A 51,885-nucleotide genomic window follows, 5' to 3' on the forward strand; every position below is an offset into this window, starting at 1 on the left:
GGCCGGCGCTCGGCGATAGCGACCCGCCGGTCGTTGCCGTACAAGCACCGCGGAAACGACCGGCAGAGGCGCCCACTGCCGCGCCGGCAGTGGGCGCCAGCACGCCGCATGGCTTGGCAAAGGAGTCGCCACGGCTGGCAAAACGGGTCAGCGAAATCGCCACGTGCTCCCGCCGCGAAGCCGATGAATGGATCGAGAACGGCTGGGTCAGCGTAGATGGCGAGGTCATCACCCGCCTCGGGGCACGCGTCAACCCCAAGGCAAGGATCGAGATCAAGGATGCCGCCGACAAACACCCCAGCGAAAGCGTCACCATTCTGTTCAACAAGCCGAGCCACCCGGTCGTTGCCGGGTCCGCAGGCGAGCGCGATGATGCCGTTGCCCTGATCCGTCCCGACAACCTCTGGGCAGAAGACGGCACCATCTTCCGCTTCCAGGCCAGGCATCTGCGCGGCCTGGCGCTGGCCGGCAAACTCGATGCCGACGAGGGCGGCCTGCTGGTGTTCACGCAGGAAGGTAGCGTCGCGCGCCGCCTGACGGGGAGGGATGCGAGACTCGAGAAAGAATACCATGTCCACATCGAAGGCGAATTGTCGTCGGCTGGCCTGGAGCGGCTCAGGCATGGCCTGTCACTGGACAAGGTCAAGCTGCTGCGCGCGCAGGTCTCGTGGTTGAACGAGCAAAAACTGCGTTTCGTTCTGCACGAGAGCAGAAAGCGGCAGATTCAGGGCATGTGCGAACAGGTTGGCTTGCGCGTTACCGAGATCAAACGCGTGCGCATCGGCAGCGTTTCGCTCGGCAAGCTGGCTGTCGGGCAATGGCGCTATCTGCGCGCTGATGAGCGCTTCTGAAAAAGGCCCGGCCGATGCCCGATAATCCCTCGCCAAAGGATCTCGAAGGCTGGCTGGCCTTCATCAGCAGAGCCGAATTGCCCATCCTGCGCCAGACGGTGCGCCACCTCGACGAAGCGCGACAGCAAGCCGACCAGATCAGCGGCCGCGACATCACTGACATCGTGCTGCAGGATCCGCTGTTGGCCATCCGCGTGCTGGCCTATATTCAGGAGGTCAGCCACGGTCGCCTGCACAGCGACATCACGAACATTGCCAGTGCGGTAATGATGCTTGGCATCGATCCGTTCTTCCGGAAGTTTGAACAGCCGCTCACCCTCGAAACAATGCTGCGCGGTCAGCGGCAAGCCCTGCTGGGCGTCCTGCAGGTGATCCTGCGAATGCAGCGCGCAGCGCGCTATGCACATGACTGGGCTTTTGCGCGGCATGACATGAATGTTGAGGAAGTCGCTCTTGCCGCGCTGCTGCACGACCTTGCAGAGAGTCTGCTGTGGTGTTTTGCCCCGGACCGCGCGATCGAGATTCGCTCCCGGCTGCAGGCTGACTGCCGGCTGAACGACACCGATGTCCAGCGGGAAGTGCTCGGGATTGCGCTGGCCGATCTGCAATTGGCACTCTGTAGAGCCTGGCACCTGCCCGAACTGCTGACGACCTTGATGGATAGCGGCAATGCCGCTCTGTCCAGGGTTCAGAACGTGCAACTAGCGGTCAATCTTGCCCGCCACTCGACCGAGGGCTGGAATCATCCGGCGATCCCGGACGACCTCAACGCCGTCCAGAGTCTGTTGCACATCAGTCGCGAGAAGCTGCTCAACCGCCTGCAACTGCCGACGGAAGTCCTGCCCAGGTTTCTCGGCGAGGGCTAGGTCATTTCGGAAAAAGGGGGCTCGGACAAACGCTTCATTTTTACTGGCTGTAATGGTTGAGCGGGTCGGCGGGCGGGGCGGGCCTTCGGCGGCAGTCAGGGGACGAGATCAGCAGGTTACTGGTGGATCGGCCTCGGGAGCCTCGACGATTCGTCAGCGTGTTGCCCATAGCGCAGCACGACTGCGAGGTGATGGCCGGCAACTAGCGCTGCTGCGGTATAGTGCCCGCCTCATTCCGCTTGGCGATATGCCCCCATGTTACGTGTGCAACTCTTTGCCGTTATCTTCATCGAAGGATTCTGCTCGCTTGGCGCCGAGGTCATCGCGCTGCGCCAGATCATTCCGCACATGGGCAGTTCGATCGTCGTCACCGCGCCGACCATCGCGTTCTTTCTGCTCGCGTTGGCGCTTGGCTATCATGCTGGCGCGAAAATCGCCGAGGACTATCTCGAAGTTGTCGCCAGGAACTTCCTGATCGCGGCGCTGCTGATCGGCATCGGTCTGGCGGGAGTCGGCGTTGATCTGATCTTCGCTTCGCTGCGGCCACCCGAAATTGCCTATCTGGCGCTTGTCACCGGCGTACTCTGCCCGATCGCCTGGCTGCTCGGGCAGACCGTGCCGATCCTCAGCAACCTGCTGCAGCACCAACGCGTCGGCGAGGCCAGCGGCCAGGCGTTGTACTACTCGACGCTCGGATCTTTCCTGGGTTCGCTGTCGCTGTCGCTGCTGGTCATGCAATGGCTCGGCGTTTCCGCAGCCATCGCGCTCTGCGCGCTGTTGCTGGTCGTTGGCTACGCGCTGCTGCGTGGCCGCAGTTGGACGACGGCAGTGTCCGGCCTCGCCGTCGCTGCGCTGGTGCTGGCCGCCAACGCCTGGCTGCGCCCGCAGATCGAGACTGCCTACGCCAGCTATCTGGTGATGCCGGTCCAGTACGAGGGCGCGATCAACGGGCGCGCCCTGAAAAACAATAGCTCATTCGCCTCATTGATCGACGAGGCCGAACCGCCGCACTATGCCCGCTATATCCGGCATATCCGCAGCTTCCTGCTCGACGATATGGGCTTCCGCGACCGCCGGATCCTGGTTCTCGGCGCCGGCGGTTTCACGCTCTCGCATCGTGAGACGAGCAACCACTACACCTATGTCGATATCGATCCGGCGGTGCGCACCATTGCCGAGACCCATTTCCTCCGCGATACGGCAAACGGAGAGTTCATCGCCGATGACGCCCGCCGCTTCGTGGTCCGTACCGGGCAGCGCTTTGCGGCGGTGCTGCTCGATGTCTATGGCTCGCATACCTCGATCCCCGGCCACCTCGTCACCCGTGAATTCTGGCAGGCGACGCGCCGGGTGCTCGAAGCCGACGGCGTGTTGATTGCCAACCTGATTCTCGACAGCGCCCTCGCCACGCCCTATTCGCGCAACCTGCTGGCGACCATCGAGAGCATTTACGGCCGCTGCGCCGTCGAAGTGCTGCAGAAGCGACAGCAGCTTGCCAATGTAGTCGTCATCTGCCGCAACGGCGAACCGCCGGAGCCCGTCAGACTCTTCGTCGACGAACGCAACAGCGCCGATTTCGACTTCGCGCGTTCGCGCTGAGCGGCCGTTGCGCGTCCATGACGAAGGCACCCTGCTTACGGACCAGCGAACGGTCCTGACTTTTTCAAGGTACCCCGATCATGAAAGTCATGACCCTTTCCCCTTTCACACGAGTGGGAGATGAATGCAGACACAATCCTTGCTGTGGCGAGCGTTGCCTCCGCCACAGATTTTAGTGGAATGAATCCTGTCGAGGTGGCAGAATGGGATCCCCATCGTCGATTCTCAAAGGAAGCACCATGTACGCCAATCCTGTACGTTCGATCTGCATGGTACTGGCCATGCTCCTGTCTGCGTTCATTGTAGCGCCCGCTGTCGCAGACAGCACCACCGAACTCGACCGAGCATCGCGAGCAGCGCTCAACAGGCTGCTGGCCAAAGTGCCTGCGGCCAGGACACTCAACGCCAAGGCCTCCGCCGTGCTAGTGTTTCCCAGCATCACTAAGGCTGGACTGGTCGTCGGCGGCCAGTACGGTGAGGGCGTTCTGTGGCGTGACGGCAAGGCCGTGGGGCGTTACAGTACCGCTGGCGCGTCGTACGGGCTGCAGGCGGGAGCACAAAAGTACGGCTACGCGATGTTCTTCATGAATGAAAAGGCGCTGCAAGCGCTTGATGCCAACGAAGGCTTCGAAGTCGGGATCGGTCCGAGCATCGTGATCATTGATGAGGGAATGGGCCAATCCCATACCACCACCACCATGCAGGACGACATCTACGCCTTCATTTTCGGTCAGAAGGGGCTGATGGCAGGGATCGGCCTGCAGGGCAACAAGATCAGCAAACTCAATCCGTGAGCGCCTGCCGCCAGAGAGCGGCGATTATCGCGAGCTGCCGAGCTGCTGCTGAAACGACGGCCCGGAGAGGCATATTCCGGGTTTCCGCCACCGGCGATGAAGCTTTCCGGTTTAACGCTACGCCCTGGCTGGATCGAGGCACGGAGCAAGTTCGGCCTCATCACACCAGTCCAGGCCCGAGCTTCGAAATTTTTTCCGCATGGCCTTGCAGGTCAGGGCGCGCTCATCTTCTACCCCATTTCTTTCGCACTAAGATTACGTTAAGGATGTCGCGATAGGATGGCGTCCGTGTTTGCAGTTCCGGTCAAAGCACCGGGCTCGCAGGCCGAAGTTGCTTTTTTCGCCAATCTCCATTCGCCATGAAAGACCGATCAGATGAACAAGCCTCGCGCATTTACCGCCGCCGCCCTGCTGGCCATCACCACCAGCTTTGCTAGCAGCACTTTCGCTGCTGACAGCAAGACCGCCGCCCCGGCACCAGCTGCCGCCACTGCCACAGCGCAGGAAATCAGCAAGGAACAGGCGGTCGAAATGGCCCTCAGGGCGCACCCTGGCACGGTCACCAAGGCCTATGAAGACACCAAGAAGGGCAAGAAGACTTGGGAAGTCAAGATCAATGGCAACGACGGCAAGAAGTGGGAAGTCCACTACGAAATCAAGACCGGCGCTCTGGTTTCCGAAGAAGGCAAGTAAGCAGCAGCTCTTCGTCAGTGAGCTGATCCACACACGCGCTTTCTTGTTGTTGGCAGGGAAGCGCTGTCAAAAACCGTCCACTCAATATCATGGGCACGTCAACCGATTCGACTGAAATCCCTGTCTGGGACCCGCTGCTTCGCCTGTTTCACTGGACACTGCTACTCAGTTTCTGCACGGCTTATCTTTCGGAGGGCGAGCTGTTCGAAGGTCTCCAGGACCGTTTGGACGGCGAGTTGCTGCAGGTTGTGCATGTATGGGCGGGCTATGGGCTTGCCGGGCTGTTGCTGTTTCGTCTGCTCTGGGGCTTCGTCGGCCCGCGCTATGCCCGCTTCAGCGACTTTGTTTATCGCCCCGGCGAAATCCTCGCTTATCTTTACGGGGTGCTGACGCTGCGCGCTCCCCGCCACCTCGGACACAACCCTGCCGGTGGGGCGATGATCGTCGCCATGCTGCTGGCCTTGACGGCGACCGTCGTCACCGGCCTGTCGCTGTACGGCGCCGACAAGGGGCTGGGACCACTGGCGGGATGGTTTACCGGGAGCAGTGACACCCTGATCGACGCCATCAAGGAAGCCCATGAAGTGGCCACCAACGGCACGCTGCTGCTGATCGCAGGCCACCTGATCGGCGTCGTTTGGGAAAGTCTTTTGCACCGCGAAAATCTGGTACGCGCAATGATCACTGGCCGCAAGCGTATGTGAGATGACAGCTTGCAGCGATGGCTTGATGCCTGCACAAGGCGATCTTCACGAATAGCGATAGCACGTGCCATCGCGTCACGGTCAGCCCCAGCCCGATACGATCAGGGGGCACCGGCGGCGCGTCGGCACCCCGACCCCCGGGATTTGCTCGTAGGTTGGGCTGCGTTCCTCCGCCGAACCTACGGCTACTGATGCTCATCTACACCACTGCTTTTCACACGGAATACCATCGTAGTTTCCGTCCATCTTTGTGCCAGGGCAATTCTTCAAGAAATAAGTCGCCTCCGCACATGAGGTCATCTGAGCACAATGGGTTCGTCCGTCGCATTTGAACTGGGATGAGGTGGTAGCGTCGGTGGTGGCGTCGTTGCTGCGCGAAACCCCTGACCTGCCTTGTGTACCACTGTCCGTTGTGCTCTGATCGGCTAACCTGTTGATCCGCGAGTTCTGGTACTTGACGTACCCTTGCCAACCAATGACGGCGAAAATTACGAGAAGGATAAGCCGCTTCATCATATACGCGTCCAGACCGCGCGTTCTCACCAGTTGATAGGCGAGGAGTGGGCGAACAACGCCGCAGATCGGCCGCACAGTATCACAGTATATATTTACGGCCTCTGAGTCGCGGCCTGTCCGGCGTTGCAGCGCGGCGCCGGTATTGATACGACCGCGACACCAAGTGTATTAGCTAGCCGACGAAGTTCTGCTCGGCGAAGCGCCAGTTGGCGAGGCTGCCGAGAAAGGTTTCGACGAACTTTGGGCGTAGGTTGCGATAGTCAATGTAGTAGGCATGCTCCCAGACGTCGACACACAGCAGGGCCTGGTCGCCGGTAGTCAGCGGCGTGCCGGCTGCGCCCATGTTGACGATGTCCACCGAGCCATCGGCTTTCCTGACCAGCCAGGTCCAGCCCGATCCGAAGTTGCCGACGGCGGAAGCCTGGAAGGCCTTCGCGAAATCCGCGAAAGAACCCCATTTGGCGTCAATGGCTGCGGCCAGGGCGCCAGTCGGTGCGCCGCCGCCGTTGGGTGCCAGGCAATTCCAGAAAAATGTGTGGTTCCAGACCTGCGCCGAGTTATTGTAAATCCCGCCTGCCGGTGCCTTCCTGACGATCGCCTCGAGGTCAAGGGCCTCGTATTCACTTCCCTTGATCAGGTTGTTGAGGTTGGTCACGTAGGCCTGGTGGTGCTTACCGTAGTGGTATTCCAAGGTTTCCTGCGACATGTGCGGAGCAAGAGCGTCGATGGCAAAGGGGAGGGGTGGCAACTGATGTTCCATGGATGTTCTCCGTAAGGCTTGTTATGGGGCGAAATAAGGACGACGTGCAAACTCGGGGGGGCCTTGCATGGCCATGACCGTCCGCTTGGTTGCTGGATTCTATTCGGGGCTTGCGGCGCTGGCAATGGCGGGCGCTGCGAAAGCGATGCCATCTTCTTCGGAAACGTTCAGTACCACCGCCTCGGCACGTCCACGGTGGAAGAAGACAGCGATTTGCTGCCCAGGTTCCAGGGCCTTGCTCGCGCGAATGATCTGTCCCTGTGCATTGCTGACAACACAGTAGCCGCGGGCGAGTACCGCCGCCGGATGGAGGTGCGAGAGACCAGCCGACAGGAGCTCGAGGTCAGCGTGCCTGGCCTGCGCGGTCGTCTGCCAGGCGCTGCGCAGTCGTGCTGCCAGCGCTTCGAGGTGGCCGGCCTGGCGCACTGGATCGGGGCGGATCAGCAGCAGGTGACGGGTGAGGCCGAGCAGTGTCGCCCGCGCCTGCGCGTTGGCTTGCAGCAGGCCAGCGCGCAGGCGGCGTTGCAGCTTGTACAGATTATCCTGGTGGCGGGCCAGGTACTGCGATGGGCTCTGCAGTCGGTGTGCGAGCCAGTCCAGATGTTGGCCTCGTTGGTTGAGGTGCTGATCGATCAGGCGGCGCAGGGCAAGTCGATAGGCGGCGAGGCGGGCGAGCAGCGCAACCTGTTCGGGTGCGGCCAACTCGGCTGCGGCGGTGGGGGTTGGCGCACGTTGATCGGCAGCGAAATCGGCGATGGTGAAGTCTGTTTCATGACCAATACCGCTAATCACCGGCAATGGACAGGCGCGCATCGCCCGTGCGACGGCCTCGTCGTTAAAAGCCCAGAGGTCTTCGATACTGCCCCCCCCTCGACACACGATCAGCACATCGCATTCCCGGTGCTCGCCAGCGCAGCATATGGCTGCGGCGATCTGGGCGGCCGCGCCGTCACCCTGTACCGGTGTAGGGTAGATGACGATGCCGACCTGGCCGGCGCGGCGTCTGAGCGTGCTCAGGACATCGCGTAGCGCCGCCGCCTGCGGTGAGGTGACGATGCCGATGCAGCGTGGAAATGCCGGCAGGAGTCGCTTGGCAGAGCTGTCGAATAGGCCTTCGCGCGCAAGTTTGTCCTTAAGGCGAAGAAATTGTTCGTAGAGGTGGCCGACACCGGCGCGACGAGCCGCTTCGACGTTGAGCTGGAAATCGCCGCGTGCCTCGTAGAGCGTCACCAGCACGCGGGCTTCGATGTTCTGGCCGTTCTCCAGTCGCCAGCCGAGCAGTTGCGCACGGTTGCGGAACATGACACAACGGACCTGCGCGGCGCTATCCTTGAGCGAGAAGTAGACATGTCCGGAAGATGCATGGCTGAGATTGGACACCTCTCCAGCCACCCAGCAGAGAGGAAAGACTGCTTCGAGTCGCTCGCGGGCAAGGCGATTGAGGACGGCCACCGGGAGCACCGGCATCGGCGCGACCAAGTCGTTGGTGCTGGCGGGAAGGTCTGACATGCGGGAATTCTACAGGGCAGTCGGCGCCTTGCGCAGCCAGCGATGCAGGCATCGCGTCCCCTTGTTGGCCGATGCGCAGCGATCGGCACCGGTCTGCTCGCTGCACGCTTTCCCGGCAGGCAGAAAACACCTTCCATGATAAGCACTTGGTCGTTTCACCAACAGGCTAGCGGTATGCTTATCCACAGATTCTGTGGAGAGAGAAAGATGCACGATCCGGTGGTGGGAAGCTTCGGGGCTTGCTGCAAACGTCGGTGCAGGCTAAAGTGCCCATTTGTGAAAATCTCCCGGAGGAAGACGTGTTTTCCATCGTTCAGGCCGCTGGTTGGCCAATCTGGCCCTTGCTTCTGGCGTCGATCATCGCCGTCGCGCTGATTCTCGAGCGTCTGGTGGCGCTGCGACGCAGTAAAGTCGTCCCGCCAGGCCTGCTGCAGAGGGTCGTCGCCGAGTACCGGCAGAAGGGGGTGACCGCTGCCATGCTCGGTGATCTCGAAGCACAATCGCCGCTCGGTCGCGTCCTCGGTGCCGGTTTGCGCAATGTCGGCAGCTCGCGCGAGATCATGAAGGAAGCAATCGAGGAGGCCGGTGGCGTCGTGTCGCACAACCTTGAACGTTATCTGACGACGCTGGGCACGATTGCGTCGATCAGCCCCCTGATGGGCCTGTTTGGTACCGTGGTTGGCATGATCGAGATTTTCGGGTCGCAGGCCCCGGGTGGCAGCAACCCCATACAGCTCGCGCACGGCATCTCGGTGGCGCTGTACAATACCGGATTCGGGCTGCTGATCGCGATTCCGAGCATGATCTTCTGGCGGCATTTTCGGGCCTTGGTGGACAGTTTCGTGGTCGAGATGCAACAACAGGCGGTACGTCTGGTCGAGGTTCTGCACGGCCAGCGCAACTCCTGAGAGGAACGGGTCATGAACTTTCGCCGCGGTCGCGCCAGTGACATTCCCGAAATCAACCTGATCCCGCTGATCGACGTGCTGTTGGTAATCATCATCTTTCTGATGCTGACGACTACCTACGCCAAGTTTTCCGGTCTGGAGATCAACCTGCCGACTGCCGACGCCAGCAAGCAGACCGAGACCCCCAACGAAATCAGTGTTGGGCTGACGGCTGCGGGCCAGGTGTTGGTTAACAAGGTGCCGCTGTCCACGGCCAGCGTACAGACGATCAGCGAAGCCTTGCGGCGGGCTGCCGGCGACACCAAGGAACCGCTTATCGTGATCAATGCCGATGCCAAGGCCAATTATCAAAGCGTCGTCGACATCATGCAGGCGGCGCAAACGGCCGGCTATCCACGGATTTCCTTCGCGACCCAATCACCGCCCTGATGGCTCGTGCCGGCATGGCGCAGCGCCTGATCGGCTGCTGGTACCAGCACCGTCTGGCGCTGGAACTCTGGCCCTTGCTACCGTTTTCCTGGCTGTTCGGAGGACTGGTCGTACTGCGCCGCTGGCTGTACCGCGCTGCGCTATTGCGCTCGCATCGCTTGCCGGTGCCGGTGGTGGTGGTCGGCAACCTGACTGTCGGCGGTAGCGGCAAGACCCCCTTGGTATTGTGGTTGGTGAACCGCTTGCGCGAGCAGGGCTGGCGACCGGGGATCATCAGTCGTGGCTACGGCGGCAGTGACGGGCAGGTGCGTCCGGTGGACGCTTCCTCGACGTCTTCACTGGTCGGTGATGAACCTTTGTTGCTGGCCAGACGCAGCGGCGTTCCGGTCTTCGTCGGCCGTGACCGGCCTGCCGTCGGGCAGGCCTTGCTGGCAGCGCACCCAGAATGTGACGTGATCGTTTCCGACGATGGCCTGCAGCACTACCGCCTGCAACGCTCGATCGAACTGGTGGTCTTTGACGGACGCGGCGCAGGCAACGGCCGACTGCTGCCGGCCGGCCCCCTGCGGGAATCCTTGCGGCGTCTGGCGGGGGTGAGTGCCGTGGTGTGGAATGGAGGCCCACCGGAGACACGGGTGGTGGAAGCAGCCCGGCGCTCACCGCAATTCGACATGCGCCTGGTCGGCCGGCATTTCGTTGCCGTGAGCGGAGAACAGCGCCGCTGTGCTGGGGCCGATCTGCAGGATCGCAAGCTTTACGCGGTTGCCGGGATTGGCGATCCGCTCCGCTTCTTCCGGCAGCTGCAAGCTCTCGGGCTCGAGTTCACAGCGCATCCCTTTCCCGATCACCATGCCTACCAGGCCAGCGATCTGGCCTTTGCCAGGGACGGGGTACTGCTGATGACCGAGAAAGATGCGGTAAAATGCGCGTCGCTGGACATCGGCGAAGCCTGGATGCTACCGGTCGAGGCGGTCATCGGTTGTTCACCACCCGGCCAAGCCACCCTGTTCGAGACCATTCTGGAGAAACTGCATGGACGCACGCCTGCTTGATATTCTCGTCTGCCCGATCTGCAAGGCCAATCTCGAATACCGCAGGACGCAATCTGAACTACTGTGCAAGCCGTGCAGGCTGGCTTTTCCGATCCGCGACGGGATCCCGATCATGCTCGAAGAAGAGGCACGCCAGTTCTCGAGCGACGAACTCTGACCGCGGGGCAAATGAAGCTTTGGGGATTGAAAGTGCTGTCCGCTGGACGGAGGAGGGGATGATGCACTTCAAGGTCGTCATTCCCGCGCGCTATGCCTCGACCCGTTTGCCGGCCAAGCCTCTGCTCGACCTCGGGGGCAAGCCGATGGTCGTGCGGGTGGCCGAGCGTGCGCTGCTTTCGGGGGCAGAGGAGGTGGTCGTGGCGACCGACCACGTGGAGGTGCTGGCGGCTGTCGAGCGGCACGGCCTGCGCGCCTTGCTGACGCGAGCGGAGCACGCGAGCGGCACCGAGCGTCTGGCCGAGGTGGTCGAGCTGTCGGGCTGGCTGGACGATACGATCGTGGTCAACGTACAGGGCGATGAGCCATTGATCAATCCGGTCTGGATCGTCCACGCGGCCGCTCGGCTGGAGGGGAGTGGTGCGAAAATCGCTACCCTGGCTCATCCACTGTCGGAGGCGGCCGATTTTTTCAACCCGAACATTGTCAAGGTGGTCCTGGCGGCCAGTGGCGACGCCCTCTATTTTTCGCGAGCGCCGATTCCCTACGCGCGCGATCACTTCGCTCGCGAGGCCGGCGGTGAGACCTTGCCGGTCGGGCTGCTTGCCTATCGGCACATTGGCCTGTACGCCTATCGCGCGCATTTCCTGCGTACCTACTCTGGCCTGGCCCCGTCGCCACTGGAAAACCTGGAAGCGCTCGAGCAGTTGCGTGCCTTGTGGCATGGTCTTCGCATCAGTGTGGCAATTGTCGATGATCTGCCGAGTGCTGGCGTGGATACCCCGGAAGATGCACAGCGCGTGCAGAAATGGTTCAAAAACGTTTGACCGTACGCGCATTTGAGGGTAAGTTTCGGCCTGTTGATCACGACAGCGTTCTGCCACAGTTCGGTAGCTGGAGTGCAAGTATATGAAGTTTTGGATAAACCGCTTGATTTGATGATCTCAGAGGGTGAACCATGAAACTCATTCTGCTCGGTGCCCCAGGCGCTGGCAAAGGCACTCAAGCCCAGTTCATTCGTGAAAAATTCGGCATTCCGCAAATCTCCACCGGTGACATGCTGCGTGCAGCGGTGAAAGCCGGCACCCCCCTAGGTGTCGAGGCCAAGAAGGTCATGGATGCGGGTGGTCTGGTCTCGGACGAGATCATCATTGGTCTGGTCACGGATCGCCTGCAGCAGGACGACTGCCGGGGCGGTTATCTGTTTGACGGTTTCCCGCGCACCTTGCCGCAGGCCGAGGCGATGAAGGTCGCCGGTGTGGCTCTCGACTTTGTGCTCGAAATCGACGTGGCCGACGAAGAAATCATCGATCGAATGAGCGGGCGGCGCGTGCATCCGGGTTCGGGTCGCACCTACCACCTCCGCTTCAATCCACCCAAGCTGGCTGGAAAAGACGATGTCACCGGCGAGGACCTCGTTCAGCGCGATGATGATCAGGAAGAAACGGTCAGGAAGCGGCTGCAGATCTATCATTCGCAGACCAAGCCGCTGCTGGAGTACTACCGCGCCTGGGCGGCAACGGGCGATCCGAGGGCGCCGAAGTGTCGCAATATTGCAGGGGTCGGGAGCGTCGGGGAGATCATGAAGGCGGCTTTCGATGCCTTGCAATGACCGTAATCGATGAGACTGCGGCGCAGTAGTAACATCTTCAAGGTTTGAACGTTGTTCGTTTCGTGTAGCACTGAGGTAAATCCGGCTCCCAGGGATTTTCCGGGGAGTCTGGGTCACTTTAAAGAGGGAGGTTGCTTATGTCGTCAGGTTTGATGTTCGCGCTGGTGTGCGCAGTCATTGCAGTGCTTTATGGCGCGGGGATGACGAAATGGATTCTTTCGTTGCCAGCTGGCAACCCACGCATGCAGGAGATCGCTAAGGCCGTACAGGAGGGCGCTTCTGCCTATCTGGCCAAGCAGTACACGACGATCGGTCTGGTCGGTGCCGTGCTCTTCGTGCTGATCTGGTTTGCGCTCGGCAAACTGATGGCCGTCGGCTTTCTGATCGGAGCAGTGCTTTCGGGTGCGACCGGCTTCATCGGGATGAACGTTTCGGTACGCGCCAATGTGCGTACAGCCGAAGCCGCGCGCAGTGGAATTTCCGCGGCGCTCAGCGTCGCTTTCAAGGGGGGCGCGATCACCGGCATGCTGGTCGTCGGTCTCGGCCTCCTCGGCGTGGCCGGCTACTACGCCTTTCTCAAGGGTAGTGGCGCCGACTTCCAGCACTCGGTGGAACCGCTGGTCGGTCTGGCCTTCGGCGGATCGTTGATCTCGATCTTCGCTCGGCTGGGCGGTGGCATCTTCACCAAGGGGGCGGACGTTGGCGCCGACCTGGTCGGAAAGGTCGAAGCTGGTATCCCAGAGGATGATCCACGCAACCCAGCCGTCATCGCCGACAACGTTGGCGACAACGTCGGCGATTGCGCCGGGATGGCTGCCGACCTTTTCGAGACCTACGCGGTGACCGTGGTGGCGACGATGGTGCTCAGCGCGATGATGCTCAAGGGAGTTGCCGGTGCCACCGACAATCTGATCGTATACCCGCTGGTACTCGGTGGCGTGTCGATCATCGCTTCGATCATCGGTTGTTTCTTCGTGAAGGCCAGCGATGGCGGCAAGATCATGAACGCCCTCTACCGTGGTCTGGCCGTGGCCGGCATACTGGCCTTGATTGCCTTTTATCCGATCACTACCATGCTGCTCGGTAATGGCATCACCCTTGCCGACGGCAAGCTGATCAGTTCGATGAATATCTTCTGGGCAGCGGCAATCGGTCTGGTGCTGACCGGATTGCTGGTCTGGATCACCGAGTACTACACCGGTACCGATTTCTCGCCGGTCAAGCGCGTCGCCGAAGCTTCGACCACCGGCCATGGCACCAACATCATCGCCGGCCTTGCGGTTTCGATGAAAGCCTGTGCCTTGCCCGTGATCTGCGTCTGTGCGGCGATCTATATCACCCATGCGCTGGCCGGCCTGTATGGCATCGCCATTGCAGCCACTTCGATGCTGTCAATGACCGGCATCATCGTCGCGCTGGATGCCTATGGTCCGATCACCGACAACGCCGGCGGTATCGCCGAAATGTCCGGTCTGCCGAAATCGGTGCGTGACGTGACCGATCCGCTGGACGCGGTCGGCAATACCACCAAGGCCGTCACCAAAGGCTATGCCATCGGTTCAGCGGGTCTGGCTGCGCTGGTGCTCTTCGCCGACTATACGCATGCCCTGGAAATCAACTGGGGCGGGCTGCGCTTCGATCTGTCTGATCACGAGGTGATCATCGGCCTCTTTCTCGGCGGTCTGATTCCTTACCTCTTTGCCGCCATGGCGATGGAGGCGGTGGGCCGTGCCGCCGGTGCGGTGGTCATCGAAGTGCGCAGGCAGTTCAAGGAAATCAAGGGCATCATGGAAGGCAAGGCGAAGCCCGATTACTCGCGCGCCGTCGGCATGCTGACCGTCGCTGCGATCCGGGAAATGATCGTTCCGTCGCTGCTGCCAGTGCTGGTGCCAGTGCTCGTTGGTCTGCTGCTTGGCCCGAAAGCGCTGGGTGGGCTGTTGATGGGTACCATCATCACCGGCCTGTTCGTGGCCATCTCGATGACCACCGGTGGTGGTGCCTGGGATAACGCCAAGAAGTACATCGAGGATGGCCATTTTGGGGGCAAGGGCTCCGATGCTCACAAGTCGGCGGTGACCGGCGACACCGTCGGCGATCCCTACAAGGATACGGCGGGTCCTGCGGTCAACCCGCTGATCAAGATCATCAACATCGTCGCCCTGATGATCGTCCCCTTGATGGTGCCGCCGCCTGCCACGGTGGCGGCCAAGCCTGCGGCTGCGGCAGCGGTAGCGGTACCGGCGGCGGCCAAGCTGTACTTTGCGATAGGTGCGGCGGAAATCCCGGCCGATGCCGGCAAGACCCTCGAAGTCGTCGTTGCCTATGCCAAGGACCATCCGGCCGCGAAGCTCGCCATCTCCGGATTTCACGACACCAGTGGCAGTCAGGCGGCCAACGAAGAGGTCGCCAAGAAACGCGCGATCGCCGTACGTGATGCCCTGAAGAACGTCGGTATCGCCGAGGAGCGCATCGAACTCAGGAAGCCCATGGTGACGACCGGTACCGGAGATCCTGCCGAGGCGCGTCGTGTCGAGGTCAGCGTACAGTAATAATCGCCCTCCTTCATACTGCGCGGGCAAGCTCTCTGCCCTGATCAACGAAAAAGGCCGCTTTGCGGCCTTTTTCGTGTCCAATTGCAAGAAGACCTGCGGCTCTCTCTCAGCTAAGATTCAGTAATGGATTGAGGGTATAGGTACCGGTCAGACTCGCCTCGGCAAGAATGTGTCCCTGCATTGCCGCGCGCAGTTGCTGGCCGGTCAGCTTGCCATCGATGTCCAGCCTGGCGACATCCAGTGCGAAAACCGTAAATACGTAACGGTGGACAATCTCGTCGTTCCAGGGCGGGCAGGGTCCATCGTAGCCGTAGTAGTCGCCACGCATGTCATTGTCGCCTGCGAACCATTGGGTATAGTCATTGATTCCCTGGCGGGCATCATGCGGGGCGTGCGGACCGGGTTTGCCGCGCGGCGTGACATCATTGGAAAATTCGCCTGCCTTGATCTCGCCGAGTGTGGCCGGCAAATCAAGCAGCACCCAGTGAAAGAAGTCGACCCGCGCCAGCGATGCCGGAACCGTGCGATCTTCCTGGTTGACATCATCGCCCTGGCTCGGTACGTCCGGGTCGTGACAGATAAGGGCGAACGAGCGTGTTCCCTCCGGCGCACTACGCCATGCCAAATGCGGGTTGCGATTGCTGCCCAGGCAAACGTGGTGTTCGGGGTCGGGAATACAGAATGCAAACTCACCCGGGATCGGTTGCCCGTCACTGAAGCTGCTGCTGATCAATATCATCGTAAATCTCCTCCTGATTGATTACTCGGCCGCGCTGCGTTTGAAGTCGCGCAGGCGGAAACCTGCGGCCCATAGTGTAGCGAAATAGACGCTTGCACCGAAGCCAACCGAGACGGAAAGACGCAGCAATCGTTCTCCCAGGCTCCAGTTGAGCCAATCAGCCGTTGGGCCGATCACAAACCACAGCGTAGCGCCCATGCTCAGCATGGCAAGAGCGAGTCTGCCGTAGAACAGCAGCCAGCCAGGTTGCGGGGTATAAATGCCGCGCTGGCGAAGGCCACGGTAGAGCAGCGAGGCGTTGAGACTGGCAGCAAGCCCGATCGCGAGGGCCAGGCCGGCATGTTGTAGCCAGCCGATCAAGAGCAGGTTCAGCACTTGCGTAACGAACAGGGTCAGCAGTGCGATCCTGACCGGGGTGCGGATATTCTGCCGAGCATAAAAGCCTGGCGCCAGCACTTTGACCAGAATCAGGCCGAGAAGCCCGACACTGTAGGCAACCAATGCATCGCGCGTCCTGAACACGTCATTGGCGGTGAAAGCTCCATGATGGAACAGCGTGGTAATCAGCGGCACAGCGAGAATGCCGAGTGCCAGAGCAGCCGGCGCCGCCAGCAGAAAGGTTAGCCGCAAACCCCAGTCGAGCAATCGGGAATACTCATCGTGTTGCTCAGCGGCATGGCATTTGGCCAGTGAGGGAAGCAGGATGGTGCCGAGTGCGGCGCCGAGCATGCCTGCAGGAAACTCCATCAGGCGGTCTGCGTAGTAGAGCCAGGAAACGCTGCCGGTACTCAGGAATGAAGCAAAAACGGTGTTCAGCAACAGGCTGACCTGCGCCACGGAAACGCCAAGTACGGCCGGCGCCATCAGGCGGAAAATGCGCCTGACCCCCTCGTCGTGCAGATTGATCGAGAATCGCGGCAGCATGCCAAGACGCCGCAGGCTGGGAATCTGGAAAACGAGTTGCAGGGCGCCACCAAGAAAGACAGCCCAGCCCAGGGCCATGACCGGTGGATCAAAGTAGGGGGTGGCAAGGAGCGCCATCAGTATGAACGAAACGTTGAGCAGCACCGGCGTGAATGCGGGGACGGCGAAGCGGCTCCAGGTATTGAGAATGCCACCGGTCAGCGCGACCAGCGACATGAAAAGGATGTAGGGGAAAGTGATGCGCGTCAGTTTGACGGTCAGGGAAAACTTCTCGGGGTCATCGGTAAAACCTGGGGCTGAAAGGTACACAAGTACCGGTGCGCCCGCCATGCCGAGCAGGGTCACCGCCAGCACGACGAGAAACAGCAGACTCGCGACACGGTCTACCAGCTGCCGGGTCTCCCCGGCTGAACGCTGGTTCCGGTATTGCCCTAGGACCGGAACGAAGGCCTGCGAAAAAGCGCCCTCGGCAAACAGGCGGCGTAGCAGGTTGGGGAGTTTGAAGGCGACAAAGAATGCGTCGGTCAGCGCTCCGGCGCCGAAAGCGCGGGCGATCACGAAATCGCGGACAAAGCCGAGTATACGCGACAGCAAGGTCATGCTGCTGACGGTGGCGAGGGTCTTCAGGAGGTTCATTGTCTATCCGGGGGCGCCACTCGGACGCAAACCCGTCATCTTAGCGCCTGGGCCTTGGCACGCAAAACGCGGGACACGTATTCCGGGCAGCCAGCGGGCATTTGCCTGCCTACTGGCTGGTCGCCGTTTGCTGGACTGACGGATGGTAGCCGCTCAGTTCCATAAAACCGACGCCACGATGCGAGCCACTCAACTTGACCGCACCTTCCCAATAGACGTTCAGCGTCGTTGTCCGGGCGTCGAACTCACTGGCGCGGATCACCGGGTCGACTTTCAGCTTGAGGCCCGTGGCGGGTACTACGATCGTCCAATGGACCGGGTAGAGTACCCCCCCTGAAGAAGGACTTTTCCAGGTGCCGCGGGAGGTCGCCTGGAAGTCGGATGCGCCGAGTGCACTGACCTCGCCGTCCTTGCTATAGGTTCCCATGCGCAGTACTGGCTCGCCCTGGCGATCGAAAAGTTCGAAGATCATCAAGTCCGCGCCATCTGTCAGTTGCAGCGCAAACCAGTTCCAGCGCAGCTTTGCCGCTTCGAAGTCACCCCACTGATGATCGAACCAGACTTCGCCATGCACCTTCCTGGCAGTGCCGCCAATGGTCAGAATTCCCTGGGCAGCCATGCGTGGACGCGAAGTGTAATAACTCATGCCGGCGACACCGAAATCCAGCAGGCCGGCGATCGGCGTACCCGGTGCCTGGTGCAGGAGCGGTTGGCGGCTGTCATTGAGCTGCAGATCGAGCGCAAAATCCTTGCCGGCCATCTTCGCCGCATGTTGCGCGCCATCGCCCTGCAATTGCCAGCTACCGAACTTGAAAGAAAATCCGTCACGGCGTCCGTCCGATGGGTTGCCTGCGGTGCGTGCCTGCTCGGTATAAAGCTTCTCGGTCTGATGGTCGAGTAGTGAGCCGTGGAATACGGTATGGGTGAGAGTCCCTTTACGCAGGAAGGAGGCGATATGAAACGAATAACGTTCGCCTGAGTCGGTTTGCAGGTGGCCACTGTAGTACCACCATTCAGTGAGCATTTCATGTGCAGCATCATCGGCGGGTAGCTTCACCGGTGGCATCGTGTTGGACACCATTGTCGCCGACTGCTCGGTTGCCCCACCTGCACTTGCAGCCAGAGGTATCCTATTGGAGCTGGTGAAGAAAACCCAGCCGACCGCCACCATCATGATCAGCCAGCCGGCAATGACCAGCCAGCGATAGCGTCTGAACCAGCGCGACGAACCGGGGCGGGCCTTGCCACGGCCTTGCTGCCGAATTCCATACGAGCGACTTGTGCCAGTGTTCATTCGAACAGTTCCTCTCGTGTCTTCAGTATTCGACCGGTATGCGTAGTGTCTGCGATCCCGATCTTTCCGCCAAGACTATCCGGCGAGAGGAGGACGGTGGCAAGGGCCTGGATGAATGCTCAGTCAGCCAGTTTGCCCGCAACGAAGTCGATCAGCGTCGCCAACGAAGCGAACACCGATCCGTCGATCTCGTCATCTTCGACCGTAAACCCGAAATGTTCTTCGAGCGTGGTAATCAGGGAGACTACCGCCATCGAATCCAGTTCGGGAATTGCGCCGAGCAAGGGGGTGTCGAGCGCGAATTCACTCGCCCGGCCCTTGAGGCTCAAGACCTCGTCAAGAACGGCGACCACTTCGTTTCTGATATCCATGTAAGCTCCTGTAAGGGGATTTCCCCGCTTGCCGCCCGCTGGACAAGCGAGGTTGGTGATTTAGCGGCGATTATACCGGTCGAAATAGGGCACTTTGTGCAATAGGTCACTTTGCTACCCTTGCTAGGCCGATTCAGCCCTGCACGGCAACGCTTCAGAGGTTCATAATAGAGCGCTCGATGAACGCCTCTCCAACCCACTTGATTCCCGATCGGGCGCAGACGCTCGTGGTGCTTCGGCTCCTGCGGCAGCGTCGGTCCATGCTGATGCTGAGGGGTGACGACGATGGCTATGGCAGCCGTTGGTTGCTCGATGGTCAGCAGATTCAGCCGGTGATCGCCAAGTACCTGATGGATGCTGGCTTTATCGCCGATACCGGGGCGACCGAATTGGGTGCCCGAAAGCTCGCCTTGACCGAATCCGGCACCCGGCTTCTGGAGAATGGCCAGCTCTGGTGGGAGAGCCTCGGCTTACTTCAACGCTTGAAAATCATGATCCTCGGTTGATGGAAACAGAAGCCTTCCAGCAACGGGAGGCACGCACCAGGGAACCCTGTTAGACCCGGTTCTGATCACTGGTCTAGTCTTCGCCGGCACGAACCCGGAAAAAGTCCATCAATTGACCGCAGTTGATGGGGGAACATATACTCCCTGCGCTGCCATTGCGTTTTTCATCCCATCCTTGCTAGGGACAGTGCTCATGGGTCTGCGACTGAAATTCAACCTGGTGCTTCTGCTGGTCTTTGGCGCCGGCATGGGCATGTCGGCGTACGTTTCGCACCGCCTGCTCGACGAGAACGCCAAGCAGGAGACGCTGCGCAATGCCGGCCTGATGATGGAGTCCGCGCTTTCGGTGCGCGGCTACACGGTCAGGCAGGTGAAGCCGCTTCTCGACTCCCAGTTGGAACAGACATTCCTGCCGCAGACGGTGCCTGCCTATGCCGCAACAGAGGTGTTCAGCAACCTGGCCGTGAAGTATCCGGACTTCACCTACAAGGAGGCGACGCTCAATCCTACCAATCCACGCGATCGTGCGGTGGAATGGGAGAGTGACCTGGTGCAGAAATTTCGCGCTGACGGCAGTGCCAGAGAACTTGCAGGCGAGCGAGAAACACCGACCGGCCGCATGCTCTACCTGGCACGGCCGATCACCATCACCGACCCTGCGTGTCTGATCTGCCACAGTGTTCCCGACGCGGCACCGGAATCGATGATCCGAATCTACGGCCCAAACAACGGCTTCGGCTGGAAACACCTGGAGACGGTCGGCGCCCAGGTGGTTTCAGTGCCGATGTCCGTGCCGCTGGCCAATGCGCAGCGCACCTTCAACAGCTTCATGCTCTCGCTCGGAGGCATCTTCCTGGCCACTTTCGTGGTCCTCAACATCATGTTGTCCATGCTCATCATCAGGCCCATTTCGAGCATGTCGGACGCCGCCGACAGGATCTCCACCGGCGACTTTTCCGTGCCGGAATTCCCGTCGCACACCGGGGACGAGATCGACGTGCTGGCGAACTCCTTCAACCGCATGCGCCGCAGCCTGCAAAAGGCCATCAAGCTGATCGAGAGTTGAGAGGGGAGCGAGCACGCCATGGCCATCCCTGATTTCATTGGCAAGTACGAGATCCGCCGCGAACTCGGCAAGGGTGCAATGGGCGCAGTTTACGAAGGTTTCGACCCGGTCATCAAACGTTCAGTGGCGATCAAGACGATTCTCGCAGGGTACCTGGCCAACGTTGAATCTGAGGCCGCAGTGGCACGCTTCAAGCAGGAGGCGCAGGCCGGAGGGAGACTGCAGCATCCGGGAATTGTCGGGGTATACGAATATGGAGAAGACGAAACAGGGGCCTATATCGTCATGGAGTACGTGCAGGGAAAGTTGTTGCGCCAGTGCATGCGCGAACGCGGCCGCTTTGAACCGATCGACGTATTCGAGGTGATGAAGCAACTGCTCGCAGCACTCGACTATTCGCATCAGCACGATGTCGTGCATCGTGACATCAAGCCGACCAACGTCATGGTACTGGGCGGGATGAAGATCAAGATCATGGACTTCGGGGTCGCCAAGATCGAGAACTCATCGCTCACGCAGGTGGGCACCGTGATTGGAACGCCGACGCACATCTCTCCCGAGCAATTGTTGGGCTTGCCGGCCGACCACCGTGCCGATCTGTGGTCGGCCGGGGTCATTCTCTACGAAATGCTGACCGGGCATGGGCCATTTCTCGCCGAGACCCCGGTCGCGGTCATGCACAAGGTCATGAACGTCGAGCCTACACCACCGTCGACAATCGTGCCTGCGCTGCCAGCGGTTTTCGACGCCCTGCTGACGCGCGCGCTGGCGAAGAAGCCTGACGGACGTTTTCAGAGCGCCCGCGAATTCAGCAATGCGTTATTGGCGGCCTTCATCCAGAGCAAGCCCATTGCCAGGACCCGTGGCAGCAGCAACGACAGCCTGCCGCCACCCGAACCGGTCGCCGGTGGCGCCAGGAGTGGCAGCGCCGGCACGAGATCTGCGGGCGCGTCAACACCGCTGCCGCTGCCCCAGGAGACGCTGGACGAAATCGAGTCCTCGCTGATCAGGTCGATCGGCCCGGTCGCCAAACACCTGGTGCGCAAGGGGGTGATCCAGGCCAGGAGCATCGAGGAATTCTGTTCCACCCTCGCCGAAAACATTCCCGAAGGCGCCGAACGTACCGACTTCCTGAAGCGTATCGAGCAATTGAAAAAGGCCACTCCCGCATCGATGCCGTCAAGGTCCACCAATCCGCCCGAACCGACATCGGTAACACCGGTGGTGGTTTTCGACCCTGCGACGCTTGCAGCGGCCGAGAAACGCCTCGCGCAGTACGTAGGACCGCTCGCTCGAGTGCTCATCAAGCGGGCAGCCAACGATTCTGGCAACGTCCAGGAACTCTACCGAAAGCTCTCCGAGCATATCGACTCCAAACCCGAGCGCGCTGCCTTTCTCAAGGGTTTCGTTTGACCAGTCAGCTGTACGGACCCGACGGGCGGGACTGGTGCTAAACTGACGCATCGCAAAATGGAGTCTGCCATGATTGTCATCGAACAACAGCCGAAGCGGGTCGAAGTCACGGTGTATGCGGAATTCACGCTTGCCGACTACAAGGAGTTCGAGAATGCCGTCAATTTCGCGATCCAGTTCGAGGGGCCGGTCGACCTGTGGTTCGATCTGCGCGAAATGGCCGACTTCACGCTCGACGTGGCCTGGGAAGATATCGTCTTTGCGCGTGCGCACGCCAACGACTTCAGCCGTATTGCCGTCCTGACGCATAGCCAGTGGGTAGCGTGGAGTGCCTGGTTGTCGCAGATTTTCGTTCATGCCGAGATGCGCGTTTTCGATGAGGAAGTCGAGGCACGTGCATGGCTGGCTGAAGAAGAGGGACTGGCGTGAGCTATACAACGCTGGTCAGCAGCTCCGTCCTTGCCGATCATCTCCGTGACCCCGGCTGGCGTGTCTTCGATTGCCGTCATCAACTGAGCGAACCGGCTGCAGGCCGTCGCGCCTACGCGCACGCTCACCTGCCGGGCGCCTTCTTCCTGCATCTCGACCAGGATCTGTCGGGACCTATGAATGGTCGCAACGGTCGTCACCCCTTGCCTGATCCACGCCTGCTGGCCGACAAGCTGGGAGCCGCGGGCGTCGCCATGGACACGCAGGTGGTCGCCTATGACGACGCCGGTGGCGCCTTTGCCAGCCGGCTGTGGTGGTTGCTGCGCTGGCTTGGCCATGATCGCGTTGCGGTTCTCGACGGTGGCATCGATCGCTGGCGGGCAGAGGGGCGGCCGCTGGTCACCGATATTCCGAATTCACCGCCGGTAGTGCTGGAAGTCGATCTGCGTGACGTGCTGACCAGCAGCGACGCGGTGCTCGACAGTCTTGGGCAGGGCGGCTTCTGCCTGATCGATGCACGTTCCCCTGACCGCTTTCGTGGCGAGAACGAAACCCTCGATCCGGTCGGCGGGCATATTCCCGGCGCGCGCAACCGCTTCTTCCGCGACAATCTCGACGCAGACGGCTGCTTTCGCCCGGCCGGTGAATTGCGCCGCGAGTTTCTGGCCCTGCTGGCCGGTTGTTCGCCAGCGCAGGCGGTGATGTCTTGCGGTTCCGGCGTCACCGCCTGTCACAACCTGCTGGCGATGGAAGTCGCCGGATTGCCGGGCGCGCGGCTCTATGCCGGCTCGTGGAGCGAGTGGTGCAGTGACCCGGCGCGGCCAGTGGCCTGTCAGGCTCCCGCAGTCTGACGGTCATGACTTTTCCAGAAATCTCGAAGTCATGGAAGTCATGAATACACGGTTTTCACATTAACAACAGATCGGCAGCGGCAGCAGCGATCTGGTCGAGCGACAGCGCACCGTCCGCCCGGTACCACTGGCTGCTCCAGTTGAGCATGCCGAAGAGCAACAGGCGTAGCGGCGCTGCCGAACTGCGCAGTTTGCCGATGGCTGCAAGTTCGTCAAGCGTTGCCTGCCACGTTTCCTGGTAGCGGTCAGTGACAGTGGCGATTTCGGCCCTCGCCGCGGCGTCGAGTGCGCGCGATTCGTAGAGCAGCATCGGCACTTGGCAATCGCCTTCGAGAAGATTCCCGAGATGGACGCGGATCATTACCCGCAGGCGCTGCGCGGGGTCGACAATGTCCTCGCTGGCTGCCTGCAGGCGCCGGTAGCCCGTCTCCAGGCCCGCGATCATCGCCGCCTTGAGCAGTTCCTGCTTGCTGCGGAAATGGTAGAAGGGGCTGCCTGAGCGCATGCCGACAGCCTCGGCAATGTCACGCGTGGTGGTCGCGTCAAAACCTTTCTCGACGAACAGGCGGGCCGCCGCTTGCAACAGTTCTTCGCGGCGGTTCGCTTCCAGCGTGCCTTGCCGTTTGCGGCCGGCCGGCATGGCGATCAGAGCGTCGCCGCCAGGCGCGTTCCCTGATCGATGGCGCGTTTGGCGTCGAGTTCGTTGGCGACATCGGCGCCGCCAATCAGCGACAGCGGTACATTGGCGGCGCGCAGACCGGTTTCGAGATCGCGGCGCGGTTCCTGACCGGCGCAGACGATCACATGCTCCACCGGCAGGCACTGCGGCTGTCCATCGGCGATGATGTGCAGGCCGGCATCGTCGATGCGCTCGTACGTCACTCCGGAGAGCATCTGTACGCCGCGCTTCTTGAGCAGGGTGCGGCGAATCCAGCCGGTAGTCCTGGCCAGCCCGTCGCCGACCTTACTGGCCTTGCGCTGCAGCAGCCAGACCTGGCGTCGTGTGGCTTCCGGGATCGGTGTCCGTAGGCCGCCGCGGTTGGTGAACTCGGGGTCGATCCCCCACTCGCCCTGGAAGCGCTCGAGTTCGTCGCGATCTTCGTCGGTGTGGGTCAGGAACTCGGCGACGTCGAAGCCGATGCCGCCGGCACCGATGATCGCCACGCGTTCGCCGGCGATGCGCAAGCCTTCAATCAGGTCAACATACGAGATCACCTTCTCGTGCCCGATACCGGGCAGCTCAGGCTGCCGCGGCACGATCCCGGTGGCGAGAACGACATGCTCGAAGCCGGCATCGGCCAGCTCGGAGGCTTCGCAGTGCTTGCCGAGTTCCAGGGTGACTCCCGCGTCCTGCAGGCGGTGATCGAAATAGCGCAGCGTCTCGCCGAACTCCTCCTTGCCAGGGATCCGGCGTGCCAGCCTGAACTGTCCGCCAATTTCCGCCGCTGCATCGAACAGAGTGACCCAATGGCCCCGTTCGGCAGCGGTCAGCGCGCAGGCCATTCCCGCCGGCCCGGCGCCGACAACGGCGATCCGCTTGGGCGCCGCAGTCTTCTCGATCAACAGTTCGGTTTCCCGGCAGGCCCGCGGATTGACCAGACACGAAGTCAACCGGCCGGCGAAAATCTCGTCGAGGCAGGCCTGGTTGCAGGCGATGCAGGTGTTGATCGTGTTGGCGCGCCCGGCGGCGGCTTTGTTAACGAATTCGGCATCGGCGAGGAAGGGGCGAGCCATCGAGACCATGTCGGCACAGCCGGACGCGATCACTTCCTCGGCGACTTCCGGCGTATTGATCCGATTGGTAGTGATCAACGGGATGTCCACTTCGCCCATCAGGCGCTTGGTGACCCACACGAAGGCCGCGCGCGGGACCATCGTGGCGATCGTCGGGATGCGCGCCTCATGCCAGCCGATCCCGGTGTTGATCAGCGTTGCCCCGGCGGACTCGATCGCCTTGGCCAGGGTAACGATCTCATCCCAGGTGCTGCCGCCTTCGACCAGGTCGAGCATCGACAGGCGGTAAATGATGATGAAGTTCGGCCCGGTTGCTGAGCGCACGCGCCGAACCGATTCGACGGCGAGACGGATGCGGTTCTCGAAACAGCCGCCCCAGCCGTCCTCGCGGAAGTTGGTCTGCTGGGCGATGAACTGGTTGATCAGGTAGCCTTCCGACCCCATCACCTCGACCCCGTCATAGCCGGCGAGTTGCGCGAGGCTGGCGCAGCGGGTGTAGTCCTTGAGTGTCCGCTCGATGTCCTCCTCGCTGAGTTCGCGCGGGCGGATCGGCGAGATCGGCGCCTGTATCGCCGACGGTGCGACGGCTCCGCGATGATAGGCGTAGCGGCCGGTGTGCAGGATCTGCAGGGCGATCTTGCCGCCTGCCTGGTGGACGGCGGTAGTGACCTGCCGGTGCTGCTCAGCCTGCGTCTCGTTTTCGAGCACCGCCGCGCCGGGCATCACCACCCCGTCCTGATTGGGCGCGATGCCGCCGGTCACGATCAGCCCGACGCCCCCACGCGCGCGCTCGGCATAGAAGGCGGCGAGACGGGCAAAGCCTTGCGGGGCTTCTTCGAGGCCGGTATGCATCGAGCCCATCAGGATGCGATTCTTCAGCGTCGTAAAGCCGAGGTCGAGCGGAGCAAGCAGGTGGGGATAAGGGGAATGGAACATTCGGTAAGTCTCCTGGAACGGGTTGGGCGTGGCACAATTGATTAAATATTAAGCAAGCAATCGCTTGTTGGATTATCAAGGATTGGCAGCCTGGACGCAAGTGCGGAGTCCGCAGAACGGCAAGGATCATTGCATTCCCGCTCCCGTGGTCCGGCACCGAGCGTGTTGTCCTGAGCCACCAGCCCGCCACCGTGGTAAGCCGATCGCATCAAGTTACGGGCAAAGGCGAGACAAGGCAGGCAGGCGTCTGGTGCTCTGGAAAATCTGCCCGGCTTCCTGAAATGGCGAGCGGGTGGCGACGCCGGGCGCGGAATGCACTACCATCTCGGCCATGCGTATTCTCATCGTCGACGACGAATCTGCGATTTCCGATACCCTGGCCTATGCTCTGCAAGCCGACGGGTTCGCCAGCGATTGCTGCACCCTCGGCGCCGAAGCGCTGGCCCGGCTGGATGCCGGCGATCACGACCTGGTCGTCCTCGATGTCGGGCTGCCGGACATGAGCGGCTTTGACGTCTGTCGTGTCCTGCGGCGGCGCTCGGACGTGCCGGTGATTTTTCTCACCGCCCGCTCCGACGAGGTGGACCGCATCGTCGGTCTGGAACTCGGCGCCGACGATTATGTGGCCAAACCCTTCAGCCCCCGCGAAGTGGTTTCCCGTGTCCGCGCCATTTTGCGTCGCACCCGGCCAGAGTGGCCCGCAGGTTCCCCAGCGATCACCGCGCCGGTACGGTTTACGGTCGATGGCGATGGCATGCGCATCGCCTACCACGGTATCTGGCTCGATCTGACACGCTACGAGTATCTTCTGCTGGCCTTGTTGCTGACACGGCCGGGGCGCATTCTGAGTCGCGGCCAGATCATGGAAAACGTCTGGCAGGATTGCGGTGAAAGCCTGGAGCGCACCGTCGATACCCACATCAAGACCCTGCGCAACAAGTTGCGGGCGGTGCGGGTCGACGAGGAGCCGATCCGGACCCACCGCGGTCTGGGCTACAGCATCGCCGTTCGCTAGGCCGGTCGCCGATGAACATTTCCGTTCGCTTGTTCATCGGCTATTTCCTGGTCGTCGGTCTGGCGGCGTGGTTCGTGCTCAACATTTTCATGCGCGAGGCCGAACCGGGAATCCGACAGGCCACCGAGGAAACCCTGGTCGATACGGCGCATGTCCTCGCCGAACTGGCCGCGCCGGATCTCGCCAGCGGCAGGATGGCCGATGGCGAGTTCGCCAGTGCCCTGGCGGCGGCACGCCAACGTTCGCCGCAAGCAAGCATCTGGGGCGTACGGAAGGACAGCATCGACTTTCGCGTATACATCACCGACGACCTGGGGCGGGTGGTCTTTGACTCCGAAGGTCTGGCCCTGGGCGCAGATTATTCGCAATGGCGCGACGTGGCGCGCGTGCTGAAGGGCGAATATGGCGCCCGCAGCACGCGCGCACAAGCCGACGACGCCAGCTCGTCGGTGATGTACGTGGCCGCACCGATCCGTCACCAGGGGCGGCTGCTCGGCGTGCTCTCGGTGGCCAAGCCGCTATCCAGCGTCCTGCCCTACGTCGGCCACGCCGAGCAGCGCGTGAAACGAGCCGGCTATATCCTGCTGGCCGCTTCGGCACTGATCGGGGTGGTATTCTCGGCCTGGCTGAGCTGGTCGATCAACCGCTTACGGATTTACGCCCGCGACGTCTCCGAAGGCCGCCAGGCCGACCCGCCGACCTCTGGCGGCCGTCAGTTCTCCGAACTGGCACGCGCGCTGGCGCTGATGCGCGAACGCCTTGAAGGCAAGCAATACGTCGAACGTTACGTTCAGAACTTGGCGCATGAAATGAAGAGCCCGCTTTCGGCGATCATCGGCGCCGCCGAAATCCTCGAAGGCCGCCCTGCCGACGACGATCGGCGGCGTTTTGCGCTCAGTGTCGGCGAGCAGGCGCGCCGACTGCAGGGGATCATCGAACGAATGCTGATGCTGGCGCGGGTCGAGCAACTGCAGGCGCCGGAAGACGCAGTCCCGGTTGACCTCAACGAGCTGCTGCAGCGTTGCGTCGACGAGCGGAGTCTGCCGCTGCAGGCCCGACGGCTGAGCTGCTCGTTCGCCATCGGCGAGTCGCTCGGCGTGCGTGGCGACCCTTTCCTGTTACAGCAGGCACTACTCAACCTGCTCGACAACGCGATCGCCTTTTCGCTGACCGGAGGAAACATCGAAATCGCCCTGCAGCGTCGCGATCAACACGCCGAGGTAACGGTTCGCGATCATGGCAGTGGCGCTCCGGACTACGCCCTGCCGCAGGTCTTCGACCGTTTCTACTCGCTGGCGAGCCCCGCCAGCGGCCAGAAGAGTTCGGGCCTGGGGCTCGCGCTGGTACGCGAAGTCGCGCGCCTGCACGGCGGTGAAGCCGATTTCGGCAACCATCCCGAGGGCGGTGCCGTGGCCCGCCTGCTGCTGCCGTCGGCCTGACTTCACCCTCGATTCACAGGGCCGCATCGGCCTGTATTGCCCTGATCGGGACCTATCTGGCCGGCACGCTCGCTGATCGCCGCCAGGGCTATACCTTCGCGGCGGCGCTGGCCGGTCTCTATGGCATCCTGCTCTCCTAGGACAACTCGCTGCTGATGGGCAGCGTGCTGCACTTTCTGGCACCTGGCGCGATCATGCTGGCAACGCGGCGCATCGACTGGTACCGGATCGGCCCGGCGCTCGCTGCCCGGCCGAGCGAATGAGCCCTCGTCATGCTCCGGTCCCTGTTTCGATGCTGTCGTACTGCCCTGGCCTGGGCGACGCTGCTTGCCTTGCTGAGCATTGCCTGGAACCTCAAGCATCCGCCGCTATATAAGTTGCGCGCCGGTGAAGCGACGCTTCTGCTGGCTGACGCGGCGAAACCTGCGGGTGGACAATGTCGCCACTCTCGCCGCCGGGATCGCCAGGCTTCGAAGGGCCTGCGGTTGACGAGCTAGCCGGTGAGGACGTTTTATGAAAAACCTGGCCCCGAGCTGCCGCTGGTCTCGGCTGCGTACGAGGCGTTGTGCAACGCGCACCCGTGATGGATCGTCTGCGAGGGGACTACGGCGACCGCCACGGGCGGGCAGGCGCAAGCGACGATCTTCCCCTGCGGCCTCCTTGCCTCCGGCAACTGCAAACTACTGCTGCGCAGCATACAGGACGAGCACGAGGTGCAGTGTATTGTGACTTCAGAAACTTGAGCGGCTGGAACTTGCGGAGGCCACGCCATTCATCCAACACCCGGAGTTCAGCGTCGCGCGACGAGCTGTATGTGCTGCTCGTCGCGCATATTTCTTCCACTGCTGAGTGAATCGTGGCGGCCGTGGCCGCTGCTGCTGCACGGCAGTAGCAGGGCTGTAACAATGCCTTCCGGTGACCCCGGGAAGACAGCAGTGGCCGGCACAAGCCGCGCTTCTCAGAGCATTACCCCAGGCATGGCGTGAGCGGCGGCGGGTCGGCACCGAGCGACAAACGAGCCAGCGCGGGCACGCAGTGCTACCATTGCCAATCCCTTCACTGTTCCACCAATGATGACCCGAAAAACCAGGCGACAGGTCACTGCACCGGTGTCGGCAGCCACCGTCGTGAAGGCTTCCGAGGCTGCCTCACCGGGTGCTCAGGCGTCGCAGAAGCACAGAACCCTGCTGGCCGTAGGCTCGCTGCTGCTCCTGGCCCTCGTGATCGGCAGCGTGCTTTACTCGATGCGCGGCCGGTTTGCGGACTCGCCGGCCGACACTACAGCAATGGGTATCCCTGAAGAAGGCAGGCAATCGAGCTACGTCGGAGCCGCTGTCTGCAGAACCTGCCACGAAGCCGAATACCGGGCGTGGTCCGGATCGAATCACGATCGAGCGATGCAGGCAACGAGTCCGGACACGGTCCTTGGCGATTTCGCTGACGCGAGGTTCCGTCAGCATGGCGTCGAATCCCGCTTTTACCGGCGTGGCGACCGCTTCTTCGTGCGTACGGACGGTCCAGACGGCAAGCTTGCCGACTACGAGATCAGCTACACCTTCGGTGTCTACCCCCTGCAGCAGTATCTGATCGCGTTTCCCGGCGGCCGCTACCAGGCACTGTCGATCGCCTGGGATTCGCGCCCGAAAGCACAGGGCGGACAACGCTGGTTCCACCTGCAACCCGATCGCCGGGTTGACCATAAGGATCCGCTGCACTGGAGCGGAAACTACCAGAATTGGGCCCTGCAGTGCGCCGAATGCCACTCGACCGGCCTGCGTAAGGGCTACGATAAAACCAGCAACACATATCACACTACCTACAGCGAAATCAGCGTTGCCTGCGAGGCCTGTCATGGTCAGGGTTCGAGGCACGTGGAGTGGGCTAACAGGGTACGACCACCCTATCCGGCGCAGGGCGACATCGGGCTCTCGCGGCTCGGCAGCAATTGGAACGAGGCATGGAAGTTTCCGGCTGATGGCGCCCGCGTTGCCATGCGCGGAAACCCTGCCGACCCTGCCGGAATGAACGTCTGCGCCCCGTGCCACGCACGTCGTTCGACCTTGAGCGAGGAGCGAAAGCCGGGAGCGGTGCTTGAAGACAGCCACCGGCTGGCAATGCTCACCGCCCCCAATTACCATGCCGATGGCCAGCAGCGTGAGGAAGTCTATGTATGGGCTTCCTTCCTGCAGAGCAAAATGTGGCAGAGCGGTGTCACCTGCATGGACTGCCACGATCCGCACTCGCTGCAGACCCGTGCTGCGGGCAATGCCCTCTGCAATCGCTGCCACAATGACACGGTGTATGACGTACCGGGACACCACCGGCACCTGAGCGGCAGCAAGGGTGCGCAATGCATCAACTGCCACATGCCAACGCAGAACTACATGGTGATCCACGCCCGGCAGGACCACAGCCTGCGCGTTCCTCGCCCCGACCTCTCGCTCTCGCTGGGGACGCCGAATGCCTGCAACCAGTGCCACCGCGACCGCAAGCCGGAGTGGGCAGCTAGTGCCATGGATCGATGGTACGGCACGAGCTGGCGTGATCGCTCGAGCTACGGACCGACCCTGCATGCAGGAGCAACGCGCGGCGTACTGGCGCTGCCCGACCTTCTCGACCTCGCGCGCAACACCGTGGCACCGGGCATCATCCGGGCAACTGCAGCAACCCTTGCCCAGTCGCACGCCACTCCGGCAACGCTGCAGACGGCGCGCCAGCTGCTCACGGACCCGGATCCTCTTGTTCGTATCGCTGCGCTCGGTCTGCTCGCTCCGGCACCGCCCCAGATCCGCATCCAGACCGCAGCGCCGCTGCTCTCGGACCCGTTACGCGGCGTCCGCATAGAGGCGGCCCGCATCCTCGCAGACATCCCCGCCGACCGCCTCGGCGCCGAGCGACAGGCAGCACAGGCCGCGGCGATGCAGGAATACCAGGTCGCACTCGACCTGGAGGCCGACTGGCCGTCAGGTCGGCTCAACCTCGGCATCCTGCGTTTGCGGCAGGGGCGCAGCGATGAGGCGGTGGCAGCCTTCGAACAGGCGATCGTGCTCGATCCACTGTTCGGACCGGCCTACGTCAACCTTGCCGACGCCCTGCGCCAGCTTGGCCGCGACGCCGAGGGGGAAGGCGTGCTACGGCGTGGACTCGCCCACATGCCGCGCAATGCTGACCTGCACCATGCGCTTGGATTGATGTTCGTACGCCAGGGCGACCAGCGGGCAGCGCTCAGGGAACTCTCCGAGGCCGCACGCCTTGCCCCGGACAATCCCCGCTTTCTTTACGTCGAAGCGATTGCCTTGCACAGTGCCGGTAGGCGGGGCGAAGCCCTGGCGCTGCTGCATCGCGCCAACCAACGACACCCCGGCAACATCGAAATTCTTGCCGCCCTGACTGCTCTCCAGTAATTCGCTATTAAGAAGTGTGGTGCAGTTGATGCGTATTTCGCGGAACGTGACCGGTCGTTTCGCGTCATGGTGATCGGTGGAGAGATGCTGCATGGATAAGGTTGAATGTTACCTCAATCGGTCACGCTGTTGATGAAATGGCGGTCTCGCTTTCGCGAAATGGCGGTCACGGGAGCGAGAAATGGATGAGGGCCAGCCCTGTTACAGTGTAACGAAGGGTGCGTTGAGGGGGCGGTCAAGGGCGGGCGCAGCCCGGCGAAGCGAACCCTTGAGGGCCCCCTCAACGCGGATACACTCCAGGGCTTGGGGCTGGTTGCGGATTTTCGCAGCCTGCCCCCGAGCCCGTCGGGCGGCGAGGACTTCCCCGCCCTGGGGGGTTCGAGCATGTTCATACGCCCAAACATGGATCCTGGCTCAAGCTCATCGAGTGTGCATTCTCCAAAATGGCGCGCACTTTCTTCCGCCACATCCGTGTCGCATCCGTCGATGAACTCAAGTCTGGTATCCTCAAAGGCATAGATGAAATGAATCAGGCGCCCGTGGTCTTTCGGTGGAAGAAGTCCGATATGGGAGCCGCATGGTTTGTATTGATATTCGAGGAACGATCTACTGGCCGTCCGAAACGCATCAAGAGTCATCGGGTATTCCGTGGAATCCAGAACATTACAAGGTTCATAAAAGTGCTTGACCGGAAATACAGTTTCTCCCCCCTTGCGGGGGAGGATGAGAGAGGGGGCAAAATCGCACCACAACGCCTTGAATTCAGGGCAGGTGACTATCATCCCCCACACCGGCACTCCCCCCACAAAGGGGGAGTGGGACTGATTCCAGAGGCGTTTTTAGATAATCTTTCAGCCCAGATCGGATCTTTTGGCGCGAGCCGCGCGCAACAAGGCCAGCGCTCCAGGGAAGTCGAAATTGCCCATCTGTCGCTCCAGTTTTGCCGCCTCGTTCCCCAAAACCGCCCGCAACAGCGCCGCAGATTCACGCAATACCGCGCTGGCCTGCATGTCGTCCACGGCCAGCAAGGCTTCGAGCCGGGCCAGTACCGCGCGAGCTTGCGGCCCATCCACCTCGACGGGCGGAACGTCTGCCGCTGCCGGCAATGCCGCCCGCAGCGCGGCGATCAAAGCGCGCTGTTCAACCTCCACCGCCGCGATCAGCCGGTCGATGTCCGCCGCCAGCCGGTCGCGAATCGCGCGATCCAATTCGGCGGCCAGCGCCTGGAGCGGCGTAGCGCCGAGCGTTCCTGCCACTCCCTTCAAGGAATGCGCGATGCGCCGAGCCGTATCCGAGTCGCCAGTCGTCAGCGCCGCACGTGCTTTTTCCATGTCGCGGTCGTGAGTCCCGGCGAAGGTGCCCAACAGCCGGACGTAGCTTTCGACTTGGCCGCACACGCTCTTCAACCCCAGGGTCGCGTCGAGGCCCGGTATTTCGGCGAGAGGGCGGAGTCGGGGATCGGATTGTGTCCTCCCGTCCCTCCCCTCTTCCACCAGGGGAGAGGGCGCGCGAGCGTCACTGCCGCTCTCCGTGGCTGGCTGGGGCAACCATTTCAAGAGGGCAGAATATAGCATGTCCGGGTCCACCGGCTTGCCGACGTGGTCATTCATGCCGGCTTCCAAACAGCGCTGGCGATCCTCGGCGAAAGCGTTGGCGGTCATCGCCAGGATGGGGACGCGCTCGCAGCCAGGCAGGGCGCGGATTGCCCGGGTTGCTTGCAGCCCGTCCAGCACCGGCATCTGCATGTCCATCAGGATCAGGGCATAGGCGGTCCGCCGCGCACACTCGACCGCCTCGGCGCCATTCTCCGCCAGATCCACCTCAAAACCCACATTCCGCAGCAGTGCCAGTGCTACCTCCTGGTTGATCGGGTGGTCTTCCACCAGCAAAAGATGGGCGCTGCGATAATGCCGCGCGAGGACTTGTTCGGCGGTGGAATCCAATACCATAGAGGTGGTCAACTCATTGCGTTCCGGCGGCTGGGCTGGACCGTCTCCCTTGCCGAGACGGACGACGAACCAGAAGGTACTGCCTCGGCCGAACTCGCTTTCCACGCCTAACTTGCCGTTCATCAATTGGACCAGCCGTCGGTTAATGGCCAGTCCCAGCCCAGTGCCGCCATACTGGCGGGTGGTGGAACTGTCCGCCTGCTCAAAGGCTTTGAACAGTCGCGCCTGATCCTCCAGCGCGATGCCGATGCCGGTGTCTTGTACCTCGAACCGTACCCGCCAGTCCGTGGCGGTCTCTTCCAGCGCTTTCGTCCGCAGCGTGATGGAGCCCCGTTCGGTGAACTTCGTCGCGTTGCCGGTGAAGTTGAGCAGGATCTGCCCCAGTCGCAACGGATCACCCCGCAGGCTGCCCGCCAGCGCTGGATCGATATCGGCCACAATCTTCAACCCTTTGGCTTGGATCTTGCCGCCGATCAGGGTGAAAACCCGACCGATGACCTGGTCGAGGGCGAAGTCGGATTGTTCGAGCTGGAGGCGGCCGGCCTCGATCTTGGAAATGTCCAGTATGTCGTTGATGACTTCCAGCAGGTGTTGGGCCGCATCCTCGATCTTGCCCAGTTGCGCCTGTTGCTGGAGATCGCGGGTGTTGAGCTGCGCCAGATGCGTCAACCCGACGATGGCGTTCAGCGGCGTGCGGATCTCGTGGCTCATGTTGGCCAGAAACGCGCTCTTGGCCCGGCTGGTTTGCTCCGCTGCATCCTTGGCAGCGGCCAGTGCCGCTTCGGCGCGGCGGCGCATCACGATGCGCCAGATGTCGTTGCCGATCAGTTGCAGCTCGTGCTCATCCGACGGGTCGTAGTCGGTTGGCTTGTTGCCGACGCCGAGCATGACTCGGACCTTGTCTCCTTCCACGATCGGCACGCTCAGGTGGCGGATCAGATGGGCGTGCCCCGCCGGGTAACCCCGGCGGTCAGGCAGGTTCTGGTAGTCGTTATGGACGACCGGGCGCCGCAACCGCGCCGCGTCGGCCCAAACCCCGGCCAGTGAAATCGGGTAGTGGCTCTCGTGGATGGCGGTGCAGTGCTTCAGGGTATCGGTCGACCAGGTATAAAGCTGGATGGTTTCCTGGTCGTCGTTGACGAAATGCAGGTAGCCGATCTCGCTGCCGGTGAGGCGTACGGCCGCTTCGATGCCGCGCTGCAACAGCTCGCGTTCGTCCATGTGATCGGCCTCCTGGCTCATCTCGAACATCGCCTTCAGCCGCAGGTCGCTGACTAGCAGTTGCCGGTTAGCCGCTTCCAGTTCCGTCGTGCGTTTGGCCACCAGTTCCTCCAGATGATGGCGGTACTGATCCAGTTCGGCGGCGACGAGCTTCTTTTCCGTGATGTCCTGCACGGTACCTATGGCGGACACGGCCGCGCCGGCGGCATCGCGGACGATCTCGGCGCGCTCGCGCACCCATAGCACTTCGCCGTCGACCACGATGCGGTGTTCGACGTCATAAGTCGCGCCGGCCAGGGCCGCGTCCCATTCCGCCAGCACCCGCGCCCGGTCTTCCTCGTGGATGCGGGCCACAAACCTATCGAGCGTGATCGGCGAATCGGGCGACAGGCCGAACATGCGATAGGTTTCCCGCGACCAGGTCAGATGGCCGCCGGCAATATCCAGATTCCAGCTACTGACTCGCGCGATCTCCTGCGCCTTGTTGAGAGAATTCTCACTCGCGCGCAGCGCCTCTTCCGTCGCCTTGCGATCGGTGATGTCGCGGCCTACCGACTGGAATTCGACGCAGCGACCTCGTTCGTCCAGCAACGGTACGTCCACCCACTGCAACCAGAGGACCTCTCCATCGCCGGACCGCGCTGGATGTTCGTAGCGCAGCTTGCGCGGGTTGGCGGCCAGTTCGTCGTAGCGGGCGACCACGGCTGCGCGGTCGGCTTCAAGGACGAACTCGAACCACCGGCGACCGATCAGGCTCTCGCCTGCAACAGCGAACAACTGTTGGTAAGCATGGTTCGCGAAGGTCAGCGTACTGTCGGGAAGCCAGCGGCATACGGCGTCATCCTGGCTTTCCACCATTGCCCGGTAGCGCTCCTCGCTACCGCGTAGCGCCGCTTCCATCGCCTTGCGTCCGGTGATGTCCAGAATCGCGCCAATGAGCCCCCCCACCCCACCGTCGGTATCGGAAAAGGTGGCCTTATGGAAAATCACGTCGTGGACGACCCCCCAGGTATCCTTGACCTGGGCTTCGTAGACCTGCAAACCTGTCCGCTGGAGAAGTTCGAGGTCCTGCGTGTGGTAGAGATTGGCCAATGCCCTCGGAGCAATCTCGAACACGGTTTTGCCGACGATCTCCTGTCGGTTCTTGCCGTAGAACTCCTCGAAGGCTCGGTTGCAGCCGAGGTAGCAGCCTGCCGAATCCTTGTAGAAAACCGGCATCGGGATAGCATCGAGCAGTGTCCCCAGAAATTCGCTAGTCGCCCGCAGCGCCGCTTCTGCCATCTTGCGTTCGGTGATGTCCTGAAAGGTGCCGGTCAGGTACGGTTCCGTGCCATGCTCCACCCGGCCGACGCAGCGCAGCTCCGCCCAGAAACGCCGGCCCGAAGCGGCGGTCATTTCGCATTCCATGACGAAGGGGGCGCCGCGCTCCCAGGCTTCCTGCAACTGCTCGCGAAGGCGGGGCAGGCACTCGGGCGCGTAATACCGCAGACCTTCCTCCAGTGTGACAAGCGGTTGGTCTAGCGGGTGTTCCACCAGGTGATACACTTCCTCGGTCCACATCAACGTGTCGGTGATCGGGTTGGCCTTCCAGCCGCCCACATGGGCGATGGCCTGGCTTTCCCGCAGGAACATGGTCGCATCCCGCAACGCCGTTTCGGCCCGCTTTTGTTCGGTGATGTCGTACCAAATGGCCGCAAAATAGTACCGGTTCCGGATCGTGATGACCCGATTTGAGGCACGCACGAAGCGGATTTCGCCATTCTTGTGACGATGGGCGACTTCGAAAGTACCGCCCCCTCGCTCGACAAGAACCCGTAACTGCTCGGCCATTTTCTCCGGCTTCCAGACTCCCTGAATGCCATCGAGCGTGAGTCCGGCGAACTCCTCGCGCGTGTAGCCGAGTCCGCAACAAGCCGCTTCATTGAATTCAATGAAGCACAACGTCTCGGTATCGATCAGCACGATACCATCCGTCGCCTGATTGATGATCGCGCTGTAGATTTCCTCCCTTTCCCGCAGTGCTTCGCGCGCCCGCTTCTGCTCGGTGATGTCGCGCGTGACGGTGACGAAGACGTTGCGCCCGCTGATGCAGGCGCCTCTGGCGCTCACCTCGGCCTCGTACAGCGTGCCATCCTTGCGGCGATGGCGAGCTTCGAAAGTGGTGTTGATCGAGAGGGGATCGGCGAACGCAGCGCGGATGTCCGCCTCGCTCATGTCCACTTCCACGTCCCAGGAATGAAGGCCGATCATGTCTTCTGGCGCGTAGCCCGTCATCTCGGCATAGCGTCGGTTGACCTCGATGAGTTGGTGGTCTTCGCTGAAAATGGCGATACCATCGCCGGAATTCTCGATCAGCGCTCGCCGCCATTCGGCTTCGTTGGCCAGCGCTAGCCGGCCCGCCTTCTCGATGCTGATGTCGCGCCAAACGGCTATGCAATAATCCCGACCGTGCAGGCGGATGGCCCGGACGCTGCTCTGGACATCGAGGACGTGGCCATCCTTGCAGCGATACCGGTTGTCGAAGCGGGCGCTGCCCGCCGCCCGCACCTGCGCCACATGCGCGCGCAACCGGGTTTCATCCCGGTCGACCTGAATATCCGCCAGCGAAAGTCCAAGCATTTCTTCGCGGCTGTAGCCCAGCATCCGGCAGACCGCGTCGTTGACCTCGGCGAAGCGCAAGGTTTCCACGTCTATCAGTTCGATGCTGTCTCCGGCCTGATCGACGATGGCGCGATAGAGTTCCTCGCGCTCGCTCAGCGCTTCCTGCATCGCCCGCGCCGCTGTGATGTCGCGGGCGATGCCGAGCACTCCGGTCAGTCGGCCGCCTGCGTCGCGCATGGGGGTCTTGATGGTTTCGAACAGGGCATGATGGCCATCGTCGGCAAAGGTAAGCCATTCTTCGTTGACGCGTGGCCCGCTGGCCGCGATAGCGGCCCAATCGTTCGCGCGAAAGAAATCGGCCAGTTCTGGATCGACGAAGTCGTAGTCGGTCTTGCCGACAATCTCCGCTTCGCTGGCTCCGTACAGGTGTTCGAAGGCTGGATTGCAAGCCAGATAAACCCCCTCGGGGTCCTTGAGCCAAACCAAATCGGGGATGGTTCTTACCAGCGTCTGGAGGCGGGTTCGGGCGTTTTCCAGGGCGCGCTGGGTCTTTTTTTGCTTGCTGACATCGAGGCCGACGCCGACCAGATAGGCGTTGCCGCCGGTGACGGTTCGGCGACCGGTGAAGCGGTAGGGAACCTCGCGGCCATCTGCCAATAGAAAATCTGCCTCGACCGACGCTTCGCCCTGATCGAACGTCTCGCGAATGGCTTGCTGCACCCGGGGCTTCTCTTTCTCCGGAAAGAAATCCAGCGCTGCCATCCCGGCGATCATTTCGTCAGGGTAACCGGCGATGCGCAAAAAGTTGTTCCAGCGAATGAATCGACCGGCCTTGTCCAGCAGATAAAAAATACCCGGCAAACTGTCGATGAGGTCTTCGGAGAACCGTTTTTCGTCGCGGAGGGCCTCCTGCTGGCGGATCTGTTCTGTGATATCGCGCGACACGCCGATGATCGCTGGCCGGCCGTTCCATTGACCCATCACCACGCGGGTATCCACCAGCACTCGCCCGCCATCAATCTTGAGCAGGGGCAGCGAGCAAGTCGCGCGGGTTCCGGCCAGAATCTCGGCGACCATGCGCTGGGCCTCGTCGCGCGTCTCGGGCGGGTGAACGGCCCAGACAGGCTGGCCGAGCAGCGCGTCACCGTAGCCCAGACCGTCCGCCACCGCCGGGTTGTAGTGCAGGATGCGGCCGTCCAGGTCGAGGACGAACAGATAATCGTTGATGGCGCCGAACAACCCGGCCAGATTTTGCCGCTGGTTGGCGGTTTCCTCCTGGGCCAACAGCCGCTCCAGGGCTTGGGTGAAGTGGCGCGCGAGCGTTTCCAGGGCAGTCACGGTCAACCGCCCGACCACCCCGACTTGCTTGCTGGCTAGGTTGAGACAGGCAATGGGTTCGCCGCCGACATGGATCGGCAACACCACAAGCGAGCAGATGCCCTCTTCGATCAGCTCAGGTTCGCGAACCAGCCGGGAATCGGTGCAATGGCCCCGGACGGATGCGCAACTGCATCGCAGTCGGCCTTGGCGGATCATGTCCGCCTGGGGGGAATCCACCGCCAGGTAACCGACCTGGGCGAAAAACACTGCGGACAAGCCCCGCCGGGCCACCAACCGATAGCCGCCGTCCGGCTCGCGCCAGTAGACCCCCCCGCCGTCCAGTTCCGGCAAATGCAGCGCGCTGTCCAAAATGGCTTCCAGCAACATCTCCCGGTTCGGCCCCTCGGCCAGAATCCCGGAAAACTCATGCTGCGTCTGCAACAGCAGTTCGGCGTGCTTGCGCTCGGAAATGTCGGTCAGGGTGCCCACGGTCAGCAGCGGCCGACCCGCTACGTCCCATCGCACGACTCCGCCTCGCGTGCAAACCCAAATCCATCGGCCGTCCGCCGCGCGCAGGCGATATTCGGCTTCGTGCCGCGGATTGCCGGCTGCCCGCAGCGCCGCCTCGACGTGCACCTGCACGTCCGGAAGGTCATCCGGATGGATCAGGTCGAGCCAGGCTGCCAAGCAGGTTGGAATCTGCTCCAAGCCGTAGCCCAACAAGACGCACAGGTAGGGATTGCAGACGCAGGAATCGGTGACGTGGTCGTATTCCCATATGCCGATGCCGACGGCGTCCAGTACCAGATCCAGTTGAGATTGCAACCTCGAGGGCTCTGCATTAGGCGTTTCCCGCGAAACAGCGGCGTCGGGAAGGTGAGGATCGCTCAAAGCATTCATATGGGCGCTCGGTCTATCGAGGTTGACAGACCAGAATCAGGCAAAGATGTGAGTAATATCTTCCATAAAGACAAATAATCGGCTTTCCGGCATCAAACCATGTAGGTCATTGTACACAATACACATATTGGTCTTGCTCTTGATCTTGGCGGTACGCTGTCGATTCAGTCGGTGGTCTTGACCAGAACCGTGGCCAGATTGGCCTTCAGCGCTTCGTCGCTGTCCCTGTAACGGTCGGCGATGGCGCGGAACTCGTCGCCGCAAGCCAGAAAGGAGTCCACCACATCCGGGTCGAAACGCCGGCCGCGCTCCGCCAGGATGATGGCCCGGGCCTGGGCATGAGGCATGGGCGGCTTGTAGACGCGCCGGGTGATCAGCGCGTCGAAGACATCGGCCAGCGCCATCAGACGAGCCGAGAAGGGAATCGCGTCCCCGGCCAGTCCTTCGGGATAGCCGCCACCATCCCATCGCTCGTGGTGGTAATGTGCGATTTCCTTTGCCAGCACCAGAAATTCGACCGGATGTTCGGCATCGCGCTCCGCCTGCTCGATGGCCTCGCTGCCGAGCTTGGTGTGGGTCTTCATGATGACCCACTCCTCCGGGCTGAGCTTGCCGGGCTTGAGCAGGATGTGGTCGGGAATGCCGACCTTGCCGATGTCGTGCAGCGGTGCCGACTTGGCCAGGAGTTGAATGTTGTGGTCGGTCAGGAAGGCAGCAAAGCGCGGATGGCCTCGCAAGCCCATGGCCAGAATCCGCACGTACTCCTGGGTGCGACGCAGATGGTTGCCGGTCTCCGGATCGCGCGTTTCCGCCAACCGCGCCAAGGCGTGAATGCTGATGTCCTGGATCAGCTGGTTCTCGGCCATGCGCCGGGCTATCTCGGTTTCGAGAAAGGTATTCTGATCGCGCAGCCAGTCGCGCGCCCGTTTCAGTTCCAGTTGGGTATGGACCCGGGCCAGTACGATGGCAGGTCGCAGGGGTTTGGTGATGTAATCGAGAGCCCCGAGTTCCAAACCGTATTGTTCGTTGATGGCCGTATCCAGCGCCGTCACGAAAATGACCGGAATATCGCGCGTTCGCGGGTCTTCGCGCAGGTGGGCGAAAACGACGTAGCCGTCCATGTCCGGCATCATGACATCGAGCAGAATCAGGTCCGGTTTCGGATCCGAGGCTGCGATCCGTAGGGCGCTTTGCCCCGAGTTCGCCGCCCGGACCCGATAGGTTGATTGCAGGAGTTCACCCAAAATCGTGAGATTTTCCGGTGTGTCGTCAACAATCAGAAGGGTCGCTTTCTCTCCATCCAGCGACAAGGTTTTCGAGTTCACGATCCGCTACCCAAGGTTGTAGGAATTTATTCATTATCACGCAGAAATCCTTGCACCCGGAAACAAATCGATGCGGTTGCCACGGAGATTGATTACTCAAATGTCCTGAGTTGTCGCCCAAGGTGATGGGGGGTGCCTCAAAATAAAACTTGCAATCGGCTTTGTCCACGAAGACCTCTTCCAGATAAACAAAGACCACGGCTCACGGAATTTCTCAGTGTTGCGCAAGTTCGCCCTGCCGGCCTTGCGCAACAACCAACGTCACCCCGACCGTCACCCGGAGGGTTGAACATTTGTTGAGCGGCTGTGAGGCCGGGCTAGTTTTTATGATATATATGTAAGTAATCACCATGCCTGACTGCCTCCCCGTCACGCCAACGCCGACATTTGCGGCGGACGGTGAAGAGCCCCGTGATGGTGCCGTCGCCCGCTCTCCGTAGGCGATGTTAAACGAGCCATCGCGCCGAATACCTGCAGCAAGAATCCACGATGTGCCCGCGCGTCAAAGGCCACACCGCGCGTAGCGGCGCTGGCCAGACGATCCCTGCTGACCCGTTGCGCAGGGCATCAGACGACGATGCCCAGGGCCGCGAGGGCTGCTAGGTCGTACACGGCGCCAAGCGCTCCGGTCAGATCAAGTTCGACGTAGCCACTACCCGCGCTGGCGCTCGTGCCGGCGACCTCGCCGGTGCGGTTCAATGCATCGCCAGTCGCCTGGAGCAAGTGCAACGCCTCATTACTACTGAGTTCGTGGCCATAGCTTGCGTAGAATTCGCTCTTCACTTCGGCAATGGCCCCGGCGACGAGTGGCGCGCTGAAGCTGGTGCCGGAGACGACGCTCCCCATATAGGCAATGTCCATACCATCGGCCACGAGATCGGTCAGATCGGCGTCGCGATTGGAGAAGCTGGCAAAGGTGCCCTCGCCATCCGAAGCCGATACGCAAATCACGTTGCTATCGGAAGCCAGCGCGCTGACTCCGCTGCGAGCTCCCGAATTTCCTGCGGCGACGACGACCGCGACGTCGAGGTTGCTGAGCGTTTCGAACTCGTCGGACAGGCTGGTGACCGTTTCCCGGCTGACGACCGAACTTGCCCCGAAGCTCAGGTTGACCGCCGCGATGTTCAACTGCTGCGCATACTTGGCGACCCAATCGAGTGCTGCGTCCGCAGCTGCCAGGCTGATCGTGCCCGAGCCGTCGGCAGCTACCTTGAGCATCACGATGTTGGCTTCGCTGTCGGCGGCAAGAACCTGGGAAGCAACGATCGAACCGTGGGTTTCCGTCGTCGCCGCGCTGCTGTCGTGCGCGTAGAAATCGTACTGGTAAATCAGATTGTCGATCGCCGAGCTGACACCCGTATCGAGAATCACCACGGTCTGCTTGTCCGCTGAGACCCTCACTCCATCGGGCAGACTTGGCAGCGCCGCTGACGCGGACGACCCACTGCGGGAGAGATCCGGACGTGAGGCAAGCGTGTACCCGGCCAGGATCGTGCCTGCCCGCTGGATGGATATATCATGAGAGCTGTCGAATGCCGGATCGGCCGGATTGTACAGGGAGTACCCGAATGAGCCGGCAACGAATCGGCAATCCTGTGCTCCGAATGACGGCGACCACCCATTATCACCACTGTTTTCTGCGCCAATCACTACGGCCACGCTGCTTTTGGCGGCGATGGCCTCTGTGGTGCCGGCTTCGATGGCCAACCCGGATGTCGCCGGATCCGCCATGCCGCGCAGAAGACCTTGTGCCTGTTGAGCGCGTGCTGTGCTAATGCCTGACTGAGGGCTCATCTTCAAACTCCAGAAGTAAACGGTATTCTTGCCCGAAGAGGCGGGCATCTGCTCCCGATTAGCAAGACGGGTTCCCACGCGCGCAGCTTGCGCATCGGCGCGGGGGAACCGTTTGCTCTCCTCGCCCGCTTGTGGGAGGGGGAGGGCAGGCGAGAGGAGGAAACGATTCGGGAGCGAGGATCGTCGGCGGCATAGCTGGCGTTCGCGAGAACGTCGAAATGCAACGTCGGGCAAACGCACCCGTGCCGCTCTGCGGACATGTCGCAAAGGACGGCGCTGATGCCGAACCGGCTCGCGTCATCCACTTGCTGCGTGCGCTTGTGCCCGCGCATGATGCGTCCTTCCCTCGCCGCCACCTCAACCCACGATCGAATCGGCCGCGCTGAGGTATTCCTGAACGCCGACCAGGTTCAGGCGATCGGCCGCGGTGTCGACATACACCCCGCTGCTCTCGCCGCGCGCAATCCCTGTCCAGATGCCATCGCCGTTGTCGTCGCGCAAGATTTCGAAGTGGTAATCGCCATCGCTGTCCTGGACAGTTTTCACGACGTAGGTCTCACCGTCCAGTGTCAGGTGCTGATATACCTCCTCGGTGCTGTCGATGGTCTCGCTACTCCACTGTCCGTGGTGCAGTCTTTGATCGGTCAGCACGCTGCCGTCATCGGCGAAGGTGAACTGGTGCTGCGGCAGACGTGGTGTGGCGGTCGTCGCCACGTGCAGGTCGAAATCCTCGACATACTTTCCATCGCCGTCGCTATCCGAGTAGATGCGCACATCCGAAGAGCGGGTGGCGGTTCTCGTCTGCTCGACGGAAAGTACTGCCTGTACTCCCAGGTCATTGATTCCGACGATGGTCTCGAAGATCGAGCCGGTAAGGTCAAGCACTTGCGTCGTCGAGTCGGTGACGCGGCTCATTCCCTCGACGGTTTGCAAGTCGTTGCTGAACGTGAAGGTATACAGCAGATCGTCGTCACAGAACGGCGGGTGCTCCCGGTTGCCCGGCGACGGTCTGTCGGTCTCGGCCGGCGTGATGCCGCTGGCGCTGGGGTCTCTCGGGGCTGAGAAGGGCTGAGGTCTTGGCATGGTGACTCCTGAGTTGGTTAGGGAGACAGCGTAAAGCCGGAAAGGTCCGGCGGGACAGGCCGCCGACGGTCTCTCGGCGGCAACGAAAGTGACGGGTGGGAGCCACAACAAGTACCGCACTCCGTGGAGTACATCGTCCAAATTCATGCGGGAAAAATTCCCACCCAACGCCGGCACTTTACGTGGGAAATTTTCCCATGTCAAGTCAACCTGCTTTGTGTCATACTTTGGGCTCCATGGAAGAGCATCCCGAAGAGCAGGCCCCTCCCACCGAGGGACTCGACGTCAGCCCGGCGCTGGTGCAGGCGCTGCGGCGGCTCCTGCGCCCGATCGTGCGCTTGCTGCTCGCCAGGCACATCACCTATCCCTACCTGATCCAGCTCTTGAAATCGTTGTTCATCGAGGTGGCCGTGCAAGACTTCCCGCTTTCCGGAAAGCGCCAGACCGACAGCCGGATCAGCCTGCTCACCGGCGTGCACCGCAAGGATGTCCGACGATTGCTCGGTGAGTCGCGCGCAGTGGCGACCTCGCCACCGGCCAATGTGTCGCTGGGTATACGCCTGGTCACGCGCTGGAGCCGGGATCCGGCGTACCTCGACGAAGCCGGATTGCCTCGCCTGCTGCCGCGACTGCCCCAGCCCGATGGCTCGCCCTCGTTCGAGCGGCTGGTCGGTGAGGAATCGAAGGACATCCGGGCGCGTGCAGTACTCGACGAATGGCTGCGCCTGGGCCTGGTTTCGATCGACGCCGCCGATTGCGTCTGCCTGCGCACGCCTGCCTTCGTTCCCGAGCATGGCTTTGAAGAGAAACTCTACTTCCTGGGACGCAACGCGCATGACCATCTGGCGGCGGCGACGCATAACGTCCTGGACGGAAAGCCGCCCTTCCTCGAGCGCAGCGTATTTGCCGGCGGTCTGAGCCCCGCTGCCGTCGATGAGCTGGCGGCGACTGCCGAGCGTTTGGGCATGGATACCCTGCAGGCGCTGGGACAGCGTGCCCGCGAGCTGCGGCAGGCAGCAGCGGTGGAGGGAGAACGGCGCAGAATGACCTTTGGCGTCTACTTCTTCAGCGAGGCGCAGGCCTGCGAGATCGCCGCAGTCGAGGAGGAGCGCTGACATGCACCGGTCCGGACGGCTTGCCGGCACCGTGTTTTCCGCCTTGCTGGCAGCGGTCATGGCCGTGCCCGCGCAGGCGAATCCCTGTGCCGACCAGCGTTGGTTGCCCGCTCCAATCGTCGAACTCGCTGTCTCCGGCGTACTGCCGGCACCTGTCGCTGCGGCGGCACCGCGCGTCAGCGGCGATGACGACGAGGTCGGCCTCGGTGGCACCGGCTTGCGCAGCGAGAACGGTGCGCAGCGGACGACGGTGCTGGCACGCCCGTCGAATGACGACGGCGAGGAAGGCATTGGCGGCACCGGCGTCAGTACGGGACACGGCGACAGCATCGGCCTCGTTGGCGTCGTCGCCGGCTTTGCGAGCATCTGTGTCAATGGCTGGGAGGTCCACTACGAGGACAGTACGCCGACACGCGTCGATGGTACGCCGTCTTCCACCAGCGTCCTGGCTCTCGGTCAGAGCATTTCGTTACGGGCGGTGTTGCGCGCCGGGGGCTACCATGCCACCGAGATTTCGGTTCTCCACGCCGTGCAGGGCCCGGTGCAGCAGCTCGATCCGGCTGCCGGCACGCTCGTCGTTCTTGGCCAGAACGTGCGTCTGGCAGGCGACGCGCAAGCAGGAATCGCGCTCGGCGATCACCTGTCGGTCAGCGGGAACCGCTTGTCGGACGGATCGATCGTCGCCTTGCGTATTGCGCGCGCGCCAGGCGATGCCCCCGCCAGCCTGATCGGCCCCGTCGCCAGCCTCGACGGGCAGAGTCTGCGCATCGGCCAGCTCACCGTTCACCTTCCACCGGGGAGTGGTTTGTCGAACCGTGTGCGCGTCGGCGAAGAAGTGTTGGTACAAGGAGTCTTGCGCACCGATACCCTGCTCGAGGCACAGAAAGTGCACCCGAATCCGCGCACCTCGTTTGCAGCGGACGTCGATCGACTGCAGATTCAAGGCCTGCTTCGACATCATCATGGCACGCAAATCGACATAGACGGTACGCGCATCGCGCTTCCCGCTGCCGATGGCGGCGAACTCCCGGTTGCCGGCAGCCGCGTCCAGGTCTCGGCGCGCTTCGGCAGCGACGACCGCCTGTTGGCAGAATCCTGGCGGGTCGAACGTCCGGTTGCCACCGACGACCCGGCTGCGCGGCGCAACCTGCGCGGCAATGCTTGGACGTCCGGACGAAGCCGCGGCGAAACGGTTCAGGAAGGCGGTGCCGATGTCCTGTCCACGCAGCAGCTGGAAGGGATCAGGCCCGCGGCGAGCGGCGGAGCGCCAAGTGCAAGTGAAGTCCCCCAGCTCCCAACAAACCCGGCCGAGCGCCTCGAAGCACAGCGGCCTCCACCAGGGCCGCCTGATTTGCTCCGCCCGGAGGGGGCTCGCCCCGACGTCCAGCGGCCCACGCTTCCGCGCCCGGAGATCGTCCGGCCCGAGAACATCCGCCCTGAGTCCCGCCCGGAGGTGTGGCGTCCCGACTTGCCGCGGCCACGGCGCTGAGAGCATGCAAACGAGTCATATCGCGCACGTGCAAGCGATCGAAGACCTCTGAGGAATCGACGAAACATGGGCGAGAGAGCAGCGTCGCGGTTTGAGCAGGAGACGGCTCTCCTGGCCAATCCGGCGTGCCGTGGGATGGCCGCCGGGAACGGACCGGTGCGACCCCAAGCGGACCACCCGTGCGGCGCAGCGATCAGGGTGCTGCGTCACTGCCACACCACGTACCACGGTGCGTGCGCTCTCGCGCTGCTGTTCGCCGCAACGCCCTTGCCCGCTGCGGACGGCTTGCAGCTTTCCACCGGATTCGACTACAACCGGGGCAAGTACGGTGGTGACAGCCCAATCGAAGTCGCCGCTACCGTCATACAGGGCCGTTTTGAACGAGGGCCGTATGTCTGGCAAGTGACACTACCGTATCTCGTCCTGCACGGGCCTGGGACCCTAGTCGGAGGCGGTGACTCGCTGGAAATCGTTCCGGCGGCAGGCACGCAACGCCATCGCGAGGCTGGTTTCGGTGACGTCGTCGTCAGCATGAACTATGCTGCCTTCTACGATGCGCAGAGCGGGTTCGCACTCGACGTCGGCGGAAGAATCAAACTGCCGACTGCAGACAGCGACCGTGGTCTGGGAACCGGGAAGAGCGATTTGGCGTTGCGCCTCCAGGCAATCCGCACCTGGGACCGGACTAGCTGGATGCTCGGAGTGGGCTACCAATGGACCGGCCGACCCAGTGGCACGGATTATCGCAACGTCGGACAGGCTTCGCTCGCTGCCGATCACCGCCTGAACGAGGACACCTCGCTGGGCGCCATCGTGGATTTCCGGCAGTCGGTGCAGCCTTCCCAGCCCGGCCAACGCGAGCTGACGCTCTACCTTGCGCATCGGCTCTCCCGCCAATGGAAGATCCAGACCTACGTTTACGGAGGCGCCAGTCAGTCCAGTCCTGACATCGGATTTGGCTCGATGCTGTCGGTTCAGTTCTGAGCCTGCAGAGCGCGGTACACCGCCGGTTGGCGGCAACAGATTGGCGCGACTTCATGAAGGAAGCGGCAACATGCCCAAAGAGACCCTGCCATCGAAACTTGCCCATGGCATTGCCCTGGAGCTGGGTTGACGTATCTGCGGCGCGCTTATCCGTGCGTGATCCTGACCACCCGGAGTTCATCGTGAACTCGAAGTAGTACTCGTCCAGGCGCATCACGTGCGGGCGGGATGGGTCGGGCTCATGGGCGTCGTAGATCACTGCCTTGCCGAGTTGGAGCGCATGAGCATCCATCACACGGAACGGCTGCAACCAGCCGGCCATGTCGCGCATGACCGTGTTCAGGCCGGGTCCGCTCCGTCCGAAGCGCGTCGAGAGCGAGGTGACGTGGTTCGCGCTCATGACCACTCGCCGGATTTTCTCCCCGCGACTCTGGGCCTGAAACTGCATGCGGGTCAGTCCGTGCGAGCGCCAACCGAAAACCTGTGCCCCCCAGAGATCGATTGCCCCATCAGGCACCTGTCGCCAGAAGGCATGGAGCGACAGCGGATCGTTGAGGTAGAGATCCCGGAAGATCTCGGGTGTCGGCCGCTGCGGGGACGCTGCGAGGTCCGTGGGATAGACTAGAAGAACGGCGATTGGCTTGTGCGTGGCCATTGGGCGACTCCGTGCATGGATCTGTAGAGACCAAAGTGTCGTCAGCGCAGCACACCTGGAAGCCCCGCGGTTGTTGCTCAGCCGCTTCGACAACGCGCGGAAGCCGTCGTCGCCGAGAGGTCGTTACTCTTCGCCTACGCGCGGGAGCACGCAGAGGCGCTTCGTCTCGCTGCTCACCGACAGCAGCCAGCGGCCTGCCGGTTCGAGGACCGGGCGTACCGAAACCTTTGCCAACAGCGACTCGATAGCCGGCGTTGGCGGTAATCGCCGGACAGGTTGCGTCAGCGCGCCGAGGGCGCTGGCGGTCGCCAGGCGCGCGCAGTCCGTCAGGCTCCAGCCGCGCAGGCTGCCGGCGACAAAGCCCGCCACCAGGGCATCACCGGCGCCGACCGTGCTGTGCACCGGCACCTCGGCAGGGGTGGCCTGCAGGCATTCCTCAGCGGTGACGAACAGCGCGCCTTTCTGCCCCATCGACACCACCACGCAGCCCAGGCCGGCAGCCAGCAGCGCGCGTGCTGCGCGGATCACCGTCGGCTCGTCACGCAGCGGCTCGCCTACCAGTTCTTCGAGTTCCGCGAGGTTGGGCTTGATCGCCCAGGGTCCGGCGGCGATGCCGTGGCGAAGCGCGTCGCCGCTGCTGTCGAGGAGAACGCGCTTGCCTGCCACCTTGAGCCGACGGATCAGGTCCGGGCAGAAAGCGGCAGGGACGCCAGCGGGAACGCTGCCGGAGAGGATAAAGCAGTCGTGATCGGGGAGCAGCGCGTCAATCGCCCGCGTCAGCGCTGCGAGGCAATCTGCAGAAGCGGCAGGGCCGGGAAAATTGATCTCGGTACCCTCCGCCGCCGTCTCGTCGAGGATCTTGATATTGACCCGCGTCTTCCCTGGGATGCGCACGAACGCATCGGTGATGCCCCTCTCTGCAAAGAGCTGCTCGAAGACCCCGGCGTTTTCCCGACCCAGCAGACCAGTGGCGGTGACGCGAAGACGCAGGTCGGCAAGAAAGGAGGCGACGTTCACCCCCTTGCCACCGGGGTCGCATTGCTCCGAAAGCACGCGGTTCAGGCGTCCGCTGGCGAAACCTCGAATCAGTACGCTGTGGTCGATGGCCGGATGGAGAGTAACGGTGGCGATCCCCACAGACGGGTTCAAGAGCCTTCCCTCCTGCCGCCTTACCACAGCGCGCACGGGTCTGCCGAGCAACGGGCTTCCCTTTGCCGTACGCTCAGCGCTGCCCGGCCCGCGTGTTGCACACGCGTTCTCAGAAGCAGCGGAACCAATCTGCGGCGCATCTGGTTTGCGGGCCACCCCAAGTTGGCTGCCACGATGGTGGTAGCGATGCAAAGAAGGGTCAAAGGGAAGACTAACGTCAGCTCGAAATAACGAAGCAAAAAATTAGCGTTAATGATGTGAAACGGATAAGAGCAAATGCTGTCTTGGCCGTTCGAGTGCGCGGCCTGATCGAGCACGTACACGGAGGCCTCATCATGGACGATCATACCGAGACTTACTGCCGGATGGACGACTTTTACAAAGCGTTCGAACCGGGATTCAACGCCCGACTGCTGAGCGATGGCCGCTGCCTTGGTCGAGGACAGGCAGCCTGTCTGTGCCGGAGTTGATGACGCTGGTGGTCCTGTTCCATCAGATTCGCTACCGATCTATCAGCGCTGTGTCGAGTGGCTGCCATACTGCGCGATAATCCTGGCCGCACTCCCGAGTTCGACAGAAATACGGCTAAGTCATTGTTTGTTCGCAATTCGTGGGTGCGGAATTGGCACTACAGGCGTCTGGCGGAGGGCTCGGGCAGGGCGATGGTCTGGAATAGCTCCTTCTGTTGAGGAGTCATGGCGGACAAGCCGGAGGCGGACTGGCGTTGGTGCAGCGTGATCTGGTGGTACTGGATCCGGCGAGCGATCTCCAGGGCGCGTTCCGGGGAAATGGGGCTGGCCTTGGCCTTCAGGCGCAGGCGCAGCACCCGGTAGAGCAGCAGCGCCAGGAAGCAGATCAAGGCATGCGCCCGGATGCGGTCGGGCAGGCGATGGAAGACCGGTGCGATTTCGATCTCGGACTTCAGAACCCGGAATCCCCGTTCGATGTCGGCCAGCGCCTTGTAGCGCGCCACGATCTCGGCTGGGGGAGACCCCGGGACATTGGAAACGAGGATGAGTTTGCCATCGATCAGCCGTGCGCGCTCCAGCGCACGCTCGTCGATCGCGTAGCTGAACACCTCTGAGGCAAGATCGACCTGGATGATGTTCGCCAGATGCGCATCAGCGACCGCCTTGTAGAAGCGGGCCGTCGTGCCGGGATCCGAGAGCTTCCTGCCCGGAGGGGTCCGGCCAGCGTCCTGAGCGTCGAGCTTCTCCGCCCATTGAGCGGCATCGGCCTCCAGCGCCGCGATGCGCTCATCGCGTACGCGACCCTGCTCGCTGGCCCTATCCGGGTGATGGGCGACGATCAGACGAAACCCCTGCCACTTCATCTCACCGAATACCTCTTTCGTTGCCGACTGGCAACTCTTCTCGTGGAAAGGGGCGAGCAGGCTATCAAAATCCCCGTAGCGCCGAGCCGGGACAGCCAGAATGAACTCCAGCGGCTGATCGCGAACCCGTAGCGCCCGGATGGCGTCGAGATGGTCCAGACTGAGCAGGCCGCGATCAGCGACCAGCACCACACGCCTGATCGGATAGCGCGCCAGCACTTTCTCGATCGTCGGCACCAGTGTCGTCGTCTCGCCGGTGTGACCGGCAAAGACCTCGTGATGAATCGGCAGACCTTCCGCCGTCTGGACCACCCCGAGCATCCCCTGGCGTATCGTCCCACCCTCCTTGGCACGGCCGAAGTGCCGCAAGTCCTTGGATTCATCGCTCCCCCTTCGGCACGGATCGTCGTCAGGTCGTAGAAGACGATCGCCAATTCCTGATCGATCAACGGCCGCAGGAGACCTGCCAAGGCGTCGTCCACCCGGTCGGCGCCCTCTGTCAGCGTATCCATCGTGCGCAGCAGGTGATGGTGATTCACCGACTCGGCACTGACATCGGGAACGCGCGTACCCTCCAGCCGACGCAGGATGCCCAGCTTGGATTCCGGATCACACAGCCGGTTGAACACCCTCACCCGCAACAGGCGTTCGGCGTCGAACGGGTGGCGGTTGCGCAGCAACCGGCGAAAGGCATCGGCAAAGCCCAGTTCCTTCCACAAGGCGGTCAGCAGCCAGGTATCGCCGACCGACAACGCCGGTGCAAACGCGACCTCGCCGGTTCCCTCCTCAAGGGAGGGCTTGCCCGCCGCGCGCAGCAGACCGTTGAGCAGCGAGTCCGCCTCGCCGGAACGCACGGATTCGAGGCGCCCCAAGGTAAGGATGACCCGCTGCCGCGGCACCCCGGCGGTGTCCCGGTAGGACTCGACGAGCTTGACGTACTGGCGCGGGCCGGAGGTGGTGGTCTTCACGAACATGTCGCTACTGTATTCCAATAGCGCCATGATCAAAATAATCTTCTGTAACTACTCAGGTCAAAATGTTATGTAAGAACAATTGGTTAGAAACGGGCGAACAATAGCATAAACTTGCAACCACTTGATTCTAAAGCAATCCCATTCGTAATTATGTTGTTTGAATACTCGCAACATATTGATTTTTAACAAGATGCAGTACCTGAGTAGTTACAATCTTCTAGCAGCCTGTCGGACT

The 51,885-nt window shown here is 62.1% G+C and carries 40 protein-coding genes and 2 pseudogenes; 27 read left to right on the forward strand and 15 right to left on the reverse strand.

The window, feature by feature from the left end; genetic code table 11:
- The 6 genes from AW06_RS07015 to AW06_RS07040 form a co-directional block, all read left to right on the forward strand.
- On the forward strand, positions 1–851 hold an 851-nt coding region (locus AW06_RS07015; protein ID WP_337958763.1), incomplete at its 5' end, for an RNA pseudouridine synthase.
- A gap of 14 nt (positions 852–865) precedes the next feature.
- Complete coding sequence (locus AW06_RS07020; RefSeq protein ID WP_034947777.1) at positions 866–1,717, forward strand: HDOD domain-containing protein; 852 nt, start codon at positions 866–868, stop codon at positions 1,715–1,717.
- Positions 1,718–1,972: 255 nt separating this feature from the next.
- The gene (locus tag AW06_RS07025; protein ID WP_034947780.1) at positions 1,973–3,316 is read left to right on the forward strand and encodes a fused MFS/spermidine synthase; all 1,344 of its coding nucleotides are present in this window, start codon (positions 1,973–1,975) and stop codon (positions 3,314–3,316) included.
- Between the two features lie 239 nt (positions 3,317–3,555).
- A complete protein-coding gene (locus tag AW06_RS07030) occupies positions 3,556–4,110 on the forward strand; it encodes a lipid-binding SYLF domain-containing protein (protein WP_034947784.1) in 555 nt (184 codons plus the stop codon).
- Between the two features lie 375 nt (positions 4,111–4,485).
- Entirely contained in the window at positions 4,486–4,803 is a 318-nt protein-coding gene (locus tag AW06_RS07035) for a PepSY domain-containing protein (protein WP_034947787.1), read from the forward strand.
- A gap of 89 nt (positions 4,804–4,892) precedes the next feature.
- Positions 4,893–5,507, forward strand: coding sequence for a cytochrome b/b6 domain-containing protein (locus tag AW06_RS07040; RefSeq protein ID WP_034947790.1), 615 nt, complete (start codon positions 4,893–4,895; stop codon positions 5,505–5,507).
- Between the two features lie 195 nt (positions 5,508–5,702).
- On the opposite strand, the gene AW06_RS07045 is transcribed toward AW06_RS07040, so the two are convergent.
- From AW06_RS07045 to xseA, 3 genes are all read right to left on the reverse strand, one after another.
- Positions 5,703–6,023, reverse strand: coding sequence for an excalibur calcium-binding domain-containing protein (locus AW06_RS07045; RefSeq protein WP_337958764.1), 321 nt, complete (start codon positions 6,021–6,023; stop codon positions 5,703–5,705).
- Positions 6,024–6,195: 172 nt separating this feature from the next.
- The gene (locus AW06_RS07050; protein WP_034947793.1) at positions 6,196–6,783 is read right to left on the reverse strand and encodes a Fe-Mn family superoxide dismutase; all 588 of its coding nucleotides are present in this window, start codon (positions 6,781–6,783) and stop codon (positions 6,196–6,198) included.
- Between the two features lie 99 nt (positions 6,784–6,882).
- Positions 6,883–8,292, reverse strand: coding sequence for an exodeoxyribonuclease VII large subunit (gene xseA, locus AW06_RS07055; protein WP_034947798.1), 1,410 nt, complete (start codon positions 8,290–8,292; stop codon positions 6,883–6,885).
- Positions 8,293–8,591: 299 nt separating this feature from the next.
- On the opposite strand from xseA, the gene AW06_RS07060 reads away from it, so the two are divergent.
- From AW06_RS07060 to AW06_RS07090, 7 genes are all read left to right on the forward strand, one after another.
- A complete protein-coding gene (locus AW06_RS07060; RefSeq protein WP_034947801.1) occupies positions 8,592–9,200 on the forward strand; it encodes a MotA/TolQ/ExbB proton channel family protein in 609 nt (202 codons plus the stop codon).
- 12 nt (positions 9,201–9,212) lie between these two features.
- On the forward strand, positions 9,213–9,629 hold the full coding sequence (locus AW06_RS07065; RefSeq protein WP_034947804.1) for a biopolymer transporter ExbD: 417 nt from the start codon (positions 9,213–9,215) through the stop codon (positions 9,627–9,629).
- Between the two features lie 14 nt (positions 9,630–9,643).
- Entirely contained in the window at positions 9,644–10,681 is a 1,038-nt protein-coding gene (lpxK, locus tag AW06_RS07070) for a tetraacyldisaccharide 4'-kinase (RefSeq protein ID WP_246148649.1), read from the forward strand.
- On the forward strand, positions 10,662–10,838 hold the full coding sequence (locus tag AW06_RS07075; protein ID WP_034947807.1) for a Trm112 family protein: 177 nt from the start codon (positions 10,662–10,664) through the stop codon (positions 10,836–10,838). Before lpxK ends, AW06_RS07075 begins: the two co-directional genes overlap by 20 nt.
- A 58-nt stretch (positions 10,839–10,896) precedes the next feature.
- Entirely contained in the window at positions 10,897–11,664 is a 768-nt protein-coding gene (gene kdsB / locus AW06_RS07080) for a 3-deoxy-manno-octulosonate cytidylyltransferase (protein WP_034947810.1), read from the forward strand.
- A 131-nt stretch (positions 11,665–11,795) separates the two neighbouring features.
- Complete coding sequence (gene adk, locus AW06_RS07085; protein ID WP_034947813.1) at positions 11,796–12,449, forward strand: adenylate kinase; 654 nt, start codon at positions 11,796–11,798, stop codon at positions 12,447–12,449.
- 137 nt (positions 12,450–12,586) lie between these two features.
- On the forward strand, positions 12,587–14,998 hold the full coding sequence (locus AW06_RS07090; RefSeq protein ID WP_034947816.1) for a sodium-translocating pyrophosphatase: 2,412 nt from the start codon (positions 12,587–12,589) through the stop codon (positions 14,996–14,998).
- 109 nt (positions 14,999–15,107) lie between these two features.
- Here AW06_RS07090 and AW06_RS07095 read toward each other — a convergent pair whose 3' ends face one another.
- The 4 genes from AW06_RS07095 to AW06_RS07110 all read right to left on the reverse strand — a co-directional run bounded on the left by AW06_RS07095 (position 15,108) and on the right by AW06_RS07110 (position 18,965).
- A complete protein-coding gene (locus tag AW06_RS07095; RefSeq protein WP_034947819.1) occupies positions 15,108–15,740 on the reverse strand; it encodes a YbhB/YbcL family Raf kinase inhibitor-like protein in 633 nt (210 codons plus the stop codon).
- Positions 15,741–15,761: 21 nt separating this feature from the next.
- The gene (gene murJ / locus AW06_RS07100) at positions 15,762–17,300 is read right to left on the reverse strand and encodes a murein biosynthesis integral membrane protein MurJ (RefSeq protein ID WP_034947822.1); all 1,539 of its coding nucleotides are present in this window, start codon (positions 17,298–17,300) and stop codon (positions 15,762–15,764) included.
- 109 nt (positions 17,301–17,409) lie between these two features.
- Positions 17,410–18,594: a lipocalin family protein gene (locus AW06_RS07105; RefSeq protein WP_034947824.1), complete on the reverse strand. Its 1,185-nt coding sequence runs from the start codon at positions 18,592–18,594 to the stop codon at positions 17,410–17,412.
- A 119-nt stretch (positions 18,595–18,713) separates the two neighbouring features.
- Complete coding sequence (locus tag AW06_RS07110; RefSeq protein WP_034947827.1) at positions 18,714–18,965, reverse strand: acyl carrier protein; 252 nt, start codon at positions 18,963–18,965, stop codon at positions 18,714–18,716.
- A gap of 200 nt (positions 18,966–19,165) precedes the next feature.
- On the opposite strand from AW06_RS07110, the gene AW06_RS07115 reads away from it, so the two are divergent.
- From AW06_RS07115 to AW06_RS07135, 5 genes are all read left to right on the forward strand, one after another.
- Positions 19,166–19,471, forward strand: coding sequence for a hypothetical protein (locus tag AW06_RS07115; RefSeq protein WP_246148648.1), 306 nt, complete (start codon positions 19,166–19,168; stop codon positions 19,469–19,471).
- Positions 19,472–19,664: 193 nt separating this feature from the next.
- A complete protein-coding gene (locus AW06_RS07120) occupies positions 19,665–20,537 on the forward strand; it encodes a DUF3365 domain-containing protein (RefSeq protein WP_034947833.1) in 873 nt (290 codons plus the stop codon).
- Between the two features lie 18 nt (positions 20,538–20,555).
- Positions 20,556–21,950: a serine/threonine-protein kinase gene (locus AW06_RS20060; RefSeq protein WP_138678154.1), complete on the forward strand. Its 1,395-nt coding sequence runs from the start codon at positions 20,556–20,558 to the stop codon at positions 21,948–21,950.
- A 69-nt stretch (positions 21,951–22,019) separates the two neighbouring features.
- Positions 22,020–22,379: an STAS/SEC14 domain-containing protein gene (locus tag AW06_RS07130; protein WP_034947836.1), complete on the forward strand. Its 360-nt coding sequence runs from the start codon at positions 22,020–22,022 to the stop codon at positions 22,377–22,379.
- Complete coding sequence (locus AW06_RS07135; RefSeq protein ID WP_034947840.1) at positions 22,376–23,230, forward strand: sulfurtransferase; 855 nt, start codon at positions 22,376–22,378, stop codon at positions 23,228–23,230. Before AW06_RS07130 ends, AW06_RS07135 begins: the two co-directional genes overlap by 4 nt.
- 55 nt (positions 23,231–23,285) lie before the next feature.
- Here the strand turns inward: AW06_RS07135 and AW06_RS07140 are convergent, their stop codons facing one another.
- Both AW06_RS07140 and AW06_RS07145 read right to left on the reverse strand, forming a co-directional pair.
- Entirely contained in the window at positions 23,286–23,870 is a 585-nt protein-coding gene (locus AW06_RS07140) for a TetR/AcrR family transcriptional regulator (protein WP_034947843.1), read from the reverse strand.
- A 5-nt stretch (positions 23,871–23,875) separates the two neighbouring features.
- On the reverse strand, positions 23,876–25,900 hold the full coding sequence (locus AW06_RS07145) for an NADPH-dependent 2,4-dienoyl-CoA reductase (RefSeq protein WP_034947847.1): 2,025 nt from the start codon (positions 25,898–25,900) through the stop codon (positions 23,876–23,878).
- 331 nt (positions 25,901–26,231) lie between these two features.
- Here AW06_RS07145 and creB point away from each other — a divergent pair, with 331 nt between their 5' ends.
- The 6 genes and pseudogenes from creB to AW06_RS20070 all read left to right on the forward strand — a co-directional run.
- Complete coding sequence (creB, locus tag AW06_RS07150; protein ID WP_034947880.1) at positions 26,232–26,915, forward strand: two-component system response regulator CreB; 684 nt, start codon at positions 26,232–26,234, stop codon at positions 26,913–26,915.
- 11 nt (positions 26,916–26,926) lie between these two features.
- On the forward strand, positions 26,927–28,354 hold the full coding sequence (creC, locus tag AW06_RS07155; protein WP_034947850.1) for a two-component system sensor histidine kinase CreC: 1,428 nt from the start codon (positions 26,927–26,929) through the stop codon (positions 28,352–28,354).
- A gap of 152 nt (positions 28,355–28,506) precedes the next feature.
- Positions 28,507–28,617, forward strand: a complete 111-nt coding sequence (locus AW06_RS20065) for a hypothetical protein (protein WP_287639589.1) — start codon at positions 28,507–28,509, stop codon at positions 28,615–28,617.
- 9 nt (positions 28,618–28,626) lie between these two features.
- Positions 28,627–28,851: a hypothetical protein gene (locus AW06_RS07160; protein ID WP_034947854.1), complete on the forward strand. Its 225-nt coding sequence runs from the start codon at positions 28,627–28,629 to the stop codon at positions 28,849–28,851.
- 573 nt (positions 28,852–29,424) lie between these two features.
- Positions 29,425–31,758: a tetratricopeptide repeat protein gene (locus AW06_RS07165; RefSeq protein ID WP_246149158.1), complete on the forward strand. Its 2,334-nt coding sequence runs from the start codon at positions 29,425–29,427 to the stop codon at positions 31,756–31,758.
- Positions 31,759–32,123: 365 nt separating this feature from the next.
- Positions 32,124–32,315, forward strand: a pseudogene (locus AW06_RS20070) (IS630 family transposase); the annotation flags it as partial.
- 294 nt (positions 32,316–32,609) lie between these two features.
- On the opposite strand, the gene AW06_RS20075 reads toward AW06_RS20070, so the two are convergent.
- The 4 genes from AW06_RS20075 to AW06_RS07185 all read right to left on the reverse strand — a co-directional run bounded on the left by AW06_RS20075 (position 32,610) and on the right by AW06_RS07185 (position 43,951).
- Positions 32,610–39,674: a PAS domain S-box protein gene (locus AW06_RS20075; RefSeq protein WP_273704469.1), complete on the reverse strand. Its 7,065-nt coding sequence runs from the start codon at positions 39,672–39,674 to the stop codon at positions 32,610–32,612.
- A 239-nt stretch (positions 39,675–39,913) separates the two neighbouring features.
- A complete protein-coding gene (locus AW06_RS07175; protein ID WP_246149011.1) occupies positions 39,914–41,074 on the reverse strand; it encodes a two-component system response regulator in 1,161 nt (386 codons plus the stop codon).
- 567 nt (positions 41,075–41,641) lie between these two features.
- Positions 41,642–42,868 carry a S8 family serine peptidase gene (locus tag AW06_RS07180; protein WP_034947857.1) on the reverse strand — a complete coding sequence of 409 codons (1,227 nt, stop codon included), beginning with the start codon at positions 42,866–42,868 and terminating at the stop codon, positions 41,642–41,644.
- 357 nt (positions 42,869–43,225) lie between these two features.
- Positions 43,226–43,951: a hypothetical protein gene (locus tag AW06_RS07185; protein WP_034947860.1), complete on the reverse strand. Its 726-nt coding sequence runs from the start codon at positions 43,949–43,951 to the stop codon at positions 43,226–43,228.
- A gap of 236 nt (positions 43,952–44,187) precedes the next feature.
- Here AW06_RS07185 and AW06_RS07190 point away from each other — a divergent pair, with 236 nt between their 5' ends.
- The 3 genes from AW06_RS07190 (at position 44,188) to AW06_RS07200 (ending at position 47,539) form a co-directional block, all read left to right on the forward strand.
- Positions 44,188–45,066, forward strand: a complete 879-nt coding sequence (locus tag AW06_RS07190; RefSeq protein ID WP_138678806.1) for a DUF6502 family protein — start codon at positions 44,188–44,190, stop codon at positions 45,064–45,066.
- A gap of 1 nt (position 45,067) precedes the next feature.
- The gene (locus AW06_RS20080) at positions 45,068–46,555 is read left to right on the forward strand and encodes a DUF5666 domain-containing protein (protein WP_273704470.1); all 1,488 of its coding nucleotides are present in this window, start codon (positions 45,068–45,070) and stop codon (positions 46,553–46,555) included.
- A gap of 156 nt (positions 46,556–46,711) precedes the next feature.
- Positions 46,712–47,539 carry a transporter gene (locus tag AW06_RS07200; RefSeq protein WP_171047409.1) on the forward strand — a complete coding sequence of 276 codons (828 nt, stop codon included), beginning with the start codon at positions 46,712–46,714 and terminating at the stop codon, positions 47,537–47,539.
- Between the two features lie 778 nt (positions 47,540–48,317).
- Here the strand turns inward: AW06_RS07200 and pfkB are convergent.
- Positions 48,318–49,343 (reverse strand): 1-phosphofructokinase, encoded by a 1,026-nt coding sequence (pfkB, locus tag AW06_RS07210; protein ID WP_138678803.1) that lies wholly within the window; start codon positions 49,341–49,343, stop codon positions 48,318–48,320.
- Positions 49,344–49,971: 628 nt separating this feature from the next.
- Positions 49,972–51,650 (reverse strand): annotated as a pseudogene (locus AW06_RS07220) (IS1634 family transposase).
- Positions 51,651–51,885: the final 235 nt, after the last annotated feature.

The sequence above is a fragment of the Candidatus Accumulibacter cognatus genome (assembly GCF_000584975.1).
Taxonomy (GTDB): domain Bacteria; phylum Pseudomonadota; class Gammaproteobacteria; order Burkholderiales; family Rhodocyclaceae; genus Accumulibacter; species Accumulibacter cognatus.

Bases quoted from the DNA above. Each gene is read 5' to 3' on its own strand.
- AW06_RS07020 (WP_034947777.1), top strand. From the start codon at position 866: ATGCCCGATAATCCCTCGCCAAAGGATCTCGAAGGCTGGCTGGCCTTC.
- AW06_RS07025 (WP_034947780.1), top strand. From the start codon at position 1,973: ATGTTACGTGTGCAACTCTTTGCCGTTATCTTCATCGAAGGATTCTGC.
- AW06_RS07030 (WP_034947784.1), top strand. From the start codon at position 3,556: ATGTACGCCAATCCTGTACGTTCGATCTGCATGGTACTGGCCATGCTC.
- AW06_RS07035 (WP_034947787.1), top strand. From the start codon at position 4,486: ATGAACAAGCCTCGCGCATTTACCGCCGCCGCCCTGCTGGCCATCACC.
- AW06_RS07040 (WP_034947790.1), top strand. From the start codon at position 4,893: ATGGGCACGTCAACCGATTCGACTGAAATCCCTGTCTGGGACCCGCTG.
- AW06_RS07045 (WP_337958764.1), bottom strand. From the start codon at position 6,023: ATGATGAAGCGGCTTATCCTTCTCGTAATTTTCGCCGTCATTGGTTGG.
- AW06_RS07050 (WP_034947793.1), bottom strand. From the start codon at position 6,783: ATGGAACATCAGTTGCCACCCCTCCCCTTTGCCATCGACGCTCTTGCT.
- xseA (WP_034947798.1), bottom strand. From the start codon at position 8,292: ATGTCAGACCTTCCCGCCAGCACCAACGACTTGGTCGCGCCGATGCCG.
- AW06_RS07065 (WP_034947804.1), top strand. From the start codon at position 9,213: ATGAACTTTCGCCGCGGTCGCGCCAGTGACATTCCCGAAATCAACCTG.
- lpxK (WP_246148649.1), top strand. From the start codon at position 9,644: ATGGCGCAGCGCCTGATCGGCTGCTGGTACCAGCACCGTCTGGCGCTG.
- AW06_RS07075 (WP_034947807.1), top strand. From the start codon at position 10,662: ATGGACGCACGCCTGCTTGATATTCTCGTCTGCCCGATCTGCAAGGCC.
- kdsB (WP_034947810.1), top strand. From the start codon at position 10,897: ATGATGCACTTCAAGGTCGTCATTCCCGCGCGCTATGCCTCGACCCGT.
- adk (WP_034947813.1), top strand. From the start codon at position 11,796: ATGAAACTCATTCTGCTCGGTGCCCCAGGCGCTGGCAAAGGCACTCAA.
- AW06_RS07090 (WP_034947816.1), top strand. From the start codon at position 12,587: ATGTCGTCAGGTTTGATGTTCGCGCTGGTGTGCGCAGTCATTGCAGTG.
- AW06_RS07095 (WP_034947819.1), bottom strand. From the start codon at position 15,740: ATGATATTGATCAGCAGCAGCTTCAGTGACGGGCAACCGATCCCGGGT.
- murJ (WP_034947822.1), bottom strand. From the start codon at position 17,300: ATGAACCTCCTGAAGACCCTCGCCACCGTCAGCAGCATGACCTTGCTG.
- AW06_RS07105 (WP_034947824.1), bottom strand. From the start codon at position 18,594: ATGAACACTGGCACAAGTCGCTCGTATGGAATTCGGCAGCAAGGCCGT.
- AW06_RS07110 (WP_034947827.1), bottom strand. From the start codon at position 18,965: ATGGATATCAGAAACGAAGTGGTCGCCGTTCTTGACGAGGTCTTGAGC.
- AW06_RS07120 (WP_034947833.1), top strand. From the start codon at position 19,665: ATGGGTCTGCGACTGAAATTCAACCTGGTGCTTCTGCTGGTCTTTGGC.
- AW06_RS20060 (WP_138678154.1), top strand. From the start codon at position 20,556: ATGGCCATCCCTGATTTCATTGGCAAGTACGAGATCCGCCGCGAACTC.
- AW06_RS07130 (WP_034947836.1), top strand. From the start codon at position 22,020: ATGATTGTCATCGAACAACAGCCGAAGCGGGTCGAAGTCACGGTGTAT.
- AW06_RS07140 (WP_034947843.1), bottom strand. From the start codon at position 23,870: ATGCCGGCCGGCCGCAAACGGCAAGGCACGCTGGAAGCGAACCGCCGC.
- AW06_RS07145 (WP_034947847.1), bottom strand. From the start codon at position 25,900: ATGTTCCATTCCCCTTATCCCCACCTGCTTGCTCCGCTCGACCTCGGC.
- creB (WP_034947880.1), top strand. From the start codon at position 26,232: ATGCGTATTCTCATCGTCGACGACGAATCTGCGATTTCCGATACCCTG.
- creC (WP_034947850.1), top strand. From the start codon at position 26,927: ATGAACATTTCCGTTCGCTTGTTCATCGGCTATTTCCTGGTCGTCGGT.
- AW06_RS07160 (WP_034947854.1), top strand. From the start codon at position 28,627: ATGCTCCGGTCCCTGTTTCGATGCTGTCGTACTGCCCTGGCCTGGGCG.
- AW06_RS07165 (WP_246149158.1), top strand. From the start codon at position 29,425: ATGATGACCCGAAAAACCAGGCGACAGGTCACTGCACCGGTGTCGGCA.
- AW06_RS07180 (WP_034947857.1), bottom strand. From the start codon at position 42,868: ATGAGCCCTCAGTCAGGCATTAGCACAGCACGCGCTCAACAGGCACAA.
- AW06_RS07185 (WP_034947860.1), bottom strand. From the start codon at position 43,951: ATGCCAAGACCTCAGCCCTTCTCAGCCCCGAGAGACCCCAGCGCCAGC.
- AW06_RS07190 (WP_138678806.1), top strand. From the start codon at position 44,188: ATGGAAGAGCATCCCGAAGAGCAGGCCCCTCCCACCGAGGGACTCGAC.
- AW06_RS20080 (WP_273704470.1), top strand. From the start codon at position 45,068: ATGCACCGGTCCGGACGGCTTGCCGGCACCGTGTTTTCCGCCTTGCTG.